53 protein-coding genes (2 of these 53 cut by a window edge) are annotated in these 57,110 nt (G+C 62.9%); 27 read left to right on the plus strand and 26 right to left on the minus strand.

Going from position 1 to position 57,110, the window contains the following annotated elements:
• Positions 1-1,208, minus strand: the 5' portion of a protein-coding gene (locus J5M73_RS20045) for a glucose/quinate/shikimate family membrane-bound PQQ-dependent dehydrogenase (RefSeq protein ID WP_102861935.1). Its footprint begins 1,165 nt before the window's first position; 1,208 of the gene's 2,373 nt are visible here — the first part of the coding sequence; the start codon lies at positions 1,206-1,208; the stop codon falls past the left edge of the window.
• A gap of 206 nt (positions 1,209-1,414) precedes the next feature.
• Between J5M73_RS20045 and J5M73_RS20050 the strand changes: the two genes are divergently transcribed.
• The 10 genes from J5M73_RS20050 to J5M73_RS20095 all read left to right on the plus strand — a co-directional run bounded on the left by J5M73_RS20050 (position 1,415) and on the right by J5M73_RS20095 (position 12,463).
• Positions 1,415-1,876 (plus strand): Lrp/AsnC family transcriptional regulator, encoded by a 462-nt coding sequence (locus tag J5M73_RS20050; RefSeq protein ID WP_011063845.1) that lies wholly within the window; start codon positions 1,415-1,417, stop codon positions 1,874-1,876.
• 176 nt (positions 1,877-2,052) lie between these two features.
• A complete protein-coding gene (locus tag J5M73_RS20055) occupies positions 2,053-3,735 on the plus strand; it encodes an NAD(P)/FAD-dependent oxidoreductase (protein WP_102861936.1) in 1,683 nt (560 codons plus the stop codon).
• 123 nt (positions 3,736-3,858) lie between these two features.
• Positions 3,859-4,653: a carbon-nitrogen hydrolase family protein gene (locus J5M73_RS20060; protein ID WP_102861937.1), complete on the plus strand. Its 795-nt coding sequence runs from the start codon at positions 3,859-3,861 to the stop codon at positions 4,651-4,653.
• Positions 4,654-4,701: 48 nt separating this feature from the next.
• Positions 4,702-7,170 carry a pyrroloquinoline quinone biosynthesis protein PqqF gene (gene pqqF / locus J5M73_RS20065; RefSeq protein ID WP_102861938.1) on the plus strand — a complete coding sequence of 823 codons (2,469 nt, stop codon included), beginning with the start codon at positions 4,702-4,704 and terminating at the stop codon, positions 7,168-7,170.
• A 156-nt stretch (positions 7,171-7,326) separates the two neighbouring features.
• On the plus strand, positions 7,327-7,401 hold the full coding sequence (gene pqqA, locus J5M73_RS20070; RefSeq protein ID WP_003194766.1) for a pyrroloquinoline quinone precursor peptide PqqA: 75 nt from the start codon (positions 7,327-7,329) through the stop codon (positions 7,399-7,401).
• A 94-nt stretch (positions 7,402-7,495) separates the two neighbouring features.
• The gene (gene pqqB / locus J5M73_RS20075) at positions 7,496-8,407 is read left to right on the plus strand and encodes a pyrroloquinoline quinone biosynthesis protein PqqB (protein ID WP_102861939.1); all 912 of its coding nucleotides are present in this window, start codon (positions 7,496-7,498) and stop codon (positions 8,405-8,407) included.
• A 92-nt stretch (positions 8,408-8,499) separates the two neighbouring features.
• Positions 8,500-9,252: a pyrroloquinoline-quinone synthase PqqC gene (pqqC, locus tag J5M73_RS20080; protein ID WP_102861940.1), complete on the plus strand. Its 753-nt coding sequence runs from the start codon at positions 8,500-8,502 to the stop codon at positions 9,250-9,252.
• On the plus strand, positions 9,249-9,524 hold the full coding sequence (gene pqqD, locus J5M73_RS20085) for a pyrroloquinoline quinone biosynthesis peptide chaperone PqqD (RefSeq protein WP_102861941.1): 276 nt from the start codon (positions 9,249-9,251) through the stop codon (positions 9,522-9,524). Before pqqC ends, pqqD begins: the two co-directional genes overlap by 4 nt.
• Complete coding sequence (gene pqqE / locus J5M73_RS20090; protein WP_102861942.1) at positions 9,496-10,665, plus strand: pyrroloquinoline quinone biosynthesis protein PqqE; 1,170 nt, start codon at positions 9,496-9,498, stop codon at positions 10,663-10,665. The genes pqqD and pqqE overlap by 29 nt, the downstream gene beginning before the upstream one ends.
• On the plus strand, positions 10,631-12,463 hold the full coding sequence (locus tag J5M73_RS20095) for a S9 family peptidase (RefSeq protein WP_207816042.1): 1,833 nt from the start codon (positions 10,631-10,633) through the stop codon (positions 12,461-12,463). Before pqqE ends, J5M73_RS20095 begins: the two co-directional genes overlap by 35 nt.
• Positions 12,464-12,504: 41 nt before the next feature.
• Here J5M73_RS20095 and J5M73_RS20100 read toward each other — a convergent pair whose 3' ends face one another.
• The 3 genes from J5M73_RS20100 to J5M73_RS20110 all read right to left on the minus strand — a co-directional run bounded on the left by J5M73_RS20100 (position 12,505) and on the right by J5M73_RS20110 (position 14,883).
• Positions 12,505-12,663 carry a YqaE/Pmp3 family membrane protein gene (locus J5M73_RS20100; RefSeq protein ID WP_011063854.1) on the minus strand — a complete coding sequence of 53 codons (159 nt, stop codon included), beginning with the start codon at positions 12,661-12,663 and terminating at the stop codon, positions 12,505-12,507.
• A gap of 241 nt (positions 12,664-12,904) precedes the next feature.
• On the minus strand, positions 12,905-14,188 hold the full coding sequence (locus J5M73_RS20105) for an aminotransferase class III-fold pyridoxal phosphate-dependent enzyme (protein ID WP_102861944.1): 1,284 nt from the start codon (positions 14,186-14,188) through the stop codon (positions 12,905-12,907).
• Positions 14,185-14,883, minus strand: coding sequence for an MOSC domain-containing protein (locus tag J5M73_RS20110; protein WP_102861945.1), 699 nt, complete (start codon positions 14,881-14,883; stop codon positions 14,185-14,187). The genes J5M73_RS20105 and J5M73_RS20110 overlap by 4 nt, the downstream gene beginning before the upstream one ends.
• 102 nt (positions 14,884-14,985) lie before the next feature.
• On the opposite strand from J5M73_RS20110, the gene J5M73_RS20115 reads away from it, so the two are divergent.
• On the plus strand, positions 14,986-15,915 hold the full coding sequence (locus J5M73_RS20115; RefSeq protein WP_102861946.1) for a LysR family transcriptional regulator: 930 nt from the start codon (positions 14,986-14,988) through the stop codon (positions 15,913-15,915).
• A gap of 236 nt (positions 15,916-16,151) precedes the next feature.
• On the opposite strand, the gene J5M73_RS20120 is transcribed toward J5M73_RS20115, so the two are convergent.
• The 10 genes from J5M73_RS20120 to bioB form a co-directional block, all read right to left on the minus strand.
• Positions 16,152-17,930, minus strand: coding sequence for an acyl-CoA dehydrogenase C-terminal domain-containing protein (locus J5M73_RS20120; RefSeq protein WP_102861947.1), 1,779 nt, complete (start codon positions 17,928-17,930; stop codon positions 16,152-16,154).
• A gap of 187 nt (positions 17,931-18,117) precedes the next feature.
• Positions 18,118-19,914: an acyl-CoA dehydrogenase C-terminal domain-containing protein gene (locus J5M73_RS20125; protein ID WP_102861948.1), complete on the minus strand. Its 1,797-nt coding sequence runs from the start codon at positions 19,912-19,914 to the stop codon at positions 18,118-18,120.
• A gap of 91 nt (positions 19,915-20,005) precedes the next feature.
• Positions 20,006-21,298, minus strand: coding sequence for a GGDEF domain-containing protein (locus tag J5M73_RS20130; protein WP_102861949.1), 1,293 nt, complete (start codon positions 21,296-21,298; stop codon positions 20,006-20,008).
• 219 nt (positions 21,299-21,517) lie between these two features.
• A complete protein-coding gene (locus tag J5M73_RS20135; protein ID WP_102861950.1) occupies positions 21,518-23,323 on the minus strand; it encodes a phenylacyl-CoA dehydrogenase in 1,806 nt (601 codons plus the stop codon).
• A gap of 299 nt (positions 23,324-23,622) precedes the next feature.
• Positions 23,623-23,919, minus strand: coding sequence for a pyrroloquinoline quinone biosynthesis protein PqqE (locus tag J5M73_RS20140; protein ID WP_102861951.1), 297 nt, complete (start codon positions 23,917-23,919; stop codon positions 23,623-23,625).
• A 107-nt stretch (positions 23,920-24,026) separates the two neighbouring features.
• Positions 24,027-24,707 (minus strand): dethiobiotin synthase, encoded by a 681-nt coding sequence (bioD, locus tag J5M73_RS20145; RefSeq protein ID WP_102861952.1) that lies wholly within the window; start codon positions 24,705-24,707, stop codon positions 24,027-24,029.
• Positions 24,704-25,516 carry a malonyl-ACP O-methyltransferase BioC gene (bioC, locus tag J5M73_RS20150; RefSeq protein ID WP_102861953.1) on the minus strand — a complete coding sequence of 271 codons (813 nt, stop codon included), beginning with the start codon at positions 25,514-25,516 and terminating at the stop codon, positions 24,704-24,706. Before bioC ends, bioD begins: the two co-directional genes overlap by 4 nt.
• Positions 25,509-26,240, minus strand: coding sequence for an alpha/beta fold hydrolase (locus tag J5M73_RS20155; protein WP_207816043.1), 732 nt, complete (start codon positions 26,238-26,240; stop codon positions 25,509-25,511). The genes bioC and J5M73_RS20155 overlap by 8 nt, the downstream gene beginning before the upstream one ends.
• Positions 26,233-27,411, minus strand: coding sequence for an 8-amino-7-oxononanoate synthase (gene bioF, locus J5M73_RS20160; RefSeq protein WP_207816044.1), 1,179 nt, complete (start codon positions 27,409-27,411; stop codon positions 26,233-26,235). Before bioF ends, J5M73_RS20155 begins: the two co-directional genes overlap by 8 nt.
• Positions 27,412-27,543: 132 nt before the next feature.
• Positions 27,544-28,599: a biotin synthase BioB gene (gene bioB, locus J5M73_RS20165; protein ID WP_102861956.1), complete on the minus strand. Its 1,056-nt coding sequence runs from the start codon at positions 28,597-28,599 to the stop codon at positions 27,544-27,546.
• A gap of 91 nt (positions 28,600-28,690) precedes the next feature.
• Between bioB and J5M73_RS20170 the strand changes: the two genes are divergently transcribed.
• The 5 genes from J5M73_RS20170 (at position 28,691) to rarD (ending at position 34,425) form a co-directional block, all read left to right on the plus strand.
• On the plus strand, positions 28,691-29,431 hold the full coding sequence (locus J5M73_RS20170; protein ID WP_207816045.1) for a ComF family protein: 741 nt from the start codon (positions 28,691-28,693) through the stop codon (positions 29,429-29,431).
• A gap of 64 nt (positions 29,432-29,495) precedes the next feature.
• Complete coding sequence (locus J5M73_RS20175) at positions 29,496-30,260, plus strand: TOBE domain-containing protein (RefSeq protein ID WP_102861958.1); 765 nt, start codon at positions 29,496-29,498, stop codon at positions 30,258-30,260.
• 83 nt (positions 30,261-30,343) lie between these two features.
• A complete protein-coding gene (locus J5M73_RS20180) occupies positions 30,344-32,245 on the plus strand; it encodes a PhoX family phosphatase (protein ID WP_102861959.1) in 1,902 nt (633 codons plus the stop codon).
• A gap of 158 nt (positions 32,246-32,403) precedes the next feature.
• Positions 32,404-33,378, plus strand: a complete 975-nt coding sequence (locus J5M73_RS20185; protein WP_102861960.1) for a serine/threonine protein kinase — start codon at positions 32,404-32,406, stop codon at positions 33,376-33,378.
• A gap of 159 nt (positions 33,379-33,537) precedes the next feature.
• On the plus strand, positions 33,538-34,425 hold the full coding sequence (gene rarD, locus J5M73_RS20190; RefSeq protein ID WP_102861961.1) for an EamA family transporter RarD: 888 nt from the start codon (positions 33,538-33,540) through the stop codon (positions 34,423-34,425).
• Positions 34,426-34,650: 225 nt separating this feature from the next.
• On the opposite strand, the gene J5M73_RS20195 is transcribed toward rarD, so the two are convergent.
• Positions 34,651-35,169, minus strand: coding sequence for a glycine cleavage system protein R (locus J5M73_RS20195; RefSeq protein ID WP_016964741.1), 519 nt, complete (start codon positions 35,167-35,169; stop codon positions 34,651-34,653).
• Between the two features lie 555 nt (positions 35,170-35,724).
• On the opposite strand from J5M73_RS20195, the gene J5M73_RS20200 reads away from it, so the two are divergent.
• Complete coding sequence (locus J5M73_RS20200; protein ID WP_102861962.1) at positions 35,725-37,902, plus strand: malate synthase G; 2,178 nt, start codon at positions 35,725-35,727, stop codon at positions 37,900-37,902.
• Between the two features lie 76 nt (positions 37,903-37,978).
• Here J5M73_RS20200 and J5M73_RS20205 read toward each other — a convergent pair whose 3' ends face one another.
• Positions 37,979-38,425 (minus strand): response regulator, encoded by a 447-nt coding sequence (locus J5M73_RS20205; RefSeq protein WP_102861963.1) that lies wholly within the window; start codon positions 38,423-38,425, stop codon positions 37,979-37,981.
• 258 nt (positions 38,426-38,683) lie between these two features.
• Here J5M73_RS20205 and J5M73_RS20210 point away from each other — a divergent pair, with 258 nt between their 5' ends.
• The 7 genes from J5M73_RS20210 to J5M73_RS20240 all read left to right on the plus strand — a co-directional run bounded on the left by J5M73_RS20210 (position 38,684) and on the right by J5M73_RS20240 (position 46,978).
• The gene (locus J5M73_RS20210) at positions 38,684-40,618 is read left to right on the plus strand and encodes a putative nucleotidyltransferase substrate binding domain-containing protein (protein WP_243433869.1); all 1,935 of its coding nucleotides are present in this window, start codon (positions 38,684-38,686) and stop codon (positions 40,616-40,618) included.
• Positions 40,619-40,628: 10 nt separating this feature from the next.
• Positions 40,629-41,336, plus strand: coding sequence for a 3'-5' exonuclease (locus J5M73_RS20215; RefSeq protein WP_102861965.1), 708 nt, complete (start codon positions 40,629-40,631; stop codon positions 41,334-41,336).
• Positions 41,337-41,505: 169 nt separating this feature from the next.
• Positions 41,506-42,024, plus strand: a complete 519-nt coding sequence (locus J5M73_RS20220; protein WP_102861966.1) for an RNA polymerase sigma factor — start codon at positions 41,506-41,508, stop codon at positions 42,022-42,024.
• Complete coding sequence (locus J5M73_RS20225) at positions 42,021-42,998, plus strand: FecR family protein (RefSeq protein WP_102861967.1); 978 nt, start codon at positions 42,021-42,023, stop codon at positions 42,996-42,998. Before J5M73_RS20220 ends, J5M73_RS20225 begins: the two co-directional genes overlap by 4 nt.
• Positions 42,999-43,178: 180 nt before the next feature.
• Positions 43,179-45,608, plus strand: coding sequence for a TonB-dependent siderophore receptor (locus J5M73_RS20230; protein ID WP_102861968.1), 2,430 nt, complete (start codon positions 43,179-43,181; stop codon positions 45,606-45,608).
• A 63-nt stretch (positions 45,609-45,671) separates the two neighbouring features.
• Positions 45,672-46,793, plus strand: a complete 1,122-nt coding sequence (locus J5M73_RS20235) for a PepSY-associated TM helix domain-containing protein (RefSeq protein WP_102861969.1) — start codon at positions 45,672-45,674, stop codon at positions 46,791-46,793.
• On the plus strand, positions 46,790-46,978 hold the full coding sequence (locus tag J5M73_RS20240; protein WP_102861970.1) for a hypothetical protein: 189 nt from the start codon (positions 46,790-46,792) through the stop codon (positions 46,976-46,978). The genes J5M73_RS20235 and J5M73_RS20240 overlap by 4 nt, the downstream gene beginning before the upstream one ends.
• Here the strand turns inward: J5M73_RS20240 and J5M73_RS20245 are convergent.
• Positions 46,956-47,378 (minus strand): hypothetical protein, encoded by a 423-nt coding sequence (locus J5M73_RS20245; RefSeq protein ID WP_102861971.1) that lies wholly within the window; start codon positions 47,376-47,378, stop codon positions 46,956-46,958. The genes J5M73_RS20240 and J5M73_RS20245 overlap by 23 nt on opposite strands.
• 110 nt (positions 47,379-47,488) lie before the next feature.
• On the opposite strand from J5M73_RS20245, the gene J5M73_RS20250 reads away from it, so the two are divergent.
• On the plus strand, positions 47,489-48,118 hold the full coding sequence (locus tag J5M73_RS20250) for a glutathione S-transferase (protein ID WP_102861972.1): 630 nt from the start codon (positions 47,489-47,491) through the stop codon (positions 48,116-48,118).
• Here J5M73_RS20250 and J5M73_RS20255 read toward each other — a convergent pair.
• The 5 genes from J5M73_RS20255 to J5M73_RS20275 form a co-directional block, all read right to left on the minus strand.
• Complete coding sequence (locus J5M73_RS20255) at positions 48,115-48,288, minus strand: hypothetical protein (protein ID WP_180988537.1); 174 nt, start codon at positions 48,286-48,288, stop codon at positions 48,115-48,117. The genes J5M73_RS20250 and J5M73_RS20255 overlap by 4 nt on opposite strands.
• Positions 48,281-49,657, minus strand: coding sequence for a cell envelope integrity protein CreD (gene creD / locus J5M73_RS20260; protein ID WP_243433870.1), 1,377 nt, complete (start codon positions 49,655-49,657; stop codon positions 48,281-48,283). Before creD ends, J5M73_RS20255 begins: the two co-directional genes overlap by 8 nt.
• A 91-nt stretch (positions 49,658-49,748) precedes the next feature.
• Entirely contained in the window at positions 49,749-51,167 is a 1,419-nt protein-coding gene (creC, locus tag J5M73_RS20265; RefSeq protein WP_102861974.1) for a two-component system sensor histidine kinase CreC, read from the minus strand.
• Positions 51,167-51,847: a two-component system response regulator CreB gene (gene creB, locus J5M73_RS20270; protein ID WP_102862525.1), complete on the minus strand. Its 681-nt coding sequence runs from the start codon at positions 51,845-51,847 to the stop codon at positions 51,167-51,169. The genes creC and creB overlap by 1 nt, the downstream gene beginning before the upstream one ends.
• A gap of 59 nt (positions 51,848-51,906) precedes the next feature.
• Positions 51,907-52,407, minus strand: a complete 501-nt coding sequence (locus J5M73_RS20275; protein WP_102861975.1) for an ATP-dependent zinc protease — start codon at positions 52,405-52,407, stop codon at positions 51,907-51,909.
• 220 nt (positions 52,408-52,627) lie between these two features.
• Here J5M73_RS20275 and J5M73_RS20280 point away from each other — a divergent pair, with 220 nt between their 5' ends.
• Positions 52,628-53,515: an acyltransferase gene (locus tag J5M73_RS20280; RefSeq protein ID WP_102861976.1), complete on the plus strand. Its 888-nt coding sequence runs from the start codon at positions 52,628-52,630 to the stop codon at positions 53,513-53,515.
• Here J5M73_RS20280 and J5M73_RS20285 read toward each other — a convergent pair whose 3' ends face one another.
• The 4 genes from J5M73_RS20285 to J5M73_RS20300 form a co-directional block, all read right to left on the minus strand.
• Entirely contained in the window at positions 53,516-54,670 is a 1,155-nt protein-coding gene (locus J5M73_RS20285) for a glutathionylspermidine synthase family protein (protein ID WP_102861977.1), read from the minus strand.
• Positions 54,667-55,374, minus strand: a complete 708-nt coding sequence (locus J5M73_RS20290; protein ID WP_207816048.1) for a DUF1190 domain-containing protein — start codon at positions 55,372-55,374, stop codon at positions 54,667-54,669. Before J5M73_RS20290 ends, J5M73_RS20285 begins: the two co-directional genes overlap by 4 nt.
• A 10-nt stretch (positions 55,375-55,384) precedes the next feature.
• Positions 55,385-55,813, minus strand: a complete 429-nt coding sequence (locus tag J5M73_RS20295; protein ID WP_016963056.1) for a DUF350 domain-containing protein — start codon at positions 55,811-55,813, stop codon at positions 55,385-55,387.
• Between the two features lie 138 nt (positions 55,814-55,951).
• Positions 55,952-56,515, minus strand: coding sequence for a DUF2780 domain-containing protein (locus tag J5M73_RS20300; protein ID WP_102861979.1), 564 nt, complete (start codon positions 56,513-56,515; stop codon positions 55,952-55,954).
• 185 nt (positions 56,516-56,700) lie between these two features.
• Between J5M73_RS20300 and J5M73_RS20305 the strand changes: the two genes are divergently transcribed.
• Positions 56,701-57,110: the 5' portion of a sigma-70 family RNA polymerase sigma factor gene (locus J5M73_RS20305; RefSeq protein WP_060841432.1), read on the plus strand. 235 nt of this gene lie beyond the right edge of the window; the window shows 410 of its 645 coding nt (coding positions 1-410); its start codon is at positions 56,701-56,703; its stop codon lies off the right edge, out of view.

Here is a 57,110-nt window from a genome sequence, read left to right on the forward strand (position 1 = left end):
TTCGGGGTGCCACGGGTATAAGTTTCACCCGCCGGCGGACGTTTGGTGGTGGCCGGGTTGCCCGGGTCCCAGGCCCACATCAGCTCGCCGCTGCGCACATCAAAAGCCCGCACCACGCCTGGCGGCTCGCCCGTGGAGAAGTTGTCCGCCACCCGGCCGCCCACGATCACTACAGTGCCCGCCACCAGAGGCGTCGAGGTTTGCTGGTAGTAACCCGGCTTGATCTCGCCCATGTCGGTTTTCAGGTCGACCGTGCCCTGGTGGCCGAAGTCTTCACAAGGCTTGCCGGTTTCAGCATCGAGCGCAATCAGGCGCGCATCGCCGGTCGGCAGGAACAGGCGCCTGGTGCAAGCCGCAGGAGCAGCAGGCGTCGAGGACGCGGTTACCGCGGCGGCCGAGGCGTCGAAATAGCCCAAGCCACGGCAACGCTGCCAGTTGGGCGCGTAGCCTTTGGGGTCGAACTTCCAGCGCTCGGCGCCGGTGTCGGCGTCCAGGGCGAACACCTTGCCGTAGGCGGTGCAGGTGTAGACGGTATCGCCGATCTGCAGTGGAGTGTTCTGGTCTTCGGCACCGGCACCGTTGCTTTCAGGCAGGTCACCGGTGCGAAAGGTCCAGGCCACTTGCAGTTGGCCGATATTGCCCCTGTTGATCTGGTCCAGGGCGGCAAAACGGTTACCCGCTGTGGTGTTGCCCCAATGGGCCCAGTCTTTCTGTTCAGTGCCCGGTGCCACTGGCTGGATCGCCGGCACCTTGTCCGCCTTGACCACATGGGTCGGCACGAACATGTAGGCCAGGGTCGCCACTACGCCAACGCCCAGCAGCCCCGCCAAGCCATAGGCCCCACGCCCGGGGCGAGCACCGGAGGCGCGCACCAGGGTCGGGTAGATCAGCGCCACCACCAGGCCGATCACGGCAAAGGTCAGCACCCGCGAAACCAGCGGCCAGTATTCCAGGCCCGCATCCCAGACCGCCCAGATCGCAGTCAGCACCAAGGCCACGCCGTACAGCCTTGCACCACGGGGATTCGCCCGGGCGATCAGCACGCCGGACACCAGCATCGCCAGGCCCATCAACAAGAAGTAGGCGCTGCCTCCCAGGCTCAGGAGATAGCCACCGCCCCCCGCCAGGCCGAGCCCGATCAGGGCAATCAGAACGCCCAGCCCCATCAGGAGCCATCGGCTGCCGGTGGCAGCCCCCGTGTTTTTCATGTCAAACCTCTGCCATCTGTAAAACCAGGTCGCGAGAATGTACTAACTGGTTACTTATGACAACTTGTCGCAGGCTATTTGTTTCAAAAAAAGTCCCGATCGCCAAAGATCAGCCCCCGATCCGAACAGACAATCGGCAGCAGCAGCCAGGGTTTGCCCGAGGCTGTAACATGCTCGCTCCCTCGATAGCCGTGCTGGAGCCCATCTTGTCCGATAGCCGCCCTCCCGTTCTTGATGAAGTCGACCGTCAGTTGATCGCCGCCCTGCAGATCAACGCCCGCGAGAGCGTGGCCATGCTGGCCCGGCAGTTGGGTATCGCCCGCACCACCGTGACCTCGCGCCTGGCGCGCCTGGAAAAGACCCGGGTCATCACCGGCTATGGCGTGCGCCTGGGCCAGAGGGTGGTCGACGGCGGCTTGCAGGCGTATGTGGGCATCAAGGTCCAGCCGCGCTCCGGCAAGGAAGTGCTGCGCCGCCTGAGTGGCATGGCTCAGGTCCAGCAACTGTGCGCGGTGAGCGGTGAGTTCGATTACGTGGCCTGGCTGCGCACCGACTCGCCGGAACAGCTGGACCAGTTGCTGGACCAGATCGGCAGCGTCGACGGTGTGGAAAAGACCACCACCTCGATCATCCTCAGCAGCAAGATCGATCGCGGGCATGCGCTCTGACGCGCCGCAGCCGATAGCACTCCGCCGTCAATCTGAATCATCTATTCGTCATATTGATAAATAACAATGCATAACGACGACAGTTTGCGTCTTATTTACGTGTTTCACCCTCTCTAGAATGGCTGCCATCTTTTCCTATACTCAGCACTCTGCTGAGCCGCCCGCCAAGGTCAGCCATGAACAAGAACAATCGCCATCCTGCAGACGGTAAGAAGCCGATCACCATTTTCGGCCCGGATTTCCCTTTCGCCTTCGACGACTGGATCGAGCATCCCGCCGGCCTGGGCAGCATCCCCGAAGCCCAGCACGGCACCGAAGTGGCCATCGTCGGCGCGGGTATCGCCGGCCTGGTGGCCGCCTACGAACTGATGAAGCTGGGCCTCAAGCCGGTGGTCTATGAAGCGTCGAAGATGGGCGGCCGCCTGCGCTCCCAGGCCTTCGAAGGTGCCGAAGGGATCATCGCCGAGCTGGGCGGCATGCGCTTTCCGGTGTCGTCCACGGCCTTCTATCACTACGTCGACAAGCTCGGCCTTGAAACCAAGCCCTTCCCCAACCCGCTGACCCCAGCGTCGGGCAGCACGGTCATCGATCTGGAAGGCCAGACCCACTACGCACAAAAACTGGCTGACCTACCGGCCTTGTTCCAGGAAGTCGCCGACGCCTGGGCCGACGCCCTGGAGGACGGCTCGCGCTTCAGCGAGATCCAGCAAGCCATTCGCGATCGCGATGTGCCGCGCCTCAAAGAGTTGTGGAACACCCTGGTGCCGCTGTGGGACGACCGCACGTTCTACGACTTCGTCGCCACCTCCAAGGCCTTCGCCAAGCTGTCGTTCCATCACCGTGAAGTGTTCGGCCAGGTGGGCTTCGGCACCGGCGGCTGGGACTCGGACTTCCCCAACTCGATGCTGGAAATCTTCCGCGTGGTCATGACCAACTGCGACGATCACCAGCATCTGGTGGTCGGCGGCGTCGAACAGGTGCCCCTGGGCATCTGGCGCCACGTGCCGGAGCGTTGCGCCCACTGGCCGGCCGGCACCAGCCTCAGCTCGCTGCACCATGGCGCGCCACGCACCGGAGTCAAGCGCATTGCCCGGGCCGCCGACGGCCGCTTCAGCGTCACCGACAACTGGGGCGATACCCGGGAATACGCAGCGGTCCTGACCACCTGCCAGAGCTGGCTGCTGACCACCCAGATCGAATGCGAAGAGTCGCTGTTCTCGCAGAAGATGTGGATGGCCCTGGACCGCACCCGCTACATGCAGTCGTCGAAGACCTTCGTCATGGTCGACCGGCCGTTCTGGAAGGACAAGGACCCGGAAACCGGCCGCGACCTGATGAGCATGACCCTCACCGACCGCCTGACCCGCGGCACCTACCTGTTCGACAACGGCGACGACAAGCCGGGGGTGATCTGCCTGTCCTACTCGTGGATGAGCGATGCCCTGAAGATGCTCCCGCAGCCCGTGGAAAAGCGCGTGAAACTGGCCCTGGACGCACTGAAAAAGATCTACCCCAAAGTGGACATCGCCAGCCGCATCATCGGCGATCCGATCACCGTGTCCTGGGAAGCCGATCCGCACTTCCTCGGCGCCTTCAAGGGCGCATTGCCGGGCCACTACCGCTACAACCAGCGGATGTACGCGCACTTCATGCAGGACGACATGCCTGCCGAACAGCGCGGCATTTTCATCGCAGGTGACGATGTGTCCTGGACCCCGGCCTGGGTCGAGGGCGCGGTGCAAACGTCGCTCAACGCCGTGTGGGGGATCATGAAACACTTCGGCGGCGCTACCCATGCCGAGAACCCGGGGCCAGGGGATGTGTTCCATGAGATCGGGCCTATCGCCCTGGCGGATTGAACAATACTGACCGCGGCTGCAGCGAATACCGGCGAGAGCTCCTTGGGGCTCGGCGCCGGACCGTACGCCGAACACGAGACATCGGCTACAGTGCCGGGTCAGCCAGTCAGAGGAGTGAGGACCATGCGTGTCGCCCTGTATCAGTGCCCGCCATTGCCGTTGGACGTGACGGCCAATCTGCAACGCTTGCATCAGGTGGCCATGGAGGCCACCGATGCCGATCTGCTGGTGCTGCCGGAAATGTTCCTCAGCGGCTACAACATCGGTGTGGAAGCAGTCGGCGCTCTGGCCGAGGCCCAGGATGGCCCCTCGGCCCAGCACATCGCTGCTATCGCTCAAGCGGCGGGTACGGCGATTCTCTATGGCTACCCGGAGCGCAGCGCCGACGGACAGATCTACAACGCCGTGCAACTGATCGACGCCCACGGCCAGCGCCTGTGCAACTACCGCAAGACCCATCTGTTCGGTGACCTTGATCACTCGATGTTCAGCGCCGGCGCAGATGACTTCCCCCTGGTGGAGCTCAACGGCTGGAAGCTCGGTTTCCTGATCTGCTACGACATCGAGTTTCCGGAGAACGCCCGGCGTCTGGCCCTGGCCGGTGCCGAGCTGATCCTGGTGCCGACGGCGAACATGATTCCCTACGACTTCGTCGCCGATGTGACCATTCGCGCCAGGGCCTTCGAGAACCAGTGTTACGTGGCCTACGCCAACTACTGCGGCCGGGAAGATCAGATCCGCTACTGCGGCCAGAGCAGCATCGCCGCCCCCGATGGCAGCCGGATCGCCCTGGCCGGACTGGACGAGGCCCTGATCATCGGCACCCTGGATCGTCAGCTGATGCACGAGTCCCGGGCACTGAACCACTATCTTGCCGATCGCCGTCCCGAGCTTTACGACGACCTGAGCAAGCGCTGATCCGGGGATATCCGCTAGCATGGGCGCCTCTCTGTTCTGGAAGTGCTCATGCCCGCGCTGAACCACCCTCTGCCTCACATGGAAACCCTGGCCAACGGCCTGCGGGTGTCCTTGCGTCATGCCCCTCACTTGAAACGTTGCGCCGCCGCACTGCGGGTATCGGCCGGCAGCCACGATGTACCACTGGCCTGGCCGGGGCTGGCGCACTTCCTGGAGCACCTGCTGTTTCTCGGCACCGAGCGCTTTCCCGCCGAACAGGGATTGATGGCCTATGTGCAGGGCCAGGGAGGACAACTGAACGCCAAGACTTGTGAGCGCGCGACCGAGTTCTTTTTCGAGCTGCCGGTCAGCGCCCTGGCCGGTGGCCTGGAGCGTCTATGCGACATGCTCGCCCGACCGCGGATGAGTCTTGAAGACCAGCGTCGGGAGCGAGAAGTGCTGCATGCGGAATTTATCGCCTGGTCCCGGGATGGGGCGGCGCAACGCCAGTTCGCGCTGTTCGATGGCCTGTCCGCTGCTCACCCGCTGCGTGCCTTCCATGCTGGCAACCGCTACAGCCTCAACCTGCCCAGCCAGGCTTTTCAGCAAGCGCTGCAGCAATTTCACCAAGACTTTTACCAAGCCGGGCAAATGACCCTGAGCCTCGCCGGGCCACAGTCTCTGGAAGAACTCCGCGCCCTGGCCACACGCTATGGCGCAGATCTACCGAAAGGCCAGCGCCTTGAGCAGAGCGCGCCTCCTGCGCTGTCGACTACCGGCATCGGCACTTATCAGCAGCTCGATGCTCACCGTCTGGACCTGCTGTTCACCCTGGAACAACTGCCCGAGGGCGCAGCGCCCGCCCTGGACTTTCTCTGCACCTGGCTGCAATCGGCCAAGCCGGGCGGGCTGCTTGCCGGACTCCAGCAACGCCAACTGGCCCAGAGCCTCAAGGCACAGACGCTATACGAGTTTGCCGGTCAGGCCTTGCTGCATCTGCAATTGAACCTGAGCACAACAGAGGCGACGGCGACGGCCCCGGCCCAGGTCCGCGAACTGCTGGCAGATTGGCTGAGTTTCTTCAGCGCCCAGGACGATTGGCCAGCGCTGCGGACAGAATATGCCTTGCTGCAACAACGCCAGCTGCAGGTCGGCAGCGCCCTGGAGTTGGCCCAGCGGGACAGCCGGCAGACCGTCGGCGAGCTGGATGCGCAAGGACTCGAGGCCCTCAGGGTGCTGCTCGCACAGTTGCAACCGCAGGCTGTGGATAACTTCAGCCATGAGTGGTGCCTGCCACCGGGTAACCCTTTTCTGCGCAGCACGGCTGAAGCACCGCGGGCAGGACTGATTCGCGGGCAGACCAGCGCGCACCGAGGACTACGCACCTTCGCCCAGGATCGCTCGCGAAGCCGGCGAGAGAACTCGGCGTTGAACATCAGCCAGGCCCTGCCTGCGGATAGCCGCGAAGGGACCTTGATTCTGCGCTGGCGCCTGGCTTCACCCGCCCCAGCTGGTGTGCACGAGCGCCTCCTGCATAGCCTGGCGCCCTTGCGCAGCGATGCCGCTCAGGCTGGAGTAGCACTGAGCTTCACCACCCGTGGCGCCGATTGGTTGCTGAAACTCAGTGGCCTGCAGCAACCCATGCCCGCAGTGCTGCAGCAGGCGCTGAAGCAACTGAACCAGCCCGCCGAATCGTTCTGGCTGCAGAGCGCAGCTACGACAGACGATGCCCCCTTGATGCCGATCCGTCAGTTGCTCAAGGCCTTCAGCGAGCAACCACAACCCGGCGAGCCGACAGTTGCACACCCTCAATCCCTGCAAGCCCTGTGGGCTGGTGCTCGATGGGACGGCCTGGCCTTGGCGCTGTCAGCCGGCACTCAGGAAGCCCTTGGCCAAGCGCTGCAAAAGATGCCGGGAACAGCAGATACGGCCCTGTGCCAACCCTCACCGCCAGACACCGCCTATCGTTGGCAGACGTACCCCGGGGCATCCAGCGAACAGGCCCTGCTGCTGTTCTGCCCAACGCCCGGCACCCGCCTTGCCGATGAAGCGGCCTGGCGCCTGCTGGGCCAACTCTGCCAAACGCCGTTCTATCAGCGCCTGCGGGTGGAGTTGCAGTTGGGTTACGCGGTGTTCAGCGCCATTCGCCAACGTAATGGCCAGACCGGCCTGCTGTTCGGCGTGCAATCGCCCAAGGCGACGCTCACGGAAATACTTCAGCACCTGGAACAATTCCTTCTGCAGTTGCCGGAACAGCTCCAGGCGCTCGACGAGCCGCTCTGGAACGAACAGCGACAGGCTCTGGCTCAACAGTTCCAAACCTCGCTCCTGCCCCTGGAGCAAGCCGCTGAACTGCTGTGGCAGGCGAAGCTGGCCGGCCATCCGTCGGATTACCTGGAGCGGCTGCACGACAGCATCCTGGCCCTCACGCCCTCAGCCGTGACCCAGGCCGCCATGGCCCTGCATTCGGCGACAGGCGGCTGGACAGTACTGGCCCACGGGCCTTGTCCAGGAGCGCCCTGGCAAGCGGCAGAATGATCATTACCGGTGCTGCAACGAGCTTTCTTCAGAATTGCGGGCAACCTTTTGTGGGAATTTAGTAAGATAGCCCCCTAAGCATCTGAACATCTCCCGCCGGAGGTGGACTATATGTATAGGCAATACCCGTCCCACCCACCTCAAAGGAGCATTTTTATGACCTGGTCCAAACCTGCTTACACCGACCTGCGTATCGGCTTCGAAGTCACCATGTACTTCGCCAGCCGCTGATTTCTGCCTCTGGCCAGAAAACGCAGCGCAACGCCTCGGTCCGTCCGGGGCGTTTTTATTTTCAGTTCTACGTCTTTTTTCCCTGGGAGCGTCCATGTTTGTCCAGATTCTAGGTTCCGCCGCCGGCGGTGGTTTTCCGCAGTGGAACTGCAACTGCGTGAACTGCGCAGGGTTTCGCGACGGCAGCCTGCGGGCCCAGGCTCGTACCCAGTCGTCCATCGCGATTTCCGATGACGGGGTGAACTGGGTACTGTGCAATGCCTCCCCGGACATCCGCGCCCAACTGCAGAGTTTTGCCCCCATGCAACCGGGCCGTGCACTGCGCGACAGCGGGATCAGCGCCATCATCCTCATGGACAGCCAGATCGATCACACCACCGGCCTGCTCAGCCTGCGCGAAGGCTGCCCGCATCAGGTCTGGTGCACCGACATGGTCCACGAAGACCTGAGCACCGGTTTCCCCCTGTTCAAAATGCTCAGCCACTGGAACGGCGGCCTGAACTGGAACCGCATCGAGCTCGACCAGAGCTTCACGGTTCCGGCCTGCCCCAACCTGCGCTTCACCCCACTGCCTTTGCGCAGTGCTGCACCGCCCTATTCGCCCCATCGTTTCGATCCGCACCCAGGCGACAACATCGGCCTGATCGTCGAAGACCTGCGCAGCGGCGGTAAGCTCTTCTACGCGCCGGGCCTGGGTAAGGTGGACGCGCCGCTGCTGGAAATCATGTCCGCCAGCGACTGCCTGCTGCTGGACGGCACCCTGTGGGAAGACGATGAAATGCAGCGTCGTGGCGTCGGTACCCGAACCGGCCGGGAAATGGGTCACCTGGCCCAGAACGGCCCGGGAGGCATGCTCGAAGTGCTGGAACAGCTGCCCCGCCAGCGCAAGGTGCTGATCCACATTAACAACACCAACCCGATCCTCGACGAAGACTCCGCCGAACGTGCCGAACTGGTACGCCGAAAGGTGGAAGTGGCTTACGACGGAATGAGTATTGAGCTGTAGGCCGTATCGCCCACAAGCTCGACCCAAGAGCCTTGGCCCCTTTGCGTAGGGGCGGGCTTGCCCGCGAAAGGGCAGCCCCCCGGAGAACACACATGACCGACACCCCGCTGTCCCCCGCCGAATTCGAGCAGGCACTGCGCGCCAAGGGCGCCTACTACCACATCCATCACCCCTATCACGTGGCGATGTATGAAGGCCGGGCGAGCCGCGAACAGATCCAGGGCTGGGTCGCCAACCGCTTCTACTACCAGGTGAACATCCCCATGAAGGATGCGGCGATCCTCGCCAACTGCCCGGACCGGGACATTCGCCGCGAGTGGATCCAGCGCCTGCTGGACCATGACGGTGCCCCGGGTGAAGACGGTGGTATCGAAGCCTGGCTGCGCCTGGGCCAGGCCGTGGGCCTGGACCCGGACCAACTGCGCTCCCAGGAGCTGGTGCTGCCCGGCGTACGTTTTGCCGTGGACGCCTACGTCAACTTCGCCCGCCGCGCCAGCTGGCAGGAAGCCGCCAGCAGCTCGCTGACCGAACTGTTCGCCCCGCAGATCCACCAATCGCGCCTGGACAGCTGGCCCCAGCACTATCCCTGGATCGACCCGACCGGCTACGAGTACTTCCGCACCCGCCTGGGCCAGGCCCGGCGCGATGTGGAACACGGTCTGGCCATCACCCTGCAGCACTACACCACCCGTGCCGGTCAGGAACGCATGCTGGAAATTCTCCAGTTCAAACTGGACATCCTTTGGAGCATGCTCGATGCCATGAGCATGGCCTATGAATTGAACCGCCCGCCCTATCACAGCGTCACCGATCAGCGGGTCTGGCATAAGGGGATCACCCTATGAGTTTCGACCGCAGCAAAACCCCACGCTGGCGTCCCGGTTACCGCTTCCAGTACGAGCCGGCACAAAAAGGCCATGTATTGCTCTACCCGGAAGGCATGATCAAGCTCAACGACAGTGCCGCACTGATCGGCGGCCTGATCGACGGCGAGCGTGACGTGGCGGCGATCATCCAGGCGTTGGAAGTACAGTTCCCCGGAGTGGCCGAGCTCGGTGACGATATTGAGCAGTTCATGGAGGTCGCCCGTGCCCAGCACTGGATCGAACTCGGCTGAGTCGGTGCCGCTGCCCGACAAACCGGAAGTCGGCCTGCCATTGTGGCTGCTGGCCGAGCTGACTTATCGCTGCCCACTGCAATGCCCCTACTGTTCCAATCCGCTGGACTTTGCCGAGCAGGGCAAGGAGCTGAGCACCGAACAATGGATCAAGGTATTCCGTGAAGCGCGGGAGATGGGCGCGGCGCAGTTGGGCTTCTCAGGCGGCGAACCGCTGGTGCGCCAGGACCTCGCCGAGTTGATCGGCGAGGCGCGCAAGCTGGGCTTCTATACCAACTTGATCACCTCCGGCATCGGCCTGACCGAGCAGAAGATCAGCGACTTCAAGAAAGCCGGCCTGGACCATATCCAGATCAGCTTCCAGGCCAGCGACGAACAGGTGAACAACCTGCTGGCCGGTTCCAAGAAAGCCTTCGCCCAGAAGCTGGAGATGGCCCGCGCGGTCAAGGCTCACGGCTATCCGATGGTGCTGAACTTCGTCACCCACCGGCACAACATCGACAAGATCGACCGCATCATCGAGCTATGCATCGCCCTGGAAGCCGACTTCGTCGAACTCGCCACCTGCCAGTTCTACGGCTGGGCCCAGCTCAACCGCGTCGGCCTGCTGCCCACCCGGGAGCAACTGGTGCGCGCGGAGCACATCACCAACCAATACCGCGCCAAGCTGGAAGCCCAAGGGCATCCCTGCAAGCTGATTTTCGTCACCCCGGACTACTACGAAGAACGCCCCAAGGCCTGCATGAACGGCTGGGGCAGCATTTTCCTCACCGTCACCCCGGACGGCACCGCCCTGCCCTGTCACGGCGCCCGGCAAATGCCGGTGCAATTCCCCAATGTGCGCGACCACAGCATGCAGCACATCTGGTACGACTCCTTCGGCTTCAACCGCTTTCGCGGTTACGATTGGATGCCGGAGCCATGTCGCTCCTGCGACGAGAAAGAAAAGGACTTCGGCGGCTGCCGCTGCCAAGCCTTCATGCTCACGGGGGACGCCAGCAATGCCGACCCGGTGTGCAGTAAATCGGAACACCACGGGATGATTCTCAAGGCCCGCGAAGAATCCGAAACGGCCACCCAAACCATTGAACAACTGGCCTTTCGCAATGAACGAAACTCACGCCTCATCGCCAAGGGTTAAGCCCTTCAGCGCCAACCAGGCCACCACCGCCGGGATCGATTTTGCCGAGCTGCAACTGACACCCGATGGCGTGTTCTGGAATGAATACCGTCCTGCGGACGCCAGCTGCCGCATCTGGCATTGGCAGCAAGGCCAGGCCCGCTGCCTGACGCCGCCGGGCTTCAGCGTCCGCAGCCGCGTCTATGAATACGGCGGAGGTGCCTTCTGCCTCAGCGGCGACGTCCTGCTGTTCGTCAATGAAACGGACCAGCAACTGTATCGGCAGTCCCTGAAAGAGGGTGCGCCAGTGGCCCTGACCCGGGGCGACTGCCGCTACGGGGACCTGCATGCGCACGCCGATCAAGTACTGGCCGTGGAAGAGTGCGCCAACGAGCACCGGCTGGTGGCCATCGACATCCATAGCGGCCAGCGCCGCCTGCTCGCCGCCGGGGCCGACTTCTATGCCGCGCCGACCTTGAGCCCCAATGGCCAACGTCTGGCCTGGATCGAATGGGATCGCCCCCATCAGCCCTGGACCAGCACTCGCCTGATGCTCGCCGAACGCCTGGCCGACGGCACCTGGGGCGCCCCCCGTTGCATGGCGGGCGATGGCCAGGAAGAGTCCCTGCAGCAACCGCGCTTCGATCAGCACAACCGATTCTATTGCCTCACGGATCGCCAGGGTTTCTGGCAACCCTGGGCCGAGTCGGACAACGGCTTGCGGCCGCTGCCCTGTGCCGCAGCTGATCATGCCCCGGCCCCCTGGCAGTTGGGGTGTCGCACCTGGATGCCCCTTGGTGGGGACTCCTGGTTCGGCAGTTGGACCGAGGAAGGGTTTGGCCGTCTCGGACTGCGTCACGCCGACGGTTCGCAACAGGACTTCAGCGGCAACTACAGTCGCTTTCGCGGCTTGGCGCTGGATCAGCACTACCTGTATTGCATCGCCGCGTCCCCCGTCAGTCCCTCGGCCATCCTCGCCATCGAACGTGAAACCCAGCAGGTGCAGGTGTTGGCCGGCGGTGTCGCGCCGCTACCGACGGAGCGCATCAGCCGACCACAAACCCTGTGCTATCCCAGTGGCGAAGGACAGGCCCACGGCTTCTTCTACCCGGCCATGAATGGGGTCAACCGACCGCCTCTGGTGGTGTTCATTCACGGCGGTCCCACCTCCGCCTGCTATCCGATCCTGGACCCGCGTATCCAGTTCTGGACCCAGCGCGGCTTTGCCGTGGCCGACCTGAACTACCGGGGCAGCACCGGTTATGGCCGGGCCTATCGCCAGGCCCTGCATCAGCGCTGGGGCGAAGTGGACGTGGAAGATGCCTGTGCGGTGGTGTCCTATCTGGACCAACAAGGGCTGATCGACCCAAGACTGGCGTTCATCCGTGGCGGCAGCGCCGGAGGCTACACCACCCTCTGCGCTCTGGCCTTCGCCAAGGTCTTCTGTGCCGGCGCCAGCCTGTACGGGGTCAGCGATCCCATTGCCCTGACCCGCTCCACGCACAAATTCGAAGGGGACTATCTGGACTGGCTGATTGGCGATCCAGAGCAGGACAACGAGCGCTATCTGGCGCGCACGCCACTGCTGTACGCCAGCGACATCAGCGTGCCCGTGGTGTTTTTCCAGGGTGAGTTGGACGCCGTGGTGGTGCCCCAGCAGACCCGCGACATGCTCAAAGCGCTCCAGGATCAGGGCATTGCTGCCGAGGCCCACTATTACCCGGATGAACGCCACGGCTTTCGCAAGGCGGACAATCAGGCTCACGCACTGGAACAGGAATGGCGGTTTTATCAGAAGGTGCTGCAAGCGCAATGCTAAGCGGGTGCTGCCCGTTCCGTTGGAACGGGCAGCTTGGATAATCAGCGTTTGGCGATGATGTACACCGCGTGCACGATACCGGGGATGTATCCGCACAGCGTCAGCAGGATGTTCAGCCAGAAAGCGCCGCCAAAGCCCACTTGCAGAAAGACCCCCAAGGGCGGCAAGAGAATGGCGAAGATGATGCGAATCAAGTCCATAAGGCAGCTCCTGATAGAAGTCGGGCTCGGCTGAGCCTCACCTGCAATCGACCCTGGCTGCGTGCCAGGGTTCAGCGCAATCATTGTCCTCCTGACGGTACGGAGACAAAAAAACGCCCCGTGCAAAAAATCGGACACGGGGCGACGCGTTATACCGCGAGACGGTTCAGGAATTCAGTCAACGTAAAGTCGGATGTGCTCGGGACTGAGCGTCAGCGAATGCCCCAGGATCAGCCAGATTTCACACGGCTACTCCCTTGCGGCATTGCAATTGCGCGGTCCGCACGCGGGAAAAGGCCCGGGCCAGGCGCAGGAGCATTTCATCGATATTGCCCTTGCTGACACTCAGGGCCGGGGTGAAGCGCAAGCAATCCGATTGCACAGCACTGAGCAACAGGCCCTCGTGCAACGCCGCCTTGAGCACCGCCTGCGCTGAGTCGTCCGCCAGGCTCATGCCCCAGAACAACCCATGCCCTCGTACCTCGCCCTGGGCGTAACGGGCCGCCAGTTGGGTCAACTGCTGCCCCAGGTACTGCCCGTTGCTGCGCACCTGCTGCAGAAAACCATGCTCCTGCAGACTGTCCAGCACGGCCAGGCCGGCGGAGGTCATCAATGCATTGCCGTGGTGGGTGCCATCCAGCTCGCCCTGCTCGAAACAACAGGCCTTGCCCCGCGCCAGCAACGCCGCCAGGGGCACGCCGCCGCCGAGGCCCTTGCCCAAGGTGATGATGTCGGCGCGCACGCCGTACAACTGCTCGGCCAAGAGGGTGCCGCAGCGGCCGATGCCGGTCTGCACCTCATCGAGGATCAGCAGAATGCCCAGCTCACGACACAGGCGCTCCACCCCTTTGAGGTAGTGTTCGGTCGCCGGAATGACCCCGGCCTCCCCCTGGATCGGCTCCAGCATGATGGCCACGGTCTGAGCATCCACCGCCGCATGCAAAGCAGGCAGATCATTGAATGGCACCTGGCTGAAGCCTGGCAGTTGAGGTTCGAAACGATTGCCTGGGGAGCCACCGCCCGCGGCTGATAACGCGGCAAAACCGCGGCCATGGCAACTGCGGCTGGCAGTGATGATGCCCGCCGCGCCGCCGCGATGCAGTTGACCCCACTTGCGTGCCAGCTTGATCGCCGCCTCGCAGGCCTCGCTGCCACTACTCAACAGATAGGCCTGGTCGCTACCGGTACTACGGCACAGCCGGTCGGCAAGCCTGAGCATGCCGCGGTTATAGAAACCCGACCCGGGATTGATCAGCGACTGGGCCTGGGCAGCGATGGCGTTGACCAGTACCGAAGGACTGTGGCCCAGGCTGTTGGCCGCCCCGGCCTGGGTGAAATCCAGGTAGGTGCGGTCATTGCTGTCCCACAACCAGGAGCCCTGGCCACGAACGAACACCGGCTGGGGGCGCTGCACACTGGGCATCAGGCACTCACTGGCGCTGGCATCGTCCGAGGCGGTCGCACAGGGCTCGATAGCCAGATCCTCCAGGCTTGGCGGAGTGCGGCGCAGATTGAACAGATTCATGCCCGCAGCCCCTCCAATGGCAGGCCCAGCAGGCGTGAAGACCAATCCTCGACGCAGCCGGTACGCATACGCTTGATAGCGATATCGCGCCAGCGCGAGGACAGTGCCGGACAATCAATCAACATTTTCAAGCCTTTATGCTCCAGAGGCTCCTGGAAAAAACAGCGCAGGGCCCAGGCTACGGTCAGGCCGGGATAACTGCGCTGGATCAGTTCGAAGGGTTCGTCCGCCTGGACAAAGCCGGGCTTGAGCACCCGGTAGAACCAGCCACAGCGTCCATTGTCCTGGGCTTGCTGGGGCAGATTCACCAGGCCCCAACGCTGGCTCAAGCGATAGCAAGGAGAACGGGGCTGGCTGATCTGCAACAGCGCGCCACCCCAACGGAACATGTCCCCCAGGCACACCTGTTCTTCGGTCAGGCCACGTGTCGAGAGGTTTTCACCAAAGGCCGGAGCCGACCAGTCGAACTGTGGATAACGTTTGCGCCAGTGGGCGTAATGCTCTGCGGGATAGTGGTGCAGGGCTCGTTCTGGGCCAGTATGAAAGCGCGGATCACCCTGTTCATCGCTGCCCAGACCTTGTAGCCATAACCAGAGACGGTTTGCAACCGGGTACTTGTCGGTATCGATGACCAGACCCTGGCCGAGATTTTTTGCCTTGCCTATGTAAACACCATCGACGTAAACGGTATTCATCGCGCGCCTTGGCCCTGTAAGCCCTGTGAATAGGCGCTAGACTAGGCGCCTTGCGGGCTTACGGCCATTTCGTTTTTTAAGCTTTTTCGATAAGAAATACTTATGGATTTCAAGCAACTGCGTTATTTCGTCGCGGTGTATGAAGAAGGTCACGTGGGCCGTGCTGCCGAGCGCCTGTCGATCTCACAACCGGCACTCTCCCAGCAGATCCGTCAGTTAGAGCAGAACCTCGACGTCAGCCTGTTTGAACGCAGCAGCAAGCGCCTGTTGCCGACCCTGGCCGCCCATACTCTCTACAATCACGCCCTGCCCCTGCTCGATGGCCTGCAACAAGCCCGTGAGGCCCTGCGCAACTTCAAGGGCCAGGCCCTGCGTACCCTGGCCATCGGCGTACTGCAAACGGTGCATAGCAGCCTGGTGCCGCAGATGCTCGAACGAGTGCGCAAGGCCCAGCCCCACCTGGTGGTGCAGATCTACGAATTGACCGGTCTGGAAATCGAACGACGGTTGCTTAATGGCACGTTGGACATCGGCATCAGCTACCTGCCGCCACGCCAACCCGGCTTGCATGGTGTCCCGCTGTACGAAGATGAGCTGACACTGGTCATCCCCGAACAGCATCCGCTGCGCGAATTCAAGAAGGTCTCCATGAGCCAGGCAGCGGAGTTGCCGATGCTGCTGTTGGGCGAAGAGTTTCAGATCCGCCAGATCTGGCAAGCGCAGCTGGCCAACCTGGGACGGCGCCCCCAGGTGCAAGCGGAGTTGAACAATATGGCCGGTATTCTCGACAGCCTGCCTCATACCCGACTGGCCACCGTACTTCCAGGGCGCTCGCAACAACAGCACAGCAACAGGGAACTGCTGTGGAAACCGCTGAGCGAGCCCAGGGTGCCATTGAAAGTCGGATTGGTGTGTCGCGATCTGCAGCGTCAGCAAGGAACGCTGGAACTGCTGCGCACGTTATTGGAGGATTCGATGAACACCCAAGACGGGCGCTTGGGCGGCACTGCGGTGCCAGAAATCCTGGGTTGACGTCGCCAAAATAAAAAATCCGGACAAAAGAAAACCCCGCCGAAGCGGGGTTTTGCAGACTGTTTCCCTGACATCCTTTTCACTCCACCATCCTGGCGGAATCCTACGTGTCCGTGTTGTTGCTTTGCGCTTCCTGCGCGACGTCCATGTGAAGTAGATTAGCCTCAGCCGTCATCTACCGATATGGACGATCAGCAGCACGTTATGTAAGAGATGACTTACAAAGGTTCTCCCGATTAAAACTGCTCCGCCTGCAACAGGAACAGCGATTCACTACCCGCTTTCACCGAGGCGGCCAGGGAGTGGATACGCGGCAGCAAACGGGCGAAATAGAACCGCGCGGTTCCCAGTTTACTGGCGTAGAAGTCCTCTTCCTGCTCCTTGCCCAGCGCCGCCTTGGCCATCAGGGCCCACATGTAGGCGTAGGCGGTGTAGCCAAAGACCTGCAGATACTCCACCGAAGCCGCGCCGATTTCGTTGGGGTTACTGATGGCCCGATCCAACAGCCAGGCGGTCAGCTCGTCCAGATTGTCCAGAGCCGCGTTCAAAGGCAGGGTGAACTCGCCCAGTTGCGCATCGGCGGTGGCGGTGAAATGGCGAATTTCATCAGCGAACAGACGGTAGAACGCCCCACCGCTACCGACGATCTTGCGCCCCACCAGGTCCAGGGCCTGGATACCGTTGGTGCCTTCGTAGATCTGGGTGATCCGCACGTCGCGCACCAATTGCTCCTGGCCCCATTCGCGAATGTAGCCGTGGCCGCCAAAAATCTGCTGGCCATGAACCGTGGTTTCCAGACCCAGGTCGGTAAGGAACGCCTTGGCCACGGGAGTCAGCAAAGCCACCAGACTTTCCGCGCGCGTGCGGGTCTCGGCATCTTCGCTGAATTTGGCGGTATCCAGTTGCATCGCCACATAGGTGGAGAATGCCCGGCCACCTTCGTTGGCCGCCTTCATGGTCAGCAACATGCGCCGCACGTCCGGGTGCACGATGATCGGATCGGCAACCTTGTCCTTGGCTTGCGGCCCGGTCGGTGAACGACTCTGCAGGCGGTCACGGGCATACTCCACCGCGTTCTGATAGGAGCGCTCACCGGTGGCCAGGCCCTGGATACCGACACCCAGGCGCTCGTAGTTCATCATGGTGAACATCGCTGCCAAGCCCTTGTTCGGCTCGCCCACCAGATAACCTATCGCTTGATCGAAGTTCATCACACAAGTGGCCGAGGCCTGGATACCCATCTTGTGTTCGATCGAGCCGCAACTCACCGGGTTGCGTTCACCCAGGCTACCGTCGGCGTTGACCATGAACTTGGGCACCAGAAACAGGGAGATCCCCTTAGGCCCGGCCGGCGCATCCGGCAGTTTGGCCAGCACCAGGTGAATGATGTTTTCCGTCAGGTCGTGCTCACCACCGGTAATGAAGATCTTGGTCCCGCTGATGGCATAGGAACCGTCAGCCTGAGGTTCGGCCTTGGTACGGATGATGCCCAGGTCGGTGCCGGCATGGGGCTCGGTCAGGCACATGGAACCGGCCCAGACACCGGCGTACATGTTTGGCAGGTAAGTGGCTTTCAGCTCTTCGCTGGCGTGGGCATTGATCGACAGGCAAGCTCCCGCCGTCAGCATCGGATACAGGCCAAATGCCAGACTCGCGGAGTTGACCATTTCCTCGACCTGGGCGGATACCGCCTTGGGCATGCCCATGCCGCCGAACTCGGGATCACCGCCCACGCCGACCCAACCGCCTTCGGCGTAGGTCTGATAAGCCTGGGTGAATCCTTGGGGAGTGGTTACGACGGTATCGTTCCAATGACAGCCTTCCTCGTCGGCACCGCGACTCAGCGGAGCGATGCTGCGGGCGGTGACTTTGCCCGCTTCCTCCAGAATCGCCTCAACAGTCTCGGCGTCCACAGTCTCGGCCAGAGCTGGCAGTTGAGCCCAGAGTTTGGCGACCTCGAAGACTTCATTGAGGACGAAGCGCATATCGCGCAGGGGCGCTTTGTAGTCAGCCATGGCAAACCTCGCAAGATCTAAACAAGCGGGCCGGAACGGGCCCATTTACGAAAAGTCGAGTGTAACCGAACAACTTTTGCGACACATAGGGTCAACTCATGACTTTATTGTTAATTTTAGTCACAACCAAATAGCCACAAGAAAAAGCCCGCGAGAAGCGGGCCTTGTCCACGGCACATCAGCGTACTTACAAAGCGAACATCTGCGCCGGCAGGCTCATCAGGCAATCACCGCCAGCTTCGATTGCCGCCAGATGGGCGCCGGTACGTGGCAGCAGTCGCTTGAAGTAAAACGCACAGGTGGCCAGCTTGGCGGTGGCGAAATCGCCGTCGCCTTCACCTGCATCGAGTTGTTGCTGTGCCACCAGGGCCATACGCAGCCAGAGATAGGCCAGAACGATGTAGCCGCTGTACATCAAGTAATCCAGGGCTGCGGCCCCCACTTCATCCGGATTTTTCATGGCGGCCATGCCCACCAGGGTGGTCAACTCGCCCCATTGACGGTTCAAGCCATCCAGTTGCGCGATGTAGGCCTTGAGCTGCGGATGCTCGGCATGTGCCCCACAGAACTTATGAACGATCTTGGTAAACCCCAGTAACAGCTTGCCCTGGCTGCCCAGCACCTTGCGGCCCAGCAAGTCCAGAGCCTGGATGCCGTTGGTGCCCTCATAGATCAGGGCGATACGACAATCGCGCACCAGTTGCTCCATGCCCCACTCACGAATGTAGCCGTGACCGCCAAACACCTGCATGCCGTGGTTGGTCACCTCAAGGCCCGTCTCGGTCATGAAGGCCTTGCAGATCGGAGTCAGGAACGCCAGGAGGTTCTCGGCGTCCTGACGCTGGGCCGGATCGGCGCTCAGATGAGCCACATCCAGCAATTGGGCGGTGAAATAGGCCAGGGCCCGGTTGCCTTCATTGAACGCCTTCATGGTCAGCAGCATGCGCCGTACATCGGGGTGGACGATGATCGGGTCAGCCGCCTTGTCCGGCGCCTTGGGCCCGGTCAGAGCGCGCATCTGCAAACGATCGTTGGCGTACTTGATCGCACCTTGAAAGCTCGCCTCCCCCAGGCACAGCCCCTGCATTCCGGTGCCCAGGCGCGCGTGATTCATCATGGTGAACATGCAGTTCAGGCCTTTATTGGCCTCGCCGATCAGGAAGCCCTTGGCGCCGTCGAAGTTCAGTACACAGGTAGCCGAAGCCTTGATTCCCATCTTGTGCTCGATGGAGCCGCAACTCACTCCGTTGCGCTCACCGACCTCACCTGCTGCGTCCGGCAGGAACTTGGGCACGATGAACAGGGAAATGCCTTTGGTCCCGGCCGGTGCGTCCGGCAGTTTGGCCAACACCAGGTGAATGATGTTTTCACTCAGGTCGTGCTCGCCGGCAGAGATGAAAATCTTGCTCCCCGATAACGCATAACTGCCATCGGCCTGGGGCACCGCTCGGGTCTTGATCAGGCCCAGGTCGGTACCGCAATGGGCTTCGGTCAGGCACATGGTGCCGGTCCACTGCCCGGCGGTGAGCTTGTTCAGGTACAGCAGCTTCTGTTCGTCGGTGCCATGGGCATGAATCGCCGACATCGCACCATGGGTCAGCCCCGGGTACATGCCCCAGGAAGTGTTGCTGGAGCCCACCATCTCGCTGATCACCAGCCCCAGGGAATGCGGCAGCCCCTGGCCGCCATAGGCAGGATCGGCGGCCAAGCCATGCCAACCGCCTTCGACGTATTGGGCGAAAGCCTGTTTGAAACCCTTGGGGGTGGTCACTACGCCATTGTCGAAATGGCAGCCTTCCTCGTCACCGGAGCGGTTCAGCGGAGCCAGGACGTTCTCGCAGAACTTCGCCCCTTCCTCGAGGATCGCGCTGACCATGTCCGGGCTGGCATCGCTGGCTCCCAGTGCGGCGTAACTGCCATGAAAGTCGAAGACATGATCGATCAGGAAGCGCATGTCGCGCAGGGGAGCTTGATACTCGGGCATGATGATTTCTCCGGCAGCAGGTTTCTCCAACCTACTGCCGCCGTCCTCAGCCTGCCAATGACGTTCAAGTCGCTGAATGCGCCATCATCACTCAACCCGCAGCCGTATCCATGCGCACTGCGCCACGGCGATTCTGCCCGAAGGCCATGACACAGTTACGCCCCGCACCCTTGGCACTGTAGAGCGCCTGGTCGGCGGACTTGAGCACTTCTTCGGGGGTCCGGTGCTCCATCAGTCGCTCGGCGACACCGATGCTGATGGTCACCGAAACACTGGATGCCGCTGCAACGCCGCGGCGTTGGCGGCCTTGCTGGTCGTCCTGGGGGCGGTTGTCCTGATTGCGCAACTGAATGTTGTAGGTAGCGATGATCTCGCGAATCATCTCCAGGTGCGGCATGCACTCGTCCAGGGTCTTGCCGGCAAATACCACGGCAAACTCTTCCCCTCCGTAACGATAGGCGCGCCCACCACCAGTGACTTTTGACAGCTTGCTGGCCACCAGACGCAGCACCTGATCCCCGACATCGTGACCGTGGGTGTCGTTGAATTTCTTGAAGTGATCGACGTCAGTCATGGCCAGCACATAATTGCGACCCAGACGCTGCATGCGCTCATTGAGCGCCCGGCGCCCCGGCAAGCCGGTCAACTCGTCACGGAACGCCATCTGGTAAGCCTCATGGGCCACCGCCGCAGCAATCATCAACATGACCTGACTGCACATGATGTTCAGGGTGAATGGCAGGATGAACGTCTTGGGCAGCATCCAGAACAAACCCAGCAAGCCCACCAACTGCGCTGCGTGCAGCGGTCGCGGACTGCGCCAGTACTGGATCGCCAGCAGCAGGAATGCCGCGAAGAATACCGGATAAGACAACTGGATCAGACTCATCCAACTGCCATGCAAAGCCGGCCAACGGATCTCTGCCAGCCAGTTCAGCAACGCCTGTGGGTAACTCTGCTCCAGGCCCAGGGCGACGCTGCCAAACGCCAATAACACGGCAAAACGCGCAACCATGTCCTGAAACAGGTGGGTACGCTCCTGCCAGGCTGCGAACAGGCCAAACAACAAGGGGAGCAAAAGGCAGCAAAGGTGGAATACCACCGCGGCATCTTCGCGGACCCTGCCGTTATCCCGGTAGAAATCGGTTTGGGTATCCAGCAGAAAATAGGCGATGTACACCGTGACCATCAAAAACAGTTCACGCTGGCGCCGGTACACAGCGCAATAGGCTCCGCCAAGCAACAGCACCAGCGTTGGTAGCACATTGAACAGCGAAGTGAAGAAGACGTTGAGGTCCTTGACGTAAGCGGCCGCCAGCCCCGCAAGCAAAAGCAGCAAAGACGGTAGGAAATGACTGAAACGTACAGCGGAAGAACGCGGCAAGGGTAAAACTCCGACCCGGCTGATCAATAGATGGCATTGTGCCTTCATTTATTGAAGTTAAGCACACGCGGTGTGACAGACATCACATTGCCATCTCTTTAACGGCAGGAAATCGCTTCTGCTTAGCGATTTAGTCGGGAATTTTCATGAAGATTCTGCAGACACAAAAAAGCCGCTCGACCCGGAGGGCGAACGGCTTCCTGAAAGGTCCGGTAAGGCTTAGTAGGCCAGGCCGAAGTCCTCTTCCTTCATGTCCATCAGGTTGTTGGCGCCCGACAGCATGGTTGCAACGTGAGTGCGGGTGCGCGGCAGGATGCGCTGGAAGTAGAAGCGCGCAGTCTGCAACTTGGCCGTGTAGAAAGCCTCTTCGGTAGTGCCGGCTGCCAGCTTTTCAGCCGCCAGACGGGCCATGTCGGCCCAGAAGTAGGCCAGGCAGGCATAACCGGAATACATCAGGTAGTCCACCGAAGCAGCGCCCACTTCTTCACGGTCCTTCATCGCGGCCATGCCCACTTTCATGGTCAGCTCGCCCCACTCCTTGTTCAGTGCCGCCAGCGGAGCGACGAATTCCTTAACGGCTTCGTTGCCTTCGTTGTTCTGGCAGAACTTGTGGACGATCTTGGTGAAACCCTTGAGGGCCTCGCCCTGAGTCATGAGCACTTTGCGGCCCAGCAGGTCCAAAGCCTGGATGCCAGTGGTGCCTTCGTACAACATCGAGATACGGCTGTCGCGAACGTTCTGCTCCATGCCCCACTCGGCGATAAAACCGTGGCCACCGTAGATCTGCACACCGTGGTTGGCGGACTCGAAGCCGACTTCGGTCATGAATGCCTTGGCGATCGGAGTCATGAAAGCCAGCAGTGCATCGGCTTTCTTCTTCTCTTCTTCGTCCACACCGTATTTGACGATGTCGACCTGCTTGGCAGTGAAGTACACCATCGCCCGGTTACCTTCGGCGAAGGCTTTCATGGTCAGCAGCATGCGACGTACGTCAGGGTGCACGATGATCGGGTCCGCGGCCTTGTCCGGCGCTTTCGGGCCAGTCAGGGAGCGCATTTGCAGACGGTCGCGAGCGTATTTCAGGCCACCCTGGAAGCCGATCTCGGCGTGGGCCAGGCCCTGCAGAGCGGTGCCCAGACGCGCGGTGTTCATAAAGGTGAACATGCAGTTCAGGCCTTTGTTCGCCGGGCCGATGAGGAAACCGGTGGCCGCGTCGAAGTTCATCACGCAGGTGGCGTTACCGTGGATGCCCATCTTGTGTTCCAGGGAACCGCAGCTGACCGCGTTGCGCTGGCCGACACTGCCGTCAGCGTTAGGCAGGAACTTGGGCACGATAAACAGCGAAATGCCTTTGGTGCCGGCCGGTGCGTCCGGCAGACGGGCCAGAACGATATGGACGATGTTGTCGGCCATGTCGTGTTCACCGGCGGAGATGAAGATCTTGGTGCCAGTGACCTTGTAGGAACCATCAGCCTGAGGTTCGGCCTTGGTGCGCAGCATGCCCAGGTCGGTGCCGCAGTGCGGCTCGGTCAGGCACATGGTGCCGGTCCACTCGCCGGACACCAGCTTGGTCAGGTAAGCCTCTTGCTGCTCAGGAGTACCGTGCTCGGAAATCGTATTCATCGCGCCGTGGGACAAGCCTGGGTACATGCCCCACGACCAGTTGGCTTCGCCGACCATTTCGCTGACTGCCAGGCCCAGGGATTCAGGCAGGCCCTGACCACCGTGCGCGACGTCGTGAGCCAGGCTTGGCCAGCCGCCTTCAACGAATTGCTTGTAGGCCTCTTTGAAGCCAGTCGGGGTCTTAACGCCGGATTCACTCCAGGTGCAACCTTCCTGGTCGCCCACACGGTTCAGCGGCGCCAGTACCTGCTCACAAAACTTCGCACCTTCCTCGAGAATGGCGTCAACCATGTCCGGAGTGGCGTCCTGGCAAGCCGGGAGGCTCTGATAGTGCGCCTCATAGCCGAGCAGTTCGTCACGAACGAAGCGAATATCACGCAAGGGGGCCTTGTAGTCAGGCATAGCGATAAACCTCTGCTGATGTAACCGGGAATGAACAACCGCGTAGATTTTTTATAGCGGTCAAACAGGTGTTTGAAACATACGTTTAGGCCCAAATCTTGTCAAGCGTCGCTCCCATGCCTTTCGTCATCGAAACAAAATGCACGCGCAGGCAAATACCCACAGCGCTGCCGTGAAGTGTAGAAGCCGGCTCGCCGACGATCAGTTACACAAAGAAATGAAGAAGAGGAACCACAGAAGGGAAAGGCATGAGCAAACGCCCGCCTCGCGTGAGAGAAGCGGGCTTTAGTGCAGAGTGATCAAGCGTAGGTATCGATCAGGGTACCGAGTACCTCATCAGAGGCCTTGGCAACTTTGACGCCCAGTTCCACCTGGACCTTGCCCATGGACATCTCGACCATGCTGCTGGCCAGGTCCGAACTCTGGCTGCGGTCCACGCCCCGTAGGCGATTGACCGAATCCGCCGACGCCTGGCTGTCGGCAGAGCGCTCAACGGCGCTGCTGGCGATCTGGCTGGAACCTTGATCGACACGATTCTGCCCAGTCTGAATCGCGTTCAGTCCGGCGTAGAAAGCGCTGTTCCCGGAAATTTCCATAAGAGAACTCGACCTTGAAAATGAATGACAGGTGTTATTGAAGCAGACCTGTCAAAAAAACACCCGTCAAAAACACTAATGGCAATATGCCTTGCCATAGGCAAAATCTAGTCCAGCAGATCCAACTGCAGATGTTCGGCCACTGCCTCGGCACTGGCTGACTTGAGTCGCGGCACTCGGCCCAGGCACGGCGCAGGCAGGCGCTCCGCCAAAGTCGCGAGGTTTTCTTCCAGACGAGAGGTCTTGGGATCGATGATATTGGCCACCCAGCCCGCCAGTTGCAGACCGTCCTGAGCAATGGCCTCGGCCGTCAACAACGCATGATTGATGCAGCCCAGTCGCACGCCCACCACCAGAATCACCGGTAAGCCCAGCGCCATGGCCAGATCCGACAGGTTGTCCTGATCCGCCAGGGGCACTCGCCAGCCACCCGCGCCTTCGATCAGGGTGAAATCCGCCCCCTTGGCCAGAATGTGGCGCATGGGCGTCAGCAATGACTGCACCGTCAATGCCACCCCGGCCTCTCGTGCCGCCAGATGCGGTGCGATGGGCGGCTCGAAGGCGACCGGATTGACCTCTTCATAGCTCAACGGCAACGACGACTGCGCCAGCAATGCCAGAGCATCGGCATTGCGCAGGCCCTTGGCGCTCAACTCGCACCCGGAAGCCACAGGTTTGCCTGCCGCGGTACTCAGCCCGGCCAGCCGCGCCGCATGCAACAGTCCCGCGGCAATGGTGGTTTTACCCACATCGGTGTCGGTGCCAGTAATGAAATAGGCAGCACTCATAGCGGTTTCTCCAACACGGCATACACCACCTGATAGGTCGCCGGCAGCCCCTGGGGCTGACGAAACCCCTCGTAAGCCTCGATCAACCCGGCGATACGCGCGCGTCCGGTGAGGCCGCCGGGACGACCGGGATTCAGATTGTGTGCACCCAAGGCTTTCAACTCATGGGTCAGACTACGCACATCCGGGTAATGCAGGACATGGGGAACGCTCTCCAGGCTACGTACGTGCAAACCACTGGCATCGCACAAGTGGCGATAGCGTGCGAACTCACGAAAGCGATTGACGTGGACCTGCCCATCGACCCGCCCCCAGCTCTCACGCAGCTCCTGCAAAGTGCCGACGCACAGACTGGCAAAAGCCAGCACACCGCCCGGCTTGAGCACCCGCTGGGCTTCACTGAGCACGGCAGCAAAGTCGGCACACCACTGCACCGCCAGGCTGGAGAAAATCAGCTCGCAGCTTCTGCCCTGCAACGGCAGGCGCTCAGCATCTCCAGCGAAAAAGTGCTCGGCGCCCCCCAGGGGCCGCGCGTGCTTGAGCATGCCCTCGGCAATATCCAGAGCCAGCCCCTGACTGCCGGCGAAGCGTGCCCCCAGCACTCGACTGAAATGCCCCGTACCACAGCCCAGGTCCAGCCAGCGCGCAGGCGTCCAGCCTTCAGGCAAACGGCTCAGCAATTGCTGGCCGACCGTGCGCTGCAACTCGGCAACGCTGTCGTAAGTGGCTGCGGCGCGGGAAAACGAAGCCGCCACCTGACGCTTGTCAGGCAGGCCTGCGGGTAAGACAGGAACAGACAAATCAGTCATCGCCGGACTCATGCAAAAAAGCCTGGATCGCCCCTGCCACTCCGTGGGGGTCCTCCAGAAGAAAACCGTGGCTGGCCTGCTCGATCAGGCCAACTTCTATATCCGGCAGCAATACCAGCAACTCGGCGGCCGCCTCGGCAGGCACCAGAGCATCCAGCCCGGCGAACAGGTGCAACTGCGGGCCACGAAAAGCCAGCAAGGCTTCGCGCGTATCCAACTGCGCCAACAACTCCAGACCCGCCATCAGCACCGCACCCGGCGTCGCCGGCGCCCCGCCCAGCAGCATCCGCGACAAGCCGCGGGGATCGACGGCGCCCTGGGCACACAGCAGGGAAAAGCGCTTGAGGGTGGTGCGCGGATCAGCGGCGCAGCCGGCCAGGAAGCCGTCAAAGGTCTCAGCGGCCATGGCACTGGACCATTGCTCGTGAGTAACGAAGCTGGGATTGCTGGCCAGGGTCAACAAACCGCAGCAGCGCTCGCCGCGTCGGGCCGCCAACTCCGCGGCGAGCATGCCGCCCAGGGACCAGCCCCCCAGCCAGGCGTCATCCGGCAGCGCATCGTCGAGCTCGTCCAGCCATGCCTGCAGATCGCTGGACGTCAGCTCCGGCAGGGGCTCGATCTCCACCCGCAAGTGTTCATCCAGCCCCTGCAAAGCGGCAGCCAAAGGTTCCAGGGGCGACACCCCCAGCCCCCAGCCCGGCAACAGGATCAGTCGATCACGCATGGCTAGGCCTCGTTTGCAGTTCACTGAAACAATCCGCCAACGCGCTTAACAATAGCTGGACCTGCGCCTCGCTGTGGGCGGCGGACAACGTCACCCGCAGCCGCGCACTGCCGGCCGGCACGGTCGGCGGACGGATGGCGGTAACCATGATCCCCCGCGAACGCAGCATCCGTGACAACTCCATGGCCCGGGCACTGTCGCCCACCATGATTGGCTGGATCGGGGTAAAGCTGTCCATCAGCTCCAAGCCAATCTGCTCGGCCCCCAGCCGGAACTGACGAATCAGATTCGCCAGGTGCTCACGCCGCCAGTGCTCGCTGCATAGCAACTCCAGGCTCTTGCGCGTGGCGCAGGCCAGTGCCGGCGGTTGGCTGGTGGTATAGATGTAGGGCCGGGCGAACTGGATCAGTGTTTCGATCAACTCCTCACTACCGGCGACAAAGGCCCCAGCGGTACCGAAGGCCTTGCCCAAGGTGCCCACCAGCACCGGCACTTCATCCAGCCCCAGGCCGAAGTGTTCCACCAGCCCGGCACCGTTGGCCCCTAGCGGACCAAAGCCATGGGCATCGTCCACCATCAGCCAGGCACCGCGGGCCTTGGTTTCCCGGGCCAGGGCCGGCAGGTCGGCGACATCGCCGTCCATACTGAACACCCCATCAGTGACCACCAGAGTGTTGCCAGTGGCCTTCTCCAGGCGTTTGACCAGGCTCCCTGCATCGTTGTGCAGATAGCGATTGAAGCGCGCACCAGAGAGCAGGCCGGCATCCAGCAGGGAAGCGTGGTTGAGACGGTCTTCCAGCACCGTGTCACCCTGCCCGAGCAACGCCGTGACCGCACCGAGATTGGCCATGTAGCCCGTGGTAAACAGCAACGCCCGCGGGCGCCCCGTGAACTCGGCCAGGGCTTCTTCCAAAGCGTGATGGGGAGCGCTGTGACCGATCACCAGATGGGAAGCGCCGCCGCCCACGCCCCAGCGGCTGGCACCAGCGCGCCAGGCTTCGATCACCTGCGGGTGATTGGCCAGGCCCAGGTAGTCGTTATTGCAGAAAGCCAGCAATGGCTGGCCGTCCACCACCACTTGCGGCCCCTGAGGGCTTTCCAGCAGCGGACGCTGGCGATACAGATGTTCAGCACGACGGGCTGCAAGCCGTGCTGCGAGATCAAAAGACATGCTGGCCTCGATATTGGCTCACAGACACATTACCCGTAGGAGCTGGCTTGCCAGCGAAACAGACGACGCGAAACCCGTCGCACTTGCGCCGTTCACGGGGTTCGCCGGCCAGCCGGCTCCTACCACAGAAGGTCAGACGGCAGCGTTGTAGAACTGCTCGCTGCTCTTCTGCTCCACCAGGGCCTGCTCGATGGCCGCCTGATGCACTTCGTCGGCGTGCTCTTCCCGGGCTTCGGGCTGGATGCCCAGGCGCGCGAACAACTGCATGTCCTTGTCGGCCTGCGGGTTGGCGGTGGTCAGCAGCTTGTCGCCGTAGAAAATCGAATTGGCACCGGCGAAGAAGGCCAGGGCCTGCATCTGCTCGTTCATTGCTTCGCGGCCGGCAGACAGGCGCACGTGGGATTGCGGCATGAGGATCCGTGCCACGGCGAGCATGCGGATAAAGTCGAATGGGTCCACGTCCTCAGCGTTTTCCAGCGGCGTGCCGGCCACCTTCACCAGCATGTTGATCGGTACCGACTCCGGGTGCTCCGGCAGGTTGGCCAGCTGGATCAGCAGGCCGGCGCGGTCGTCCAGGGACTCGCCCATGCCGAGAATGCCGCCGGAACAGATCTTCATCCCGGCGTCACGCACGTAGGCCAGGGTTTGCAGGCGCTCGCTGTAGGTGCGGGTGGTGATGATGCTGCCGTAGAACTCCGGCGAGGTGTCGAGGTTGTGGTTGTAGTAGTCCAGGCCGGCCTTGGCCAGGGCCTCGGTCTGGTCCTGATCGAGACGGCCCAGGGTCATGCAGGTTTCCAGGCCCATGGCCTTCACGCCTTTGACCATCTCCAGCACATAGGGCATGTCCTTGGCCGAAGGGTGCTTCCAGGCGGCGCCCATGCAGAAACGCGTAGAGCCGATGGCCTTGGCCCGAGCGGCCTCCTCCAGCACCTTCTGTACTTCCAGGAGCTTTTCCTTTTCCAGGCCGGTGTTGTAGTGGCCGGACTGCGGACAATATTTGCAATCTTCCGGGCAGGCGCCGGTCTTGATCGACAGCAGGGTCGAAACCTGGACCCGATTGGCATCGAAATGCGCGCGGTGCACCGTCTGCGCCTGGAACAGCAAGTCATTGAATGGCTGGACGAACAGGGCTTTGACTTCAGCCAAAGTCCAGTCATGACGCAGGGTAGCGGTGGTGCTGGCGCTCATGGGCGATTCCTTGATTATGCTTGGCAAGCGGCGCAGGACAGGGAAAGTCCACAGCCGCAACACGGATGTTCGGCATATTTAAGGAAGAGCCATGCACTGTCAACCCGAATACAAAGGACCAGTTTACATCTGGTCAAAAAACAAACAGCTCTGTTTGCTTTGCGATGAACCCAGCGATTCAGCCCTGGCCCTGTGCAGTTCATGTCAGGACGAACTGCCCTGGCTCGGCGCTCAATGCTCGGTCTGCGCCCTGCCCCTGCCCGCCGCCAGCCTGACCTGTGGCCAGTGCCTGCAACGTCTCCCCGCGTTTCGACGGGTCATCGCCCCCTGGCGTTACGATTTTCCGGTGGACAGCCTGATCAGTCGTTTCAAACACCATGAAAAGTGGCCTTTTGGCCGACTGATGGCCGAACTTCTCAGCCAATTCCTTCACTATCGCTACGATGAAGGCCTGCCCCGGCCAGACTGCCTGCTGCCGGTGCCGCTGTCCCGTCGACGCCTGCGCCAGCGAGGCTTCAACCAGGCCGGCATGCTGGCCCAGTGGCTGGGAGAACACCTGCAACTGGCGGTGGAGCCCCTTCTGCTGCTGCGCACCCAGGACACCCCGGCACAACAAGGCCTGGGGGCACGTGCCCGTCAGCGCAACCTGCGCCAGGCCTTCGCCCTCGCCGCCGACGCGCCTGTGGCCGGCCGCCACCTGGCCCTGGTGGACGACGTCCTCACCACAGGTGCCACTGCCCAGGCCCTGGCCCGGTTGCTGATCAATGCCGGCGCCCGTCAAGTGGATGTCTATTGCCTGGCCCGAACCGCAAGACCCGACACCCCCGACTGACTTGACTCTCATCGCTCAAACCGCAAACTCCCTGTCCATCTTCAGTGCCCAAAGCGTCCCTGCCATGTCCTTGCCCACTCTGTTGACCCAGCACATCGCCCGCCGCCCGCAACGCATCGCCCTGCTGCAACACATTGCCGAACAGGGTTCCATCACCCGCGCGGCCAAAAGCGCCGGCCTGAGCTACAAGGCCGCCTGGGATGCCATCGATGAGCTCAACAACCTGGCTCAGCGCCCGCTGGTAGAGCGCAACGTCGGCGGCAAGGGCGGTGGCGGGGCCAAACTCTCCGCCGAGGGCGAACGCGTGTTGCGGCTTTACCAACGCCTGCAAGCACTGCAGGCCCAAGTGCTGGAAGCCGCAGAAGATGCCAGCGATCTCGATCTGCTGGGGCGCCTGATGCTGCGCACCAGTGCCCGCAACCAGCTGCACGGCAAGATCCGCGAGATCGCACCTCTAGGCTGCAATGACCTGATCAGCCTGGAGCTGCCAGAAGGCCTGCTCCTCAAAGCGCAGATCACCCACGACAGCACCCAGCGCCTGGAACTGGAAACCGGCACTGAAGTGGTGGCCTTGATCAAGGCCGGCTGGCTGGACCTGCACCCTGCCGACGCCCAAGTAACAACTGGACACAATTGCCTGAGCGGGACCGTCGAGCAGATTCTCGACGCCGAAGACGGCCCCTGCGAGGTGCGCATCACCCTGCCCAACGGCCAGACCCTCTGCGCCCTGGCCGAGCCGCACCGGCTCAAGACGCTGGAAATGACAGAGGGCAAACCGGTCCAGGTGCAGTTCTCTGCCTCCCATGTCCTGCTCGGCACCCCGCTGTAAGCGGAGTGCGACGACTTCAGGCTGCAACATATTCGTCATAGGCGCTCATTAAGGTGGCTGCAAAAACCCGCAGGGAGCCTGCTATGAGCCTGTTAGAAGAAGACCAACCCACCGACCTGGAACAGATGGTCGGCCTCAGCCGCCGGGGTTTCATCGGTGCCGGTGCCCTGTGCGGCGCCGCCCTGTTTCTCGGTGGCGGACTGCTCGGCCGCAGCGCCCTGGCCACCAGTGTCAGCGCCGGCAACAGCCAGCTGCTGGGTTTTACCGGCATTGCCGCCGCCACCAGCGACAACATCACCCTGCCGGCGGGCTACAAATCCTCGGTACTGATCAGTTGGGGCCAGCCGCTGACCAAGAACGGGCCGGCCTTCGACCCCAGCGGCAATGGCACCGCCCAGGCCCAGGAAGTGCAGTTTGGCGACAACAACGACGGCATGAGCCTGTTCGCCTTCCCGGACGACAAGCACCGGGCACTGATGGCGATCAACAACGAATACACCAACTACCGCTACCTCTATTCCCACGGCGGCCAGCCGCAATCGGCCGAGGACGTGCGCAAGGCCCAGGCCAGCGAAGGGGTGTCGGTCATCGAAGTGCAGCGCAAGAACGGCCAGTGGCAGTTCGTCCAGGGTTCACGCTACAACCGGCGCATCCACGGCAACACGCCAATCCGCCTCAGCGGCCCTGCCGCCGGTCACGACCTGCTCAAGACCGCTGCCGACCCCAAGGGCAGGAAAGTCCTCGGCACCTTCCAGAACTGCGCCAACGGCAAGACCCCCTGGGGCACCTACCTGACCTGCGAAGAGAACTTCACCGACTGCTTCGGCAGCAGCAACCCCGAGCAGAAGTTCGACGCCGCGCAGAAACGCTACGGCGCGGTGGTGACCAGCAAGGACATCAACTGGCACCCCCACGACCCGCGTTTCGACCTGGCCAAGAATCCCAACGAGCTCAACCGTCACGGCTGGGTGGTGGAAATCGATCCCTTCGACCCGCAATCGACCCCGGTCAAACGCACCGCCCTGGGCCGCTTCAAGCATGAAAACGCGGCCCTGGCGCAAACCCGCGACGGCCGCGCCGTGGTCTACATGGGCGACGATGAGCGCGGGGAATTCATCTACAAGTTCATCAGCCGCGACAAGATCAACCACCGCAACCCAAAGGCCAACCGCGACCTTCTGGACCACGGCACCCTGTACGTGGCGCGCTTCGATGCCGGCGACGGCAACCCGGACCGTCCCAAGGGCCAGGGCCAGTGGATCGAGTTGACTCACGGCAAGAACGGCATCGACGCCAGCAGCGGCTTCGCCGACCAGGCCCAGGTACTGATCCAGGCACGCCTGGCGGCCAGCGTGGTCCAGGCCACGCGCATGGACCGCCCGGAATGGATTGTGGTCAGCCCCAAGGACGGCCAGGTCTATTGCACCCTGACCAACAACGCCAAGCGTGGCGAAGACGGCCAGCCAGCAGGTGGCCCCAACCCGCGGGAGAAGAATGTCTACGGACAGATCCTGCGCTGGCGCACCGGCGGCGACGATCATGGCGCGATGAGTTTTTCCTGGGACCTGTTCGTGGTCGCCGGCAACCCCGCTGTGCATGCCGGCCAGCCCAAGGGCGGCTCCTCCAACATCACCCCAGAGAACATGTTCAACAGCCCCGACGGCCTGGGTTTCGACCAAGCCGGACGCCTGTGGATCCTCACCGACGGCGACTACAGCAACAGCGGCGATTTTGCCGGCATGGGCAATAACCAGATGCTCTGCGCCGACCCGGACAGCGGTGAAATCCGCCGTTTCATGGTCGGACCTGTGGGCTGCGAAGTCACCGGGATCGCCTTCGCCCCGGACCAGAAGACCCTGTTCGTCGGCATCCAGCACCCGGGAGAAACCGGTGGCTCAACCTTCCCCGAGCACCTGCCCAACGGCAAGCCGCGCTCCTCGGTGATGGCTATCACCCGGGAAGACGGCGGCATCATCGGCGCCTGAACCCGCCCCGCGCCCAACCGGCTCCTACGTCCGTAGCAGCCGGCTCGCCGGCCAACCTGGCGCCCGGCCGAACCACCAGCAAACCCTCCCCCGCTGGCTCCCCGTCTGCGTTACCATGCTTGGCCGGACGCGGCAGCCTGCTGCGCGCAGGAGTAAGCATGTCGCACCCGTTTGAAACACTGACCCCCGACCTGGTTCTGGACGCCGTTGAAAGCATCGGTTTTCTCAGCGACGCCCGCGTGCTGGCGCTCAACAGCTACGAAAATCGCGTCTATCAAGTCGGCATCGACGAAGGCGAACCGCTGATCGCCAAGTTCTACCGCCCCCAGCGCTGGACCAACGAAGCGATCCTGGAAGAACACCGCTTCACCTTCGAACTCGCCGAGTGCGATGTGCCGGTGGTAGCACCGATCATCCACGACGGTGCCAGCCTGTTCGAGCATGCGGGCTTTCGCTTCGCCCTGTTTCCCCGACGTGGCGGGCGCGCGCCCGAACCGGGCAACCTGGATCAACTCTATCGCCTCGGGCAGTTGCTCGGTCGCCTGCATGCCGTGGGCGCCACCCGCCCCTTCGAGCACCGCGAAGCCCTGGGCGTGAAGAACTTCGGTCATGACTCACTGGCGACCCTGCTGCAAGGCAACTTCATTCCCAAGAGCCTGCTGCCGGCCTACGAGTCCGTGGCCCGGGACCTGCTCAAGCGGGTGGAAGAGGTCTACCAGGCCACCCCGCACCAGAACATCCGCATGCACGGCGATTGCCACCCCGGCAACATGATGTGCCGCGACGAGATGTTCCATATCGTCGACCTGGACGACTGCCGCATGGGCCCGGCGGTGCAGGACCTGTGGATGATGCTGGCCGGCGACCGCCAGGAGTGCCTCAGCCAGCTCTCCGAACTGATGGACGGCTACAGCGAGTTCCATGATTTCGACCCGCGGGAACTGGCCCTGATCGAACCGCTGCGAGCGCTGCGCCTGATGCACTACAGCGCCTGGCTGGCACGACGCTGGGACGATCCGGCCTTTCCCCACAGCTTCCCCTGGTTCGGCAGCGAACGTTACTGGGGGGATCAGGTCCTGGCCCTGCGCGAACAGCTGGCGGCCCTCAACGAAGAACCTCTCAAACTGTTCTGACCCTGCCTGCAGGAGCTGGCTTGGCAGCGAAGAGGCCCATGCGGTCGCCTTCGCCCACCAGCCCTCCCCCGCAGAAACGGGCGGCGCAAAAGTCAGGACATGTCCTGACAATTGTCCTTACAATCCCGTCTTCGTTAGCTGCCTAAGCAAGGACTCTGCATGCAAGCCGCCAACCCGCGTCGCGGGTACATCCTGGGCCTGACCGCCTACATCATCTGGGGTCTGTTTCCGATCTACTTCAAAGCCATCGCCAGCGTTCCGGCCGTGGAAATCATCGTCCACCGGGTACTCTGGTCGGCGCTGTTCGGCGCTGTGTTGCTGATGGTATGGAAACATCCCGGCTGGTGGCGCGAGCTGCGAGAAAACCCCAGGCGCCTGGCCATCCTGGCCCTGAGTGGCACCCTGATCGCCGGCAACTGGCTGACCTATGTCTGGGCCGTGAACAATGGGCGCATGCTTGAGGCCAGCCTGGGCTACTACATCAATCCCCTGATCAATGTGCTGCTGGGCATGCTGATTCTTGGCGAACGCCTGCGGCGCATGCAGTGGCTGGCGGTGATCCTGGCGGCGGTGGGCGTGGCCCAGCAAGTGTGGCAAGTAGGCAGTTTGCCCTGGGTCTCACTGATACTGGCCCTGAGCTTCGGCTTCTATGGCCTGATCCGTAAACAGGCCCCGGTCAAGGCCTTGCCCGGGCTGGTGGTGGAAACCTGGATGCTGGTGCCCATCGCCATGGCCTGGCTGCTCCTGCACCCCGAAACCAGCAGTGCCCATGCCGCCTTCTGGACCAGCTCCGAAGCCTGGTGGCTGGTAGCCGCCGGCCCGGTCACGCTGATCCCGCTGGTGTGCTTCAACGCCGCGGCTCGGCACTTGCCCTACACCACCCTGGGCTTCCTTCAGTACCTGGCGCCAACCCTGGTGCTGCTGCAAGCGGTACTGCTGTTTGGCGAACACCTGTCCTCCAGCACCTTGCTGGCGTTCATGTTCATCTGGGCCGGCCTGGCGGTGTACAGCGTCGATGCCTGGCTCAGCCTGCGCGGCCGCCGCTGATCAATAAACGTACAACGCCCTGCAGGCCAGGCCATTCGTGGCCTGCAGCGGTTCTTCCCAAGGTTATCCACAACCTGATCCCCGCCGTTTGTGCACAAGCCCTTGAAACTGCTGGTTTTTTGATCAGAGCGCGCTAAGCCGCGGCTGCACTGGGCTGGCGACAGGTCTCTACAGGTTATCCACAGGCGCATGCACGGATTACTGGGATAACCTGCGGGACGGTGTTCAGACCTCGCTGCGCAGCACCAACTCCACCATCAGATCGTCGGCCAGGGTTTCCAGGCGCGACTGCAATACCTCCAGGGACAACGTCAGGGGCACCGCCAGAATCGCCTCGGCATGAAACAACGGCTCGCTGCTCATGGGCGCTGGGCGCACCTCGGTCACCAGCCGTTCAAGGTTGACCCCCTGCTCCGCCAGCAAGCGGGTGATATCCCGGACGATTCCCGGACGATCATTGCCCACCAGCTCCATGGCGATGGGTTTCCAGGTGCAGGACTGCTCGATGCCGCTTTCGGCGATCAATACCCGGATGCCCTGGGCGGAGAGCCCCTGCAAGGCATCCACCAGCTCATCGTAGGCCTCGGCCGGGACCCCGACCCGCAAGATGCCGGCAAACTGCCCCGCCATGCGCGACAGACGGCTTTCCAGCCAGTTGCCGCCGTGCTCGGCGATGCACTGGGCAATACGCTCGACCTGTCCGGCCTTGTCCGGGGCGAAAACCGTGAGAACGAGATGGTCCATGGCGCAGCCCTCTTTGCTTGATGAAAGAGCAATTATAGGCAGCCTCATTCCCCGCGCCTTCCAACCCATATCGCAGCAGCTTGTGTAGGCGCTGGCTTGCCAGCGAAAGTGCCCGCAAGGCCGACGCAACCCCCGAAGGCCCATTCGCCGGCAATCCGGCTCCTACGTGGGCGCGCAGGGCAAAACACAAATCGTGTACAACTTTTTGTATTTATATGGAACAATCCACCAGCTTTTTTGAGAACATCACGTTCCCCAGCGTGACCGCACTGCATTCTTAAGTCGCGGAACGACGTATTTAGTCTAATTTTCACAAGCGCAATTCATCATGTAGTATGCCGCAGCGCGCACTACATAACGTTGGAACGATGTCTGCCAAGGCCTGATCGCAACCCTCGCAACCGCCCATCAGCAAGGCTCCGCCGTTGATTGGAAGCACCCAGCCGCCAGCAATGGCATGTACTGGTGAACAGGGTTGTGCTTTAAATGGCCGCCGGCTTCATTGTTAATTTGAAGAGCTGAAAAGCGAAATAGCTGAGCAGAGTGAGGCAAGCAATGACTGAACACGTTCAAGTCGGTGGCCTGCAGGTCGCCAGAGTCCTGTTCGACTTCGTGAACAACGAAGCCATTCCCGGTACCGGCCTCACCGCCGACGCATTCTGGGCCGGTGCCGACAAGGTCATCCACGACCTGGCGCCGAAGAACAAAGCCCTACTCGCCAAACGCGATGATTTCCAGGCGCGGATCGATGCCTGGCACCAGTCCCGTGCCGGCCAGGCACACGATGCCGTGGCCTACAAAGCCTTCCTGCAAGACATCGGCTACCTGCTGCCAGAAGCGGCTGACTTCCAGGCCAGCACCCAGAACGTCGATGAAGAAATCGCCCACATGGCCGGCCCGCAGTTGGTAGTGCCGGTGATGAACGCGCGCTTCGCCCTCAACGCCTCCAACGCCCGCTGGGGCTCGCTGTACGACGCGCTGTACGGCACCGACGCCATCAGCGAAGCCGATGGCGCGGAAAAAGGCAAAGGCTACAACAAGGTTCGCGGCGACAAGGTCATCGCCTTCGCCCGCGCCTTCCTCGATGAATCGGCGCCACTGACCGCCGGCTCCCACGTGGACTCCGTGAGCTACAAGATCGTCGGCGGCAAGCTGGTGGTGGGCCTCAAGGGCGGCAGCAACAGCGGCCTGCGCAACGACGCGCAACTGATCGGCTACCAGGGCGACGCCGCAGCTCCTAGCGCGATCCTGCTCAAGCACAACGGCCTGCACTTCGAGATCCAGATCGACGCCGCAAGCCCGGTCGGCCAGACCGACGCCGCCGGGGTCAAGGACCTGCTGATGGAAGCGGCCCTGACCACCATCATGGACTGCGAAGACTCGGTTGCCGCGGTTGATGCCGACGACAAAGTGGTGATCTACCGCAACTGGCTCGGCCTGATGAAGGGCGACCTGGCGGAAGAGGTTTCCAAGGGCGGCAAGTCCTTTACCCGCACCATGAATGCCGACCGCGAGTACACCGGCGTCAACGGTGAGCCGGTGAAGCTGCACGGCCGTTCGCTGCTGTTCGTGCGTAACGTCGGCCACCTGATGACCATCGACGCGATCCTCGACAAGCATGGCAACGAAGTGCCGGAAGGCATCCTCGACGGCCTGGTCACCAGCCTCGCGGCGATCCACAACCTCAACGGCAACACCTCGCGCAAGAACAGCCGCACCGGCTCGGTGTACATCGTCAAGCCGAAGATGCACGGCCCTGAAGAAGCCGCGTTCACCAACGAACTGTTCGGCCGCATCGAAGAGGTGCTGAACCTGCCGCGCAATACCCTGAAAGTCGGGATCATGGACGAGGAGCGCCGCACCACGGTCAACCTCAAGGCCTGCATCAAGACGGCCAGCGAGCGCGTGGTGTTCATCAACACCGGCTTCCTCGACCGCACCGGCGACGAGATCCACACCTCCATGGAAGCCGGCGCCATGGTACGCAAGGCCGACATGAAGGCCGAGAAATGGATCGGCGCCTACGAGAACTGGAACGTCGATATCGGCCTGTCCACCGGCCTGCAAGGCCGTGCGCAGATCGGCAAGGGCATGTGGGCCATGCCGGACCTGATGGCCGCCATGCTCGAACAGAAGATCGCCCACCCGCTGGCCGGTGCCAACACCGCCTGGGTGCCGTCGCCGACCGCCGCCGCCCTGCACGTACTGCACTACCACAAGGTCGACGTGTTCGCCCGTCAGGCCGAACTGGCCAAGCGTGCCCGCGCTTCGGTGGACGACATCCTGACCATCCCTCTGGCCAGCGACACCAACTGGTCGGCCGAGCAGATCAAGAACGAACTGGACAACAACGCCCAGGGCATTCTCGGTTACGTGGTGCGCTGGATCGACCAGGGCGTGGGTTGCTCGAAAGTGCCGGACATCAACGACGTTGGCCTGATGGAAGACCGCGCCACCCTGCGCATCTCCAGCCAGCACATCGCCAACTGGCTGCGCCACGGTGTGGTCACCCAGGCGCAGGTGCTGGAAAGCCTCAAGCGCATGGCCCCGGTGGTCGACCGGCAGAACGCCGGTGACCCGCTGTACCGCCCGCTGGCTCCGGACTTCGACAGCAACATCGCCTTCCAGGCCGCCCTGGAGCTGGTGATCGAAGGCACCAAGCAGCCTAACGGCTACACCGAGCCGGTATTGCACCGTCGTCGTCGCGAGTTCAAGGCCAAGAACGGCCTGTAAGCACGCCTGGCAACAGACAAAAAGCCCCGGTCCGCCGGGGCTTTTTAGTGTGTCGCCCTGACTCGGCGCTTGCAGCTCAGTGAATGACACCCAGTTCGTGTTTGACCAGGGCCAGCAACTTGCCGGTGTCGATGGGTTTGAGCAGGAAGTCCACCACGCTCAAGTGCATGGCAGCGATGGCGTCGCGCACATCGGCGTCACCGGAAATGATGATGATCGGCAGCGCCGCCCGTTCCGATTCCCGAACCTGGCGAATCAGGTCAAGACCACTGCAGGGCGCCATGCGCAGATCGGTGATCAGCAGGCCGATGGACTTGTTCGATTCGAGTAATTCAAGAGCGGCCTTGCCGCTGGCAGCCGTGATGCAACGGATACCATCCAGGCCAAGAATTTCCGCCAGCAGTTCCCGTGCATCCTTGTCGTCATCGGCAATCAATACCCGCTGGGCCGGCAGATCCGGCTCCAGCATGACTGCACTCAGCGCCTCGCGCTCGGCGTCACTCAAAATATCGTGGTCGGGCATACATTTCTCTACATGAACAGATCAATCCCCTAGCACATTGGTCAGACATCGCTAAGCAGACCTCCAATGTGCACTTCGTCGGAAAAATTGCCAAGAGCCTTGATCAGAGCTTTTTTGCATTGATTAAACGCCGCTCAAAGCCAAATGTCCGGGCTCCGGCCGCTACCTAGACTTACGTCCAATGGGCACCTCGCGCTGGGAGTCCGACCATTGCCGTGATCCGACCACAACAAATCCAAAAAGACTGCGGTAATCGTTATGAGTAAAGCGGACGCCTTCACCCAGGCAGGGAAGACCGCGGTGTTGCAGAACATCCAGGGGACCGTGCAGTTCCTGCAGCGGTTCCCGCCCTTCAACCAGATGGAAAACCTCCACCTGGCCTATCTGGTGGAACAATGCCAGCTGCGTTTCTACGGGCCCGGCGACAGCATCATCAAGCCCGCCGACGGCCCGGTTGAGCACTTCTATATCGTCAAGCAGGGACGCGTGGTGGGCGAACGCACCCACGCCGCCAAGGGCAGCACCGAAACCACCTTCGAAATCACCACCGGCGAATGTTTTCCCCTGGCTGCACTGCTGGGCGAACGCGCCACCCGCACCGAACACCGGGCCGCCGAAGACACCTTCTGCCTGCAATTGAACAAGAGCGCCTTCATCAAACTCTTCGCCTTGTCCGACGAGTTCCGCGATTTCGCCTTGCGCGGGGTCAGCAGCCTGCTGGATCAGGTCAATCAGCAGGTCAAGCAAAAGGCCGTGGAAACCCTTGGCACCCAATACTCGCTGAACACCCGCCTGGGCGAACTGGCCATGCGTCATCCGATCGCCTGCGCCCCACAGATGCCGCTGCGTGAGGCCGTGGCGCTGATGCACGAGCAACAGGTGGGCAGCATCGTGGTGGTGGACGAGCACAAGGCACCCCTGGGGATCTTCACCCTGAGGGACCTGCGCCAGGTCGTCGCCGACCGCACCCAGGACCTCAACCAGCCCATCGAACAGCACATGACCCAGGCCCCTTTCTTCCTCAGCCCGGACCACAGTGCCTTCGACGCCGCCATCGCCATGACCGAGCGCCATATCGCCCACGTCTGCCTGGTGAAAGACCAGCGCCTGTGCGGCGTGGTCTCCGAGCGCGACCTGTTTTCCCTGCAACGGGTCGATCTGGTGCACCTGGCGCGAACCATCCGCAATGCTCCCCGGGTGGAACACCTGGTGGCGCTGCGAGGCGAGATCGGCCAACTGGTGGAGCGCATGCTGGCCCACGGTGCGTCGTCGACCCAGATCACCCACATCATCACCCTGCTCAACGATCACACCGTATGCCGGGTGATCGAGTTGACCCTGGCGGACAAGGGCGACCCCGGCGTGCCCTTCAGCTGGTTGTGCTTCGGCAGCGAAGGCCGGCGCGAACAGACCCTGCACACCGACCAGGACAACGGCATCCTGTTCGAGGCCCGAGACGCGGCCCACGCCGCCGAGATCCGCGGCAAGCTGCTGCCCATCGCCCAGCAGATCAACCAGAGCCTGGCGCTGTGCGGCTTTACCCTGTGCAAGGGCAACATCATGGCCGGCAACCCCGAGCTGTGCCTGTCCCGAGCCGAATGGGCCCGACGCTTTGCCGCCTTCATCCGCGAGGCAACGCCGGAGAACCTGCTGGGTTCGAGCATCTATTTCGATCTGCGGGTGGTCTGGGGCGATGAACAAGGCGCCGAACAACTGCGCCGGGCCATCCTCGACCAAGTCGGCGACAACCGTCTGTTCCAGCGCATGCTGGCGGAAAACGCCTTGCGCCAGCGCCCGCCCGTGGGCCGCTTTCGCGAATTCGTCCTGGCCAAAAAGAACGGCGAAAAAGCCACCCTCGACCTCAAGGTCCAGGGCCTCACCCCCTTCGTCGATGGCGCCCGGCTGCTGGCCCTGGCCAACGGCATCGGCGCCATCAACACCCTGGAGCGTCTGCGCCAGCTAGTGTCCAAGCAGGTCATCAAGCCCCTGGACGGCGCCGCTTATGAAGAGGCCTACCACTTCATCCAGCAGACCCGCATGCAGCAACATCAACGCCAGACCCGGGAGAACCAGCCCTATTCCAATCGGGTCGACCCCGACAGCCTCAATCACCTGGACCGACGCATCCTGCGCGAGTCCCTGCGCCAGGCCCAGCGCCTGCAAAGCAGCCTGGCCCTGCGCTACCAGTTATGAGCTATCAGTCATGAGCCTGTTTGCCTGGTTCCGTCCCGCCGTCAGCGTCCTGACGGCCCAACAGCAACAACGCCGCGACCGCCTGCCCGCGTTCACCGAGCTGGGTGAGTGCAGCCTGCGAGAGCAACGCTGGGTGGTGGTGGACCTGGAAACCACCGGCCTCAACCTCAACCGCGATCAAGTGCTGTCCATCGGCGCGGTGGTGATCGAGGACGGTGCCATCGACTTCAGCCAGCAGTTCGAACGCACCCTGCAGCGTGAAGGCCACAAGCTCAGCCCCAGCGTGCTGATCCATGGCCTGGGGCCCAGCGCCATCGCCGCAGGCTGCGATCCGGTGGAGGCCCTGCTGGACTTCATGGAGTTCGTCGGTGACAGCCCGCTCCTGGCGTTTCATGCCCCCTTCGACCAGCACATGCTCGGTCGGGCACTCAAGGACAGCCTGGGCTATCGCCTGCAGCACAGTTTCCTCGACGTGGCGGACATGGCGCCCATGCTCTGTCCCCAGGCCGCTTTCCGTGAGGCCGGCCTGGATGACTGGATCAACGTGTTCAAGCTGCAAGTGGCCGAGCGTCACCACGCAGCGGCCGACGCCCTGGCCACCGCAGAGCTGGCACTGATCCTGTTCAACCGTGCCCGCCAGCAGCAGATTGACAGCCCGCTGAACCTGCAACAGCGCCTCAGCCAATGGAAACGCCGCCAGCAGGCACACTCGTTCTGATCCGCGGCAATTGACCGTAGCGAGGGCACAGGCTCCCTCGCCACATCAGAAAAAAGCGTGCAACCCTCGGGAAAGAGCAGCCGACCAGCGCCAATTGCGCCTGTGTTTCGCCTCTGCCACAATCGCGAATAGTTCTCGTTATTTTAAACTTCTCGATCGGTGAGCCCCGTTGTCGTCAGTCCAAAGCCCCCACAATGAGCTGGTTGGTGCGCTGTATCGCGACCATCGCCGTTGGCTATTGGCCTGGCTGCGGCGCAACGTTGCCTGCGCTCAACGGGCCGAGGACCTGAGCCAGGACACCTTCGTGCGCCTGCTGGGCCGCGATGAACTCAAGGCTCCACGGGAACCCAGGGCCTTTCTGGTGGCCATCGCCAAGGGCCTGCTGTTCGACTACTTCCGCCGCGCCGCCCTGGAACAGGCCTACCTCAGTGAACTGATGTTGATCCCCGAAGGCGAACAACCGTCGCCGGAAGAGCAGCAGATGATCCTCGAAGACCTCAAGGCCATCGACCGCCTGTTGGGCAAACTCTCCAGCAAGGCGCGCATGGCCTTCCTCTATAACCGCCTCGACGGCCTGAGCCACGCCGAGATCGCCGAACGCCTGGGGGTCTCGGTGCCACGGGTGCGTCAGTACCTGGCCCAGGGCATCCGCCAGTGCTACATCGCCCTGTACGGGGAGCCGGTATGACCCCCATCAGCTCCAAGCCGGTGTCCGCCCGGGTGCTGGACGCCGCCATTGCCTGGCAACTGTCCCTGGACGGCGGCGCCAGTGCCGTGGAGCGCGAAGAGTTCGCCAAATGGCATGCCGCCCATGAAGAACACGCCCGCGCCTGGCGCCAGTTGGGCATGCTCGACCAGCGCTTTAGCGTGGCTGCCGGCCCGGCCCGCAATGCCTTGGTGCAATCTCGCGAAGGCCTGCGCCGGCGCGTGCGCAAACTGGGACGCGGAGTCGCCAGCGTGGTGCTGGTGGCGGGGCTGGCACTGTTTGCCAGCGAGCGCTACCTGCCGGTGGACTACTGGCTGGCCGACCAGCGCACCGCCACCGGTGAGCAGCGCACCCTACGCCTGACAGACGGCACGGTGATCAACCTCAATACCCACAGTGCGCTGGATGTGCGCTTCGATGAGAAGCAGCGCCGAATCGTTCTCCAGGAAGGCGAAATCCTCATCGAGACCGGGCACAACGACAGTCGCCCCTTCATCGTCGAAACCCGCGACGGCCGGATGCGTGCCCTGGGTACGCGCTTCCTGGTCAAGCGTGAAGACCAGGGCACCCGCCTCGGCGTGCTGCAATCGGCGGTGGCGGCACGGCCGGAAGCCGGCCAGGACGAGCAGGTGTTCAAGGAAGGCCAACAAGTGCTGATGCGCCGCGACGGTCTCGGGCCGCTGCAGGCGCTGAACCTGGGCGCCGATGCCTGGACCCGAGGCATGTTGGTGGTGGACAACGCCCGCCTCGGTGACCTGATCGCTGAGCTGGGCCGTTATCGCCGCGGTCACCTGGGCGTGGCACCGGAAGTGGCCGACCTGCGGATCACCGGCAGCTTCCCGTTGCAGGACACCGACCTGGCCCTCAATGCCCTGCTGCCGACCCTGCCCGTGAAGATCGAGCGGCACACCGACTGGTGGGTGACGGTGGTGGCCAGGGCTGACGCCAAGCGCTGAGGTCGGTGTCGTGGCCTTCGCCAGCAAGCCCGCTCCTACACCGATCCCTTGGGAGCTGGCTTGCCAGCGAATTAACCTCAATCAATCTAAATCTAAATTATTTTCAATCTGCCCTATCACTTTTCCAATCTCGTCCGGCACCTAGGCAATTGCGAAACATTTCCATTCAGGAGCCGCCGTATGTACCGCCCGCTAGACACTCTGTTGCGCCCCAGTCTCTTGGCCGTTGCCATCGCGCTCAGCGCCCCCCTGACCAGCCCAGCGCTGATGGCCGCCGAACAGGCCAGCAGCGTGCGCGCCTACAACCTGCCAGCAGCGCCCCTGGCCAGCACCCTGAACCAGATTGCCAGTCAGGCTGGCCTGGCCCTGAGCCTGAATCCGGCCCTGGCGGCGGGCAAGACCTCGGCTCCAGTCAATGGCCAGTTCGACGCCCCGGGCGCCTTGCGCGAAGCCCTGCGCGGCACCGGCTTGCAACTGGAGCACAGCAGCGCCGGCACCTACAGCCTGGTGGCGGCACCGGAAGGCGTGGTGACCTTGCCGGAAACCAATATCACTGGCCAGCTGGCTGGCGAGAGTGCCTGGGGCCCGGTCGACGGTTACCTCGCCACACGTACCGCCGCCGGCACCAAGACCGACACCTCGCTGGTTGAGGCTCCGCGCTCGATTTCCGTCGCTACCCGCCAGCAGATGGAAGACCGCAACGTGCAGAACCTCGACGATGCCGTGCGTTACATGCCCGGGATTGTTTCTGCCAGCTACGGCAGCGACACCCGCTATGACTGGATGCGTGTACGGGGCTTCGAACCCACACAGTTCCTCGACGGCTTGCCCCTGCCCCGCGGTGTGTATGCCAACCCGAAAGCGGAAACCTGGAACCTCGACCGCCTGGCCCTGCTGCGCGGCCCGGCGTCCTCGGTGTATGGCCAGACCCCGCCGGGTGGCCTGCTGGACATGGTCAGCCGCCGCCCCAGCGCAGACACCAGCCATGCCGTGCAGATCCAGTACGGCAGCGACAACTACCGCCAGATCAACTTCGCCAGCACCGGCAAGATCGACGACGAAGGCCAGTTCCTCTATGGGCTCAGCGGCGTGGTGCGCGATGCCGGCACCCAGGTCGACCACATCGACAACAAGCGCTACAACATTGCCCCCAGCCTGACCTGGAACATCGATACCGATACCAAGCTGACCCTGCTCACGCAGTTCACCCGCGACGATACCGGTGCCACCAGCCAGTTCATGCCGATCCAGGGCACCAAGATCAAGTCGCCACTGGGCGAGGTCTCCCATCACAAGAACCTGGGTGACCCGGACTACGAGTTCTACGACCGCACCTACTACGCCCTGGGCTACGCCTTCGAGCACCGCTTCAACGATGTCTGGCAGTTCCGTCAGAACCTGCGCTACACCAAATCGGAGCTGTCCTTCCAGCAGTTGACCGTGGGTTCCTATGCCTACTCCCCGGCTGATGCGGCGGGCAACATCAGCCGGACCTCGACCAACGTCAACGAAGACATCGGCCAGTTCGCGGTCGACAACAACTTCCAGGCCAACTTCGCCACCGGCGACATCGACCACACCGTGCTCATCGGCCTGGACCACCAGCGCACCAGCACTTCGTACCTGTCGATCTATGGCGACGGGGGCAAAACCAATATCTTCAACCCGGTCTATGGCCAGCCGATTGTTCGTCCTTCGCGCACCGACGCTTACTACGACTACGACCAGAAAACCATTCAGACCGGCCTCTACGTCCAGGACCAGATGGCCCTGGACAACTGGCGCCTGACCCTGGGTGGCCGTGAGGACTGGGTGCACCAAGGCACCACCTACCTCAACAAGAAAGACGCGACCAACACTGATCGCAGCAAGAACTTCAGTGGCAATGCGGCGCTCAGCTATGTGTTCGACTCAGGTGTCGTGCCGTACATTTCCTACGCCGAATCCTTCCAGCCAGCGAGCAACGCCAGCGTTTCACCGACCGAATCGTATAAACCCACGGAAGGTAGCCAGTGGGAGCTGGGCATCAAGTATCAACCACCGGGTTCGAACACGCTGCTGAGTGCGGCGGTCTACGACCTGACCCAGAAGAATGTCCTGGTCACCAGCATCGGGGCAGGAGGCGAATCGATCACCAACCAGACCGGCGAAGTGAAGGTCAAAGGCCTGGAGCTGGAAGCCGTGTCTGACGTGACCGAAAACCTCAAGGTCATCGCGGCCTACACCCTGGCCAAGTCCGAGGTACAAAAAGGCATCCACAAAGGCAACCGCCTGCAGCTGATGCCCAACCAGCAAGCCTCCCTGTGGACGGACTACACCTGGCACTCCGGCGTACTCGACGGTTTCGGCATCGGTGCCGGCGCCCGCTACACCGGCAATACCTATGGCGACCAGGCCAACACCTGGCTGGGCAAGGCCGACGCCTACACGGTGTTCGACGCTGCCGTGCATTACGACCTCGGTCGCCTGGACAACAGCCTCAAAGGGGCGTCGCTGAAACTCAACGCCACCAACCTGTTCGACAAGGACTACCTGTCCACCTGCGATGGTTCCTACTGCTATTTCGGCGATCAGCGCAGCGTGGTCGCCAGCGCCACCTATCAATGGTAATCGGCTGAATTAACAACCAGGCCGTCCGACAAGGACGGCCTTGGTGTGCCTGAAGGCTAAGAAATGAAAAGCAAGACAATCCGCCGCTGGTCCTTTATCCACACCTGGAGCAGCCTGATCTGCACGGTATTTCTGCTGCTGCTCGCGCTCACCGGCCTGCCGCTGATCTTCCACCACGAGATCGACCACCTGCTGGGTGACGCGCCACAACTGCGGGAGCTGCCCGCCGACACCCCGCGCCTGGACCTGCAACAGCTGGTCAAGGCCGCCGAAGCTCACCGCCCGGGGGAAGTCATGCAGTACTTCGGCTGGGACGAAGACGAGCCCAACGGTGTGATGGCGATCATGGCCAAGACCGCCGGCACCGAGCCCAATTCCTCCCACACCTTCATGCTCGACGCCCGCACCGGCGAAGCCGTGGCCATGCCCTCGGCCAACGGCGGGCTGATGATGGTCATGCTGCGCCTGCATGTGGACATGTTCGCCGGGCTGCCGGGCAAGCTGCTGCTGGCCTTCATGGGCATCCTCTTCGTGCTGGCGATCATCTCTGGCACCGTGCTCTATCTGCCGTTCATGCGCCGCTTGAAATTCGCCAGCGTGCGCCAGGACAAATCCAGCCGCCTGCGCTGGCTCGACCTGCACAACCTGATTGGCGTGGTCACCCTGACCTGGGCCCTGGTGGTGGGGGTGACCGGGGTCATCAGCGCCTGCGCCGACCTGATCATCGCCGCCTGGCGCAACGACAGCCTCAGCGCCATGGTCGCACCCTACCGCGACGCCCCGCCCCTGACCGCGCTGGCTCCCGCCAGCCGCCTGCTGGACATCGCCCGGGAAGCCGCCCCAGGCATGCAGCCGGACTTCATCGCCTTCCCCGGTACGCGCTTCTCCAGCGAGCACCACTACGCGGTGTTCCTCAAGGGCAGCAGCCACCTGACTTCGCACCTGCTGACCCCGGTGCTGATCGACGCCAGCACCCTGCAGGTCACCGCCGTGGGCACGCGCCCCTGGTACATGGATGCCATGGGCATGTCCCAGCCGCTGCACTTCGGTGACTACGGCGGCATGCCGATGAAGGTGCTGTGGGCAACCATGGATGGGCTGACCATCATTGTCCTGGGCAGTGGCCTGTACCTGTGGACAGTCCGGCGGCGTGCTGCGAAGTCGGTTGCGCAGGTGCGCCCATGAAGCCCCGGCAATCGAACTTCTGGAAAGTCTTCAGGGCGCCGCTGGCCCTGGCCCTGCTCAGCGCCGGCGGCCTGTTCGCGGCGCTGCTGGGGGATGGGATCTGGGACAGCCTGAGCTGGCTCGGCCTGGGCCTGCCGGCGCTGATCGCCCTGCGGGGCTTGTTCAGCCGCGGGCGAGCGGCTTGACGGCTGCCGAGGGGAAACCGCGCCACAGATACACCGACAGCCCCAGGCTGATCAGCAGCACCGGAATGAACACGCGGTTTTCCAGCAGCGCCTCAGCCGCGACCAGTACGCAAAACAGCGCCAGCCCCAGCAGCGGCACATAGCTCGCCGCCAGGCTCCAGCGCCAGGGCCGGGTCACCGGCTCTGGGCCACGCAGGCCCAGCAGTCCACACCCCAGGGCCGGCAGGGCCAGCGCCGGCAGCGCCCAGTACCAGGCCATGTAGGCAAACGCCATGATCAGCTCAGGCTCACCCTCGCCCTTGCGGCGGAACTCGTACTGCAGGGCCAGGTACACCGCCAGCCCACCCAACAGGGTCAGGGCCAGACTGTACAGCCCGTGCAAAAGATAGGACCTGCGCATTCATCACTCCTTGTCTGTCCCTTGTGCCGCCCCTGTGGCCAGTGCCACAGGCTGCGCTAAGATCCTCGGGCCGCGAGCCTGTGCTCCGTTCCCAACCGCGAGGAATATTCATGTCTACCCCAAGCATGACGCTGTTCCACAACCGGGCATCACCTTACGTACGCAAAATCATGGTGCTGCTGCACGAAACCGGGCAGCTCGACCGTGTGGCCCTGCAAGCCTGCCAACTGACCCCGGTAAACCCGGACAACGCGCTGAACCAGGACAACCCCCTGGGCAAGATTCCTGCCCTGCGCCTGGCCAACGGCCAGGTGCTCTACGACAGCCGGGTGATCCTCGAGTACCTGGACCAGCAACATGTCGGCAACCCACTGATTCCCCAAGAGGGTTCGGCCCGCTGGCGGCGCCTGACCCTGGCGGCCCTGGCCGACGGGATCCTGGAGGCGGCAGTGCTGGTGCGTTACGAGCTGACCCTGCGGCCACCGGAACACCACTGGGCGCCGTGGCTCGAAGGCCAGCGCGACAAGATCCGACGGGCCCTGGCAGTGCTTGAGGCGCAGGCGCTGGCCGAGCTGGCCAGCCACTTCGACGTGGCCGCCATCAGCGTCGCCTGTGCCCTGGCTTACCTGGACTTCCGCCATCCGGACCTGGAGTGGCGCCAGCAACAGCCCGGGCTCGCGGCCTGGTACTTCGAGGTCAGTCAGCGGCCATCGATGCTCGAGACACGACCGCCGCTCTAATCGGTCAGGCGCTCGGCCCTGTTCGCCGCCGGCAAGCCGGCTCCTGTAGCACGGGGAGCAGCTTGCTGGCGCACCCGCCACCACGCCTCCGGTGGAAACAACAGGCCAATCCGCTGCGTCAGGCGCTCGCGCTGACGCTGGTCCTCACGCAAGCCCAGTGACTTACTCATGGATGGCCTCCAGGTCGAACTGCAGGGGTGCCGGTTCCTTGCGCTGGCCCAGGCCATACCAGTCCAGCTTGCGGGTCAGCACCATGAACACGCCCAGCAGGCCGAACAGCAACAGCGAGCCCATCAGCAGCGCATAGTCCTCGGCGCTGAGCAGGCCATAGAGCAAGCCGTACAAGGCCGCCAGCGAGAGCGCGAACACTGCGCCGTTACGCCAGCTGTGCAGCACATGGCTGACATAGAAACCGATCAAGCCGACACAGGCCGCCGCCGACACGCCGTAGGCCAGTTCGAAACCCAGGTGTTCCGACAGCGACAGCAGCAACAGGTAGAAGAACGCCAGTGCCACGCCCACCAGGGCGTACTGGATCGGGTGCACCGACAGGCTCTTGAGCACCTCGAAGAGAAAGAAGCCGGCAAAGGTCAGGCCGATGAACAGCAGGGCGTATTTGATCGCCCGGTCGCTTTTCAGGTACTGGTCCACCGGGTCGATGAAGCTCACGCCAAAGCTGCGGCTGTTGAAGTCCTGGCATTGGCTGCTGTAGGCGCAGCGCTCCATGGCCTGTTCCAGGTTGGTGGAGAAGAACGAGGTCTGCCAGAGCGCCGAAAAGCCCTGCTCGGTGACTTCACGCTGCACCGGCAGGTAGTTGCCGACAAAGCTCGGGTGCGGCCAGTTGGCCGTCAGCAGCACCTTGCTGGTCTTGCCCACCGGCAGCACCTGCAACTGGCCGGTGCCCTGCAGGCGCAGGTCGAAGGCGAAGTCCAGGCGAGTGTTCTTCTTCAGGTCCAGGGGCGGCAGCAGCACGTGCACGCCTTCGTCCAGCCAGCTGACAAAAGTGCCGGGGGCAAAGTCCAGGGTCTGGCCGTTGAGCTGCAGTTGCAGGGCGTTTTCGATGCCGCGGATATCGCTGATGCCCACCGCCAGGAACGGCTGGTCGAACTGGTAATCCGCAAAATCCTCCTTGATGCCGTATTGCTCGGGCACCGCAAAGTGGCCGCTGATGTGGTTGTCGGCGTGGAACAGCCGCGCCTCGTAGATCCCCCGGGCGCGCAGCTCGGTCTGGGCCTTGCTGTCCAGTTCGAAATGCTCGGGCAGGAAGAACAGCCGTCCCTGTTGCTCGCTGGTTTCCTGGTAGCGCTTCTTGGTCTTGTCGTCGGTTTTCCAGGTGCGCACGGTCTTGCGGTAGTCCACCACCATCACCGGGCCGCTGATCTGCTGCTGGGTGCTGGAGCTGCGGGCGATATCCTCGAGCACGCCATCGCGCAGGCTCTGGCGCTCGCCGATCAGGCCGCTGATCATCAGCAGCGGTATCAGCAACAGCACGATCAACAGGCCAATGGCCCCGAGTTTGAAGGTCAGGTTACGGTTCATGAGGCTCTCCCAGTTGGAATGGGCGAGAGTCTGGAACCCGGGCATGGGGGTTTTATGGGGGCAATGTGGAGACTCTGTGGAGAATCCCCGCTCAGGGCAGCCGCAAGGTCACCTGCACCCCACCCGCGACGTTCTCAATGCGCATCTGGCCGCCATGCAGTTGCACCACTTCCTCGACGAAATTCAGCCCCAGGCCGGTGCTCTTGCGCCCGCTGTCCGGGCGCGGCAGGGAATAGAAACGCTCGCACAGGCGCGGCAGGGCATAGTCCGGAATCGGCTCGCCCTGGTTGAACAGCACCAGTTCAACGCCGTCCTCCACCCGCTGCGCCGAGCAGCGCAACAGGCCACCCACGGGGCTGAAATCCAGGGCATTGGTCAGCAGGTTGCCCAGGGCCTGGCGCAGCAGGAACGGCTCGCCGGACCAGGCCAGGTCCGCCGGCACCCGCAGTTGCACCTGCAGCTGCTTGCCTTCGATACGCCCGTGCTGGCTGTTCAGCAGCTCCTTGCACAGCGGCACCAGGGGCACGCTGACCCGCTCTTCCAGGCCCTGGCGCTGCTCCACTTGTGCCAGGTTCAACAGGCGTTCGATCAACTGCTGCATGCGCGCGCTTTCACTGTCGATATTGCCGACGAAGCGCTGGCGCTGCTCCAGGGGCATCTCGCTCTGCAGCAGTTCCGCCGCCCCGCGAATCGCCGCCAGGGGGCTCTTCAGTTCGTGGGTCAGGGTGTGCACGTAGCGCTCGACATAAGCCTTGCCTTCGAGCTGGGTGCGCATGCGTTCCACCGCCGTTGCCAACTGTTCCAGCTCGCCACCGCGATAGTGCGGCAGCTCGGCCCGGCGCCCTTCACTCACTGCCAGGGCATAGGCGGTCATGCGCCGCAGCGCCGCGCTCAGCCACCAGGACAGCAAGGCGCCAAACAGCAGGCCCATGGCAATCAGCCCGGCGCCGTACCACAGCAGGCGGCGTTCGGTACGGTCGACGTAGGGCTGCAGGGAACTGTTGGGCTTGGCCACGGTGACCACGCCGATGATCTGGCCGTTGTCGCGGATCGGCGCGCCCACGTGCATCACCGAGGAATTGGGATCGTCGGCCAGCGAGCGCGACGAACGCGCGCCATATTGGCCGCGCAGGGTCAGGTACACGTCGTTCCAGCGCGAATAGTCCTGGCCCACCGCCAGGCCACTGGAGTCCAGGACCACGATGCCCTTGGCATCGGTGACGTAGATGCGGTGGTTGACCTGATTCTTCGGCAGGCCCCAGATGGTCGCCGCCGGTTGCCGCTCGCCGTAGGCCCGCAGCAATTGCGGCCAGCGGTTCTCGCTGAGGGTGCCGGCCTTGAAGTCGTCTCGCAGGATCTCCGCCAGCAGGTTGGCGGTGTCCACCAGGGTTTCCTCGGTGGACTGGCGCACGCCGGGGCGGATCTCCTTCATCACCGTGCTCAGCACGAAATAGCCGGTCAGGCTGATGAACAGCAAATAGACCAGGAAGATGCGGATGCCCAAGGTCATCAGGCGTGGCTCGGGCTGTAGCTGTAGCCCAGGCCGCGATGGGTCTGGATCGGCTCGGCCTCGGCCGCCACCAGGCGCAGCTTGGCCCGCAGGCTCTTGATGTGGCTGTCGATATTGCGCTCGTAGCCCACGTCCGCCACCACCCCCAGGGCATCGAGCAACTGCTCGCGGCTGAACACCCGCTCAGGCTGCTCCAGCAGGCATTGCAGCAGGCGGAACTCATGCCGGGTCAGGCTCAGGGGCTGGGCCCGGTAACTGATCTGCACCCGCTCGGCGTCGATGACGAACAGCGCCGGGGCTGCCTCCGGAGCCGCTCGCGGGGTCATGCGCTTGAGGATCGCCTTGACCCGCGCCGCCACTTCCCGCGGGCTGAAGGGCTTGACCACATAATCGTCGGCGCCGATTTCCAGGCCCACCACCCGGTCGATCTCACCGTCCCGGGCGCTGAGGAACATCACCGGCACCTCGCTGAAGCGCCGCAGCTGCTTGCAGGTTTCGAAGCCGCTGATATCCGGCAGGCCGATATCGAGGATGATCAGGTCCGCCGGGGTTGCCTGCTGATAGTCCAGGGCTGCACGCCCCAGGCTCAGCCAGGTGGTGGTGAAACCTTCGCCTTGCAGGGCAAAGATCAGGGTGTCGGCAATGGCCGCTTCGTCTTCGACAATCAGGATATGGGGCATGGCATCCAAGCACGCAAATTCAGTGGGCGAACGGTGCCGGATGCCTGGTAAGCCGTCAATCAGCAGTCGGGTTTATCCGCGGTGTAGCGCCGCGCCGGGTTCACCGCCGCACCGAATTCCCGCAGCGCCTTGGCACCGATCAGCAGCGGATAGTTGAAGCTGCTGCGGTCGGTGAGGTTGACCTCCACCGTGCGCTTGACGTTGCCCAGGCACATCTCCAGCTCCACCACCGGGCGCTTGGCCGACTGCGGTTCTTCAGCCTCATCGCCCTCGTCGGCGCGGCTCTTGATCTTGCTGATCCGCGCCACCTTGTGCTCGTAGACCTTGTTCCCGGCATCCTTGGTCGCCAGGCGGAAACGCACCCAGTCTTCCCCGTCGCGGGTAAAGGTCTGGATATCCTTGGCCGACAGCGACGCGGTCAGGGCCCCGGTGTCCATCTTGGCCTGCAGGGTTTCGCCGATTTCCGGCAGGCGGATGTATTCGTAACGGCCATACAGGGTCGGCTCGGCGGCCATCACCGGCAGCGCCAACAGAGAAACAAGAGCAAGGACAGATTTCACGACAGTGGATTCCTTGAAGAGAGGGGCAGCGGGATTTTAGACCGCAGCCAACGAATTGGTTCTACCGCTGCCCCGCAGGAGCCGGCTTGCCGGCGAAGAGGCCCGGCCTGCCCAACACCCTACCCGCCCCCAAGTGAAACATTCGTCAGCACACTTGAATTTGGCCTGCCCACCGAAGCTGCTTATCATGGCGCGCCCAAAAGATTGCAAAGAGTGCCTTATGCGCCGCCTGCTCACCGGCTGTTTCGTCACCCTGCTCCTGCTGCTCAACACCCTGGTGCTGTTCGGCCCGCTGATGGTGTTTGCCTTGCTCAAGCTGGTCCTGCCGGGGCGCCTGCGCGATTACGCCTCGGCCGCGGTGATGTGGATCGCCGAGACCTGGGCCGAGATCGACAAGCTGATCTTCGCCCTGTGCATCCCGACCCGCTGGGACATTCGCGGCGGCGAAGGCCTGCGGGTCGACACCTCCTACCTGGTGGTGAGCAACCACCAGTCCTGGGTCGACATCCCGGCGCTGATCCAGACCCTCAACCGGCGCACGCCGTTCTTCAAGTTCTTCCTCAAGAAGGAGCTGATCTGGGTGCCCTTCCTCGGTCTGGCCTGGTGGGCCCTGGACTACCCCTTCATGAAGCGCTACAGCAAGGCGTTCCTGGCCAGGCACCCGGAGCTGCAAGGCAAGGACCTGGAGATCACCAAGGCGGCCTGCGAGCTGTTCAAGCGCCAGCCGGTGACTGTGGTCAACTACCTGGAAGGCACCCGCTTCACCGAGGCCAAGCGCCAGCAGCAAGACTCGCCCTTTCAGCACCTGCTCAAGCCCAAGGCCGGCGGCGTGGCCTTCGTCCTCGCGGCCCTGGGCGAACAGCTGGACGCGGTGCTGGACGTGACCGTGGTCTATCCCCAGCAACGCATTCCCGGTTTCTGGGACCTGATCAGCGGCAGCGTGCCCAAGGTGATCATCGACATCCGCACCCGCGAGCTGGACCCGGCGCTGTGGCACGGCGATTACGAAAACGACCCGGCGTTCCGCCAGCAGGTGCAGGACTGGGTCAACCGGCTGTGGACCGACAAGGACCAGCGCATCAGCGAACTGCTGAACGAACGCTGCTGATCAATCGCTGATCACGTGGGGCAGGAAACGACTGCTGTCCTTGGTGATCGGCGAGTTGTCTTCACGAATGCCGATCCCCGCCGGCTGATCGCCAATCACCCAACTGCCAATCACCGTGTGGTTGCCGGCAAACACCGGCAGCGGATGAAACCGCTGGCGGATGCACGGCCCGCCATAGGGCCCGGCCTCGATCAGGCGCTCACCGCCCTCGGTGCAGATTTCCACATTGGCGCCCTCTCGGGAAAAGAACGGCTTGCGCACCCAACCCGGGCCCAGGCTGGCAGTGGGATCGTCGTCGATGAACGCCGGCAGCAGGTTCGGGTGCCCCGCGTGCCGTTCCCAGAGCAGGGCCAGCGCGCCCTTGTTGGAAAGAATCGCCTTCCACGGCGGCTCGACAAACTGCGTGCCGCTGCCGGCAAGCGCCGGGCCATAGGCTTCGGTGAACAGCTGTTCCCAGGGATAGAGCTTGAACAGGCTGTCGATGGGCATCTCCAGCAGGTCGACGAAACGCCCACCGGCATTCAGGCCGATGTCCTCGATATTGATCAGGCGCGTGCCCAGGCCCGCCTGACGGGCAATGTCGCGCAGGTATTCGACGGTGCCGCGATCCTCCAGCGAATCCCGCACCGAGGCGAAGTGCATCGGCGACTTGAAGCCGCCCTGGACAAAGGCCTGCAGCAGCTTGTCCTCGATGCTGTTGAACTGATCGCAGCCAGCCGGCAACTGCCCGCGCTGCAACTGCTGCTCAAGCCAGACGTACTGAAAGAAACTCGCCTCATACAACGACGTTGGCGTGTCGTAGTTGGTTTCCAGCAGCTTGGCCGGGCCCGTGCCGTCGTAGCACAGGTCCATGCGCCCGTAGAGATGGGGGTCGCCCTGCTTCCACGACTGGCGGATCAACTCATGAAAGGCCGCAGGGATCGCCAGGCGCTCCAGCAAGGCTTCGCTGTCCACCACTTCGGCCACCAGGGCCATGCACAGCTCGTGCAGTTCCCGGGTCGGGTCTTCCAGGTCGTCCTCGATCTGCCGCAGGCTGAAGCGGTAGTAGGCCGACTCGTCCCAGTACGGCTCGCCGTCGAAAGTGTGGAAGGCAAAGCCCAACTGCTGAGCCGTGGCCTGCCAATCCGCGCGCGGGGTGCTGGCGATGCGCTTCAAGAACCGAAGCTCCAACTGCTGCGGCTGGAGGAACCGAAGCCGCCACGACTGACCACTTCATGGGCACCGGCCAGGGGATTGCCGGCGCTGGTGAAGTGGTCCGGGCTGGAAATGCCGAAGCGTCCACCGTTGGCGCCGGAGAAGGTCTTGCCGGCCTCCACCTGCTGGCTGAGGGTGCTCAGTTGCGAGCCGCCCCGACCGTCACGCTCCTTGTACAGCGTCTCGCTGAAATAGCGCGGCTCGGGCGTGGAATCCAGGCCGATCCAGCGCCAGAAGCTGGAACCTGCGCGGGCGCCATAGGAGTGACCACCACCACCACCCGAACTGCTGGAGCTGGCCTGCTCGGGTTGTTCGTCTTCGGGCTGAACCGGCACCGTGCGCTGGGTGGTCAGGGCGAGGCCCTTGGCAATCGGCACGTAGGCGCGGTTGTCTCTGGACACCATGCAGTTGCCCGCGAAGAAGTCGTCTTCACAGCGTTGCAGGTCGAGATAACGCGGCGCTATCAGCTCTCCACGCTCGCGGGCATCATCGAAAGCGTCCTGGCAGATCGCGGACGGAACCTGTGCCAGTACGCAGTCGCGGACACTGCTGAAATGCTGGGTCTGGCGCACTTCGCGGGTTGCCTGAGGCTGGCCGTCACAGGCAACCAGGGCGAACGGCACACTGCCCAGCAGCACCAGGCGCACGCTTTTACTGCGTTTCATGCCCGCGCCCTCAGACCGATGGAGTCATGCAGGCCGCATTCAGCAGGCCGACACCGACAGACACCGAAGCCACCAGGATCGCCGCGGAATTTTCCTGGTTGGCGATGCGCTGGGACAGGCCCTTGAGGGTCAGGCTGACCACCAGGAACGTGAGCAATTGCACCACCGCGGCGATGCCGGCCCAGAGCAGGAAGTCGATGATCGAAATGGAATGGGAAATCGCGCTGGCCACCGGAATGGCAAAGCCCAGCAAGGCGCCGGACAGGGCGATGGAAGCGGCACTGTTGCCCTGGCGGATCAGGGCGAATTCGTTATAGGGGGTCAGGCGCGTGTAGATGAACGCGTAGAGGGCAAACACCAGGGCAGCGCCCAGCATGTAGAGCATGAAACCGAGCACCGCATCGGCGGGCAGAGACATCTTCAGTGCATCCATGAACATCGCGTTCAAGCTTCCTTGGAAAACGGGGCGCGAGATATAGCACAGGCCCGATTCGGCGAAAACTCCGGGAAAGGTAAAGACCACTGTTTCAGGAATCAGGGGAAGCCCCGGCGCGCCAGGCGCCGGAGCCGGAGCGCGTTACTTGGCCACGCCCCAGATGCCGCCCAGGCTTTGCAGCAGGGAACCGCCAACGCCCTGCTGGCCCAGGTACTGCAGGATCAGCGGGGCAAACTGGCCGATCATGCCGCTGTCCATGCCCAGGGCGCCAAAGGCGTTGTTCAGGTCTTGGGTGTCCTTGACGTTGCCCAGGGCGCTGCCCAGGCCGGCGCTGTTGCCGGAAGACTGGCCGAGCAGGCCGCTCAAGGCGCCCAGGCTGCCCAGGGCGTTGCTGCCCGAGAGCTGGTCCAGGCCCGGTACGCTTTGGCTCAGTTGCGAATAGTCGGTGCTGCTGAGTTGATTCTTCGCCAGGCCGAGCATGGCGCCGGTGCCGCCGATGGCCTGCTCAGGGGTGACATTGAGTTGCGCCAGGGTGCCCAGCAGGCCGGCGGTCTGGGAAGTCGGCGCGGCAGCAGCGGCCTTGTCGCCGCCCTGCATGCCGGCAATGGCGTTGGCCGCATCGCTCAAGCTGAAACCGCCGGCCAACGCCGAACCGGCTGCCAGGGTCATCAGGGTAGCCAGGGCAAAACCGCGTGGAATATTCATCGAAACAACCTCATGGGGCGGGAAACCGTCCGGACTCGGGCGGCGGGAAACCAGTGTTTTGACTGAAACCCCAGGCGAATGTTCCAGCGCCTGCCCTGCCGTCCGGCGCCTGCATCCAGCTGCGCTGCTGCTGCGTATATCGTCCACAAGCGCCACCTTCGGGCTCCGGCATGAGGCAGCAGGACGTGAATGGAACAACCACCCACCCTGGACTAATCTCTGGCTGCGTCAGTCGGCGCTTGTCGCTGGCCCTTGTCCCAGTTCCTGTCAGGAGAATCGCCATCTCGAGCCTCGACACCGATCAGCTGCGGCACCTGCTGGCCCAGTGTTCACTGGGTGATCGCCGGGCCTTCGAAACCCTCTATCGCATGGTTGCCCCGCGCCTGCATGGCGTCGCCCTGCGCTTCATGGGCCGTCGCGATCTGGCCGAGGAAGTGCTGCAGGAAAGCTTCGTGCGCATCTGGAACAACGCCGTGCGCTACCAGCCGCACCTGTCCGCGCCCCTGACCTGGATGGTCAACATCACCCGCAACCAGGCCATCGACCAGTTGCGCAAACAGCGCGAACGGCCCCTGGGCGAACTCGAAGAACAACA

Origin of the sequence: Pseudomonas sp. 50_B, from assembly GCF_017491625.1 — a bacterium.
In the GTDB taxonomy this organism is placed as follows: Bacteria; Pseudomonadota; Gammaproteobacteria; order Pseudomonadales; family Pseudomonadaceae; genus Aquipseudomonas; species Aquipseudomonas danubii.

Coding starts and splice junctions, on each gene's coding strand:
- bioF (WP_207816044.1), bottom strand. CDS start 27,411: ATGTCTTTTGATCTCGCAGCACGGCTTGCAGCCCGTCGTGCTGAACAT.
- rarD (WP_102861961.1), top strand. CDS start 33,538: ATGCAAGCCGCCAACCCGCGTCGCGGGTACATCCTGGGCCTGACCGCC.
- bioD (WP_102861952.1), bottom strand. CDS start 24,707: ATGAGTGCTGCCTATTTCATTACTGGCACCGACACCGATGTGGGTAAA.
- bioB (WP_102861956.1), bottom strand. CDS start 28,599: ATGAGCGCCAGCACCACCGCTACCCTGCGTCATGACTGGACTTTGGCT.
- pqqF (WP_102861938.1), top strand. CDS start 4,702: ATGCCCGCGCTGAACCACCCTCTGCCTCACATGGAAACCCTGGCCAAC.
- J5M73_RS20105 (WP_102861944.1), bottom strand. CDS start 14,188: ATGAATCTGTTCAATCTGCGCCGCACTCCGCCAAGCCTGGAGGATCTG.
- J5M73_RS20195 (WP_016964741.1), bottom strand. CDS start 35,169: ATGGACCATCTCGTTCTCACGGTTTTCGCCCCGGACAAGGCCGGACAG.
- J5M73_RS20135 (WP_102861950.1), bottom strand. CDS start 23,323: ATGCCTGACTACAAGGCCCCCTTGCGTGATATTCGCTTCGTTCGTGAC.
- J5M73_RS20170 (WP_207816045.1), top strand. CDS start 28,691: ATGCACTGTCAACCCGAATACAAAGGACCAGTTTACATCTGGTCAAAA.
- bioC (WP_102861953.1), bottom strand. CDS start 25,516: ATGACTGATTTGTCTGTTCCTGTCTTACCCGCAGGCCTGCCTGACAAG.
- J5M73_RS20210 (WP_243433869.1), top strand. CDS start 38,684: ATGAGTAAAGCGGACGCCTTCACCCAGGCAGGGAAGACCGCGGTGTTG.
- J5M73_RS20155 (WP_207816043.1), bottom strand. CDS start 26,240: ATGCGTGATCGACTGATCCTGTTGCCGGGCTGGGGGCTGGGGGTGTCG.
- J5M73_RS20120 (WP_102861947.1), bottom strand. CDS start 17,930: ATGGCTGACTACAAAGCGCCCCTGCGCGATATGCGCTTCGTCCTCAAT.
- J5M73_RS20250 (WP_102861972.1), top strand. CDS start 47,489: ATGTCTACCCCAAGCATGACGCTGTTCCACAACCGGGCATCACCTTAC.
- J5M73_RS20215 (WP_102861965.1), top strand. CDS start 40,629: ATGAGCCTGTTTGCCTGGTTCCGTCCCGCCGTCAGCGTCCTGACGGCC.
- pqqB (WP_102861939.1), top strand. CDS start 7,496: ATGTTTGTCCAGATTCTAGGTTCCGCCGCCGGCGGTGGTTTTCCGCAG.
- J5M73_RS20185 (WP_102861960.1), top strand. CDS start 32,404: ATGTCGCACCCGTTTGAAACACTGACCCCCGACCTGGTTCTGGACGCC.
- J5M73_RS20230 (WP_102861968.1), top strand. CDS start 43,179: ATGTACCGCCCGCTAGACACTCTGTTGCGCCCCAGTCTCTTGGCCGTT.
- pqqC (WP_102861940.1), top strand. CDS start 8,500: ATGACCGACACCCCGCTGTCCCCCGCCGAATTCGAGCAGGCACTGCGC.
- J5M73_RS20180 (WP_102861959.1), top strand. CDS start 30,344: ATGAGCCTGTTAGAAGAAGACCAACCCACCGACCTGGAACAGATGGTC.
- J5M73_RS20245 (WP_102861971.1), bottom strand. CDS start 47,378: ATGCGCAGGTCCTATCTTTTGCACGGGCTGTACAGTCTGGCCCTGACC.
- J5M73_RS20110 (WP_102861945.1), bottom strand. CDS start 14,883: ATGAATACCGTTTACGTCGATGGTGTTTACATAGGCAAGGCAAAAAAT.
- J5M73_RS20100 (WP_011063854.1), bottom strand. CDS start 12,663: ATGGACTTGATTCGCATCATCTTCGCCATTCTCTTGCCGCCCTTGGGG.
- J5M73_RS20140 (WP_102861951.1), bottom strand. CDS start 23,919: ATGGAAATTTCCGGGAACAGCGCTTTCTACGCCGGACTGAACGCGATT.
- J5M73_RS20060 (WP_102861937.1), top strand. CDS start 3,859: ATGCGTGTCGCCCTGTATCAGTGCCCGCCATTGCCGTTGGACGTGACG.
- creB (WP_102862525.1), bottom strand. CDS start 51,847: ATGCCCCATATCCTGATTGTCGAAGACGAAGCGGCCATTGCCGACACC.
- pqqD (WP_102861941.1), top strand. CDS start 9,249: ATGAGTTTCGACCGCAGCAAAACCCCACGCTGGCGTCCCGGTTACCGC.
- creC (WP_102861974.1), bottom strand. CDS start 51,167: ATGACCTTGGGCATCCGCATCTTCCTGGTCTATTTGCTGTTCATCAGC.
- J5M73_RS20300 (WP_102861979.1), bottom strand. CDS start 56,515: ATGAATATTCCACGCGGTTTTGCCCTGGCTACCCTGATGACCCTGGCA.
- J5M73_RS20235 (WP_102861969.1), top strand. CDS start 45,672: ATGAAAAGCAAGACAATCCGCCGCTGGTCCTTTATCCACACCTGGAGC.
- J5M73_RS20125 (WP_102861948.1), bottom strand. CDS start 19,914: ATGCCCGAGTATCAAGCTCCCCTGCGCGACATGCGCTTCCTGATCGAT.
- J5M73_RS20240 (WP_102861970.1), top strand. CDS start 46,790: ATGAAGCCCCGGCAATCGAACTTCTGGAAAGTCTTCAGGGCGCCGCTG.
- J5M73_RS20225 (WP_102861967.1), top strand. CDS start 42,021: ATGACCCCCATCAGCTCCAAGCCGGTGTCCGCCCGGGTGCTGGACGCC.
- creD (WP_243433870.1), bottom strand. CDS start 49,657: ATGAACCGTAACCTGACCTTCAAACTCGGGGCCATTGGCCTGTTGATC.
- J5M73_RS20175 (WP_102861958.1), top strand. CDS start 29,496: ATGTCCTTGCCCACTCTGTTGACCCAGCACATCGCCCGCCGCCCGCAA.
- J5M73_RS20055 (WP_102861936.1), top strand. CDS start 2,053: ATGAACAAGAACAATCGCCATCCTGCAGACGGTAAGAAGCCGATCACC.
- J5M73_RS20095 (WP_207816042.1), top strand. CDS start 10,631: ATGAACGAAACTCACGCCTCATCGCCAAGGGTTAAGCCCTTCAGCGCC.
- J5M73_RS20280 (WP_102861976.1), top strand. CDS start 52,628: ATGCGCCGCCTGCTCACCGGCTGTTTCGTCACCCTGCTCCTGCTGCTC.
- J5M73_RS20115 (WP_102861946.1), top strand. CDS start 14,986: ATGGATTTCAAGCAACTGCGTTATTTCGTCGCGGTGTATGAAGAAGGT.
- J5M73_RS20295 (WP_016963056.1), bottom strand. CDS start 55,813: ATGTTCATGGATGCACTGAAGATGTCTCTGCCCGCCGATGCGGTGCTC.
- J5M73_RS20290 (WP_207816048.1), bottom strand. CDS start 55,374: ATGAAACGCAGTAAAAGCGTGCGCCTGGTGCTGCTGGGCAGTGTGCCG.
- J5M73_RS20200 (WP_102861962.1), top strand. CDS start 35,725: ATGACTGAACACGTTCAAGTCGGTGGCCTGCAGGTCGCCAGAGTCCTG.
- J5M73_RS20255 (WP_180988537.1), bottom strand. CDS start 48,288: ATGAGTAAGTCACTGGGCTTGCGTGAGGACCAGCGTCAGCGCGAGCGC.
- J5M73_RS20205 (WP_102861963.1), bottom strand. CDS start 38,425: ATGCCCGACCACGATATTTTGAGTGACGCCGAGCGCGAGGCGCTGAGT.